A 56,799-nucleotide genomic window follows, 5' to 3' on the forward strand; every position below is an offset into this window, starting at 1 on the left:
CCGAAGAGCTTGGGCTTGCGCCGGCCGAAGTGCTCGCCCATCTCCTTGACGAAGGTGAGCACGCCCGGCCCGACCATGACGTGGTAGACCACGTCGGCCGTCCGCGGGATCTTGGGGAAGTACTTGGTGAACGAGGTCTCGGTGGGCGGAATGGGCACCAGCGCGACGATCTCGCCTCCCTGCCGGCGGGCGGCCGCCCCGAAGAAGTCGCGGTGGTCGTACCCGAACGCGTAGTCGGGGAAGACCATGGCGATGCGCTTGCCCAGGTTCTTGACGATCCACGGCGCCAGGGCGGTGACCTGCGCGCGCACGTCGGTGATGCCCGGCTGGAACGTGTACCGGTTCAGCGTGCCCGAGGCCACGTGGTACCCTTCGCTCACCACCAGGTAGGGGATCTTCAGCTCGCCGGCCCGCGGCGCTGCGGCGATCACGACATGGGAGAAGAGGGTGCCGAAGATGAACTCCACCTTGTGCTGCTGGGCCAGCTTCTCGACCACCTCGGTGCCGCGCTTGGGGTCGGTGCCGTCGTCCTCGGCGATCAGCTCCACGGGCCGGCCGCCGATGCCGCCCATGCCGTTGATGGTGCGCACCGCTGCGGCGGCCGTGCGCTCGTACCACTTGCCGTAGACGGCGCCGATACCCGTGCGGTGCACCTGAAAGCCGATCTTCAGCGGTGGCGCCCCGGTGGCCTGCGCGTAGACGTAGGGGAGGTCGACGAGGCGTCCCCACCGGCTGACCACGCCGGCGCCGGCCAGCGCCCCGGCGGCCTTCAACGCCTGTCGGCGTGTGAGCTTCCCGCCTGGCATGCCTGTCCCCCCTTGCACTGAGATGGTCTTGCCCCGGTGCTCCGGGTCTGCACACGCTCGCGCGGTCACGCCCCACGACCCGTTTGGGCCCGTGCCTGGCCCGCGCACCGGTGCCTTGGGCTTCCACGGGCGCCCATGGTCTTCCTGCGACGAGGAACGGCGCAGGCCATCCCGAACACCACCTGGCGTCTGCGGACACGCCCGCTGACCCGGTATCCGTCGACTCGCGGGCCAGCGGGCGCGTTGGGCGATTGCCGTGGTCGTTCGGAGGGAACCCATGCGCCTGTTCATCAGCCGCGAGGAACACCTGCGCCGCCAGGCGGCGGTGCGCCACGAGTTGCGCCGCCGTCAGCTCGAGGCCCTGGTCCTGTTCGGCCCCGCCCAGATCTTCTACCTGACCGGGTTCGCCTTCATCGCCACGGAGCGCCCGATCGCCCTGGTGATCGCGCCGGACGTCGCGGCGCTGTTCGTACCGCGGCTCGAGGAGGAGCACGCTGCCGGTCATGCCGTCGTCGATCGCGTGGCGGCCTACCCCGAGTACCCGGGTGACCGCCACCCGCTGGTGCGGTTGGGTGCGCTCCTCGACGAGCTGGGCCTGGGGCGTGCGCGGTTGGGTGCGGACGGCGACGGGTATCCGGGGGTGATGGGCTACCGTGGCCCGCGGCTGTCGGAGATGCTGCCGCAGGCGACGGTGACGCCGGCCCGCGACCTGGTCGAAGACCTGATGATGGTCAAGTCGGCCGAAGAGCTCGCTCTGATCCGAGAGAGCGTCCGGTGGGGCCACCTGGCCCACCGCCTGTTGCAGGACTACACGCGCCCGGGTGCGCTGGAGAGCGAGGTCGGACTGCGGGCATCCGCTGAAGCCACCGCGGCCATGGTGCGGGCGCTGGGGCCCGGGTACCGGCCGCTGTCCTGGATCGTCCCCGGTGCCCACGCGGGGTTCCGGGGCCAGGTGGGCGCGCAGTCCGCCATCCCCCACGCCATGACCACGCACGCGCCGATCCGCGCCGGCGACGTGGTCGTCACCGGGGCGGCCGCCGTGGTCGGCGGCTACACCAGCGAGCTCGAACGCACGATGATCGTGGGGGAGCCCACCCCGGAGCAGACGCGGTTCTTCCGGCTCATGCTGGCGGCGCAGGAGGTGGCGTTCGAGGCGCTGCGGCCGGGCCAGCCATGCGCGGCGGTCGACCGCGCCGTGCGTGCGTTCTTCGACCGACACCACCTGGCGCCGTACTGGCGGCACCACGTGGGACACGCCCTGGGGATTGGGATCCACGAGGCGCCGTTCCTGGACATCGGCGACGAGACCGTCGTGCGACCGGGCATGGTGTTCAGCGTCGAGCCGGGGCTGTACGTGCCCGGGGTCGCCGGCTTCCGCCACTCGGACACCGTGGTGGTGACCGACGACGGGATCGAGCTGCTCACGTACTACCCGCGGGACCTCGCGTCGCTGGTGGTGCCCGTCTAGCGGCGCGGGGGCGATCGCCGGGGCGCCGCCGGTGCGGAGCGGCACGGATTGCGGATGTAGTCGGCTGAAGGGGGACGATGCGCACGCGCTGGTGGTCAGGTGTCGTCGCCGTCGTGCTGGCCGCAGGGCTGGCGGCTGCCGCAGGGGCGGAGGGGACCACGCTCACCCTGCGGATCGGGTCGAAGAACTTCACCGAGCAGTTCATCCTCGCCGAGATGTACGCGCAGGCCCTCGAGGCGCGCGGCTATCGGGTCGAGCGGTTCCTCAACCTGGGCGGCACGCTCATCGCCCACCAGGCGGTCGCCAGCGGCAGGATCGACATGTACCCGGAGTACACCGGCACCGCCCTGGCGGCCATCGTCAAGGGCCCGATCCTCAACGACCCCGAGGTGGTCTATCGTCAGGTCAAGGAGTACTACGAGCGCGAGCTGGGGTTGACGCTGCTGCGCTACTCGCAGATGAACAACGGCTACGTGCTCGTGGTGTTGCCCGAGACGGCCCGGCGCTACCGGTTGAAGACCATGTCGGACCTGGCCCGGGTCGCGCGCCAGCTGGTGCTCGGGGCCGGGCCGGAGTGGGCGGACCGCGAGGACGGCGTGCCGGGGCTGCGGCGGCACTACGGCATGGAGTTCAAGGAGTTCCGGCCCATGCTGACGGTGCTCACGTACCGGGCGCTGCAGGAGCGCCAGGTGGACGTGATCAACGGGTTCACCACCGACGGGCAGATCGCCGCGCTGGGGCTGGTGCGCCTGGTCGACGACCGCCGGTTCTGGCCGCCGTATCGTGTCGCGCCGGTGATCCGCAAGGAGATCGCCGTCCGCTATCCGGGCGTGGTCGCCGTCCTCAATGCCGTGACGGTGCTGCTGACCGACGAGCGCCAGGCCGCGCTGAACTGGCGCGTGGACGGTCGGAGGGAGGAACCGCGGGACGTGGCCCGCGACTTCCTGCGACAGCACGGCCTCGTCCGGTAGGCCGCGGCCGTCAACGTCGTGGCCAGCGCCACGCTGGCGACCTTCGTCGGGGGCGGTGGGCTGGGCGACTTCATCCAGGCCGGGCTGGCGATGAACGACGTGCCGCAGATCCTGACAGGTGCCGTGCCCGTGGCGGTCGGGGCGGTGCTGGTCGATGCCTGGTTCGGTGGGCTCGAGCGATGGCTGACCTCGCCCGGGCTCCGCGGCGCGGACGGGCCATGATCGCCTTCGAGCACGTCGAGAAGCGCTACCCCGGGCAGGCGCAGCCCGCGGTGCGGGACGTGAGCTTCACCGTCCCGGAAGGCCGCACGTGCGTGCTGGTCGGGCCCTCGGGGTGCGGCAAGACCACGCTGCTCAAGATGGTGAATCGCCTGATCGAGCCGACGGCAGGAGTCGTGCGCGTGGCGGGGCGCAACGTGGCCGAGGTCGACCCGGTGCGGTTGCGCCGGCAGGTCGGGTACGTGATCCAGCAGGTCGGTCTGTTTCCCCACATGACCATCGCGGAGAACGTCGCCACGGTCCCCCGCCTGCTCGGCTGGCCGCCCGCGCGCATCGCCCGGCGGGTGGACGAACTGCTGGCCCTGGTGGGGCTGGATCCGGCGGTCTACCGCGACCGCTACCCGCGCCAGCTCTCGGGCGGGCAGGCCCAGCGGGTGGGCGTGGCGCGGGCGCTGGCGGCCGACCCGCCCATCATGCTCCTGGACGAACCGTTCGGGGCCCTGGACCCGATCACGCGCGAGCACCTGCAGGCCGAGTTCCTGAAGATCCAGCAGCGGCTGCGCAAGACGGTCCTGTTCGTCACGCACGACCTGGCCGAAGCGTTCCGCATGGGCGACCAGATCTGCATTCTGAACGAGGGTCAGGTGCTCCAGGTCGGGACGCCCGACGAGGTGCTGGCCCGACCCGCGGGGGCGTTCGTGGCGGCGTTTCTGGGCACGACGCGGGGCCTGCGGCGGCTGGACCTGCTGCGGGTGGACGCCGTCATGCAGCCGGCGGAAGCCGTACCCGCAGGCGCGCCGGGGCCTCAGGCTGTGCCCGCGCCGCCGGCCCGGGAGCCGGGGGGGCGCACCCCGCCGTCGGGAGCGCCGGTCGCCCAGGAGCCCTCGCCCCGCGCCACCGTCGCGCGCGCCGCGCCGCTGTCCGAGGCGCTGTCGCTCATGCTGGCGCAGGACGTGGCGGCGCTGGTGGTGACCGACGACGGTGGTGCACCGGTGGGCACCGTGACCCTGGAGGACATTCGGCGCGTCATGCGCACCGGATGAGTACCGGAGGTGCCGCGCATTCCCCCGCTGAACGCACGTCCTCCGGGCCACGCCACGCCGCAGCGAAAACCCGCGTCTCCCGTCCCTCGCGGCGCACGATGAGGGCTGAGCGGCTTCCTGACCGCGGTGCGCCTCCAGGAAGACGCCGCCGGTACCGCGAACGTTCCCCGGGAATGTCGCGGCAGTGTGGCGAACGGTCCCATCCATGCGTCCCACGCCGGAGCGTCTGAAGACCTACCTGGACGAGATCCGGGCCTTCGTGCACGGGCCGCTGGAGGCCATCGCCGGGGAGCTCGAGCACGGCCGCACGTCGCCGGCCGCCCTGTGGGCGCTGCTGGCCGAGCGCTCGCTGCTCCGGCTGACCCTGCCGCCGGCCTACGGTGGGTGGGGCCTCGCGCTGTGCGAGTACGTCCCGATCCTGGAGACGGTCGCGCAGTCGCACGGGTCCGTGCGGATGATCGTGCACGTGCACAACGGCCTGTGGCGCCTGCTGGACCGCTACGGCACCGCCGACCAGAAGGCGCGCTACCTGCACGACTGGGCCACGGCCGGACGGAAGCTCGCCTTTGCCCTCACGGAGCCCGACGCCGGCACCGGCCCGGACATCAAGACCGAGGCGCGCCGAACCGCCGAGGGCTGGGTGCTGCAGGGGCGCAAGTGGCTCATCACCTTTGCCGACGTCGCCGACGCCTTCATCGTGGTGGCCTACACCGACCGCAGCCGCGGGGCCGATGGTATCTCGGCGTTCATCGTCCCGCGCGAGGCGCCGGGGCTGCGCATCACGCTGCAGCCTGATGGCATGGGCCTGGCGGGCACCGGGCACGGCCTGCTGGAGTTCGAGCAGTGCCGGCTTTCTCCCGACGCGCTGCTGGGCGACGAGGGCGACGGCCTGCGCATGGTGCTGCGGGATTTTCTGGACATCAGCCGAATCTCTATCGCCACGAGCTGCGTGGGGCTGGCGCAACGGGCGCTGGACCTGGCCGTGGCGCACGCGCGGCGCCGGGTGACGTTCGGGAAGCCTCTGGCCAGCCGTCAGGCGATCCAGTTCGCCCTGGCCGAGGCGGCCGTCGACGTGCAGGCGGCCCGGCTGCTGGTCTACGACGCGGCGCGGCGCGTCGACGCCGGCGCGCCCTGCACGACCGAGGCCGCCATGGCCAAGCTGTTCGGGCTCGAGATGGTGGGCCGGGTGACGGATGTGGCGTTGCGGGTCTGTGGGGGCATCGGGTACCTGCGGGGGCATCCCGTGGAGCGCATCTACCGGGACGCGCGGGCGCTGTGGTTCGAAGAGGGGACCGCGGAGATCCAGAAGCTCGTCATCGCCCGGGCGCTCCTCGATCCGCACGGGGCCTGAAGGCATGCTGGCCGCGCGGATCTACGAGGACACCAACGGCCGCCGGCTGGTGGTCGAGACGATCCCCGACCCGCAGCCGCGCGACGGCGAGGTTCTGGTGCGCGTGCGCGCCGCTGGGCTCTGCGGCACCGACCTGGAGATCCTCGACGGGCTGCGACTGCCCCCCGACGTCGTCTGGCCGGTGGTCCCCGGGCACGAGGTGGCGGGCGAGGTCGTCGAGGTCGGTGCCAACGCCGAGCCCTGGCGCCCGGGACACCGGGTCGTCGTCAACCCCTACGTGGGGTGCGGACGCTGCTGGTCGTGTCTGGACGGGCGACAGTCGGCCTGCCAAGCCCCGCAGCTGGTGGGCCTCACCCGCCAGGGCGGCTTCGCCGAGCTCATCGCGGTCCCCGCCAGCAGCCTGTTCCACCTGCCGACGCACCTGCCGTTCGCCGTGGGGGCGATCCTGCCCGATGCGGTGGGCACGGCCTACCACGCGGTGATGACGCGGGGCGCGCTCCAGCCCGGACAGCGTGTGATGATCTACGGGGCAGGCGGCGTGGGGACCCACGGGGTGATGCTGGCCAAGCTCTTCGGCGCCGACCCCGTGATCGCCGTGGTGCGGCGCGCGGCGGTGGCCGAGCGGTTGACGCGCCTGGGCGCCCAGGTCGTGGTCGTGGGGGGCGAGACCAACCCCGTGCGGGAGATCCGCCGCATGACCGACGGCCGCGGCGTGGACCTGAGCGTGGACTTCGTCGCCCGGCCCGAGTCCGTCCGGATCTGCATCGGCGCCACGCGCATCGGCGGGCGGATCGTGCTGGTCGGCGTCTCCGACGACCCGCTGGTGTTGCCGGGGTCGTCGTACCTGGTGCGCCGCGAGGTGGAGATCCGGTCCGCGTTCGGCGCCACGCCCCACGAGATGGCGATCGTCATCGGGCTGGCCGCGTCGGGGCGGCTGGACCTGACGCGCAGCGTGTCCCGACGGTGGCCGCTGGCGCAGATCGAGGAAGCGTTTCGCACCCTGCGCCACCGGCCCCCGGACGTAGTCCGGATCGTCGTCACGGACGAGCCATCCTGACGGCGGCAGGGAGGACACGGGCGCGGCGGGCTGCCGGGCGCGGCGGCCACGTGCAGGATGCCGCGTAGCATGCACGGTGAGGGACGAGATGGGACAGTTGACGGGCAAGGTGGCCCTCGTGACCGGCGCGACCAGGGGCATCGGCCGGGCAACGGCCCTGCTCCTCGCCGAGCGGGGGGCCGATGTGGTCGTCCACTACCACGCTTCCGATGCGGTGGCGGCCGAGCTCGTGCAGACCATCACCGCGCGGGGCCGGCGGGCCATCGCGCTGCGCGCCGACCTGGAGCGGCCGGACGAGATCCGGCAGCTGTTCGCCGACCTGCACCGGCAGATGGGCGGCCTGGACATCTTCGTCGCCAACGCCGCCGCCACGGCGTTTCGGCCCGTTGTCGCCCTCAAACCCCATCACCTGGCGCGCACGTACCAGCTCAACGTGTTCGCGTTCGTGCAGGCGGCGCAGGAAGCGATCCGCCTGATGGCGGGGCGCCGCGGCAAGATCGTGACGGTCTCGAGCTTCCCCACCTGGCGCTACCTCCCCGACTACGGGCTGCTGGCGTCCGCCAAGGCCGCGCTGGAGGCCCTCACCCGCTACCTGGCCGTGGAAGCCGCTCCCCTGGGGATCACCGTGAACGGCGTGAGCCCGGGCGCGGTGGACACCGACTCCTTCCAGGCCTACGCCAGGGCCGACCCGCAGGGCCTGGTGGCAGCCATGGTGGCCGCGACCCCCAAAGGGCGTCTGGGGACGCCGGAGGACATCGCCCGGGTGATCGCGTTCCTCTGCTCGGACGACGCCGAGTGGATCGTAGGGCAGACGATCACGGTCGACGGCGGGCTGACGCTCCCGACCCCCGGGTATCGGTCGCCGGGCGCGCGCTGACGGGCCGGCGGGCGGCGGTCCGGGGCCGTTGATCCCTTCGGGCGGCCGCTGGGCCGACGTGGTGTTGGAGGAGCGCGGCCCCGGGCCCGCGTAGAGTCCCGGGCAGGGGGCATCCCGGTGAAGTCCACGGTGGCGGCCACGCGGCCGCTCGCGAGGGTGGTGGCCCACGGCCGGCGGTGGGTGGGGCGGGAGGCGGTCGTGGGTCCGGCGCTCGTCCTACCGGCGTTCCTCTACGTGGGACTGCTCGTGGGCTTCCCCTTCCTCTACGCCATCTACCTCAGCCTGACCGACGCCACCACGGGCAACCCCTACGGCGCGTTCGTCGGCCTGCAGAACTACGTCGAGATCGTGCAGGACCGCGTCTTCCGGCAGGCGCTGCGGAACACCTTCGTCTTCACGATCACCGCGCAGGTGGCGGTCATCGTGCTGGCCAACGTCCTGGCCCGGGCCCTCCACGCGACGCAGCGGGGCCGCGGCGTCGTCCTCTTCCTCGTCCTCCTGCCCTGGGTGGCGCCGGTGTCCCTGGCGACGATCGGCTGGTTGTGGATCCTGCATGCCCGGTTCAGCATCGTCGACTGGATGTTGCGGCAGGTAGGGCTGCTGCCGCCCCACGCCAACATGTTCTGGCTCGGCCGGCCCGACCTGGCCATGGCGTCGGTGATCGTGGTGCACGTCTGGCGGATGCTGCCCTTCGCCACGGTGGTGTTGCTGGCCGGGCTGAGCTCGTTGCCCCGTGACCTGCTGGACCAGGCCCTGGTGGACGGCGCGGGGTTCTGGCGGCGCCTGGCCCACGTGCAGCTGCCGCTGCTGTTGCCCATCCTGGTGGTGGCGGTGCTGTTCGGCACGATCTTCACCTTCACCGACATGGCCGTGGTGTACGTCCTCACCCGGGGCGGGCCCTTTGAGAGCACGCAGGTGCTCTCCAGCCTGGCCTTCTTCAAGGGGATCGTTGGCGGCAACCTCAGCGTGGGCGCCAGCATCTCCCTGTTTCTCTTCCCGGTGCTCTTCGTCACGGCGGTGCTGATGCTGCGCCTGGCCCGCCGGGCGGAAGTGGCGTGATGCGGACGCAGACCGCCGCGCCGGACGTGCGCGCACGGTGGGGCGACGGGCATGGGCGCCCGGTGCACACCGGGCGGCGGTGGCGTCCCCTCGTGCGGGCGGCGGGGCGGTGGAGCGTGCTCGGCGCCTTCGCCGTCTTCACGGCGCTGCCGTTCGCCTGGATGCTCATCACGGCGTTCAAGCGCAACTCGGACCTCTACAACCCCGCGCACAACCCCTTCTGGTTCAACGAGCCGCCGACCCTCGAGCACCTCCGGTACGTCTTCCACAACACCATGTACGCCCACTGGATCGCCAACACGGCCATGGTGGGCGTCGCTGTCGTCATCCTCACGCTCCTGCTGGCCCTGCCGGCGGGGTACAGCCTCTCCCGGTTCCTGGGAGCGTGGGGGGGGCGGCTGGGCATCAGCATCTTCCTCGTCTACCTGGTGCCGCCGACCCTGCTCTTCATCCCGCTGGCTCGCGTCGTCAGCGAGCTGGGGCTCCAGAACACGGTGTGGGCCCTGATCGTGGTCTACCCGACGATCACCGTGCCCTTCGCCACCTGGCTCCTCATGGGGTTCTTCAAGTCCATCCCGCGGGAGCTGGAAGAGCAGGCCCTGGTGGACGGGTACAGCCGGCTGGGGGCCTTCCTGCGGGTGACCCTGCCGCTGGCCGTCCCCGGGATCGTGGCGGTGATGATCTTCAGCTTCACGATCTCGGCCCAGGAGTTCGTCTACGCCCTGACCTTCGTCACCAGCACGGCCCGCAAGACCGTCAGCGTGGGCGTGCCGGCGGACATGGTGCGGGGCGACATCTTCGACTGGGGGCCACTGATGGCGTCCGCGTTCCTGGCGAGCGTCCCGGTGGCCGTCCTCTACTACTTCGTCCTCGACAAGTTCGTGTCGGGGTTCACCACGGCGGGCGCGATTCGGTAAGACGGGCACGATCAGCGCGCAGGGGGAGGAGAGGACGATGGGAGACGAACGCGAGGACCGTCTTTGGGTGCAGGGTACCGACGGGCGGTGGCGGCTGCTCACCCGCCGGGAGGTGCTGAAGCGGGCCGCCGCCGGGGCGGCGGTGGCCAGCCTCGGGCCGTTCGTGCTCACGGAGCGGGCGGCGGCGCAGCCGGTGACGCTGCGCATCCTGCAGTGGCGCCACTTCGTGCCGCCCTACGACGAGTGGTTCGACCGCGTTTTCGCGCCCCGCTGGGGCGAGAAGAACAACGTGCGGGTGGTCGTGGAGCACATCGGGCTGGCGGAGATCCCTGCGGTGGCCGCGGGCGAGGCGTCGCGGGTCGCCGCCGGCACCGACCCGGGCCACGACCTCATCCAGCACCTCACCCCGCCGGCGGCCCTGGAGAACCAGGTCGATACGGCGGTCCACCAGGAGGTCATCGAGGAGCTCAAGCGGCGCGCGGGCACCTACATCGAGCTCGCCGAGAAGAGCACCTTCAACCCCGTGACCCGCAGGTACTTTGGGGTGTCCGACAACTTCGTACCCGATCCGATTCACTACCGCGGGGACCTGTGGCGCCAGGTGGCCGCGCGCCTGACGGGCGACCAGCGGGTGCCCCTGCGCGGTCCCATCACCTGGGAGGATATCCGCAAGGCCGGCCGGGAGCTGAAGCGGATGGGCAACCCGGTGGGGCTGGGGCTGTCGCAGGAGATCGACACCGGCATGTGGCTGCGGGCGCTCATGTACTCCTGGGGGACCTCGGAGCAGGACGAAGAGGGCAACGTGGTGCTGGACACGCCGCCCTACCGCCAGCGGACGCTGGACGCCCTGCGCTTCGTGAAGGCGCTGTACGACGAGACGATGTTCCCCGGGGTCTTTGCCTGGACCGCGGCCTCCAACAACGAGGAGTTCCTGGCCGGACGCATCTCCGTCGCGGCCAACGCCATCTCCATCACGCGCACGGCGCAGAGCCTGGCCGCAGCCGCCATTGCCCGCGGCGAGCACCCCAACCAGTCGCCGGCCGTGCAGTTCGCCCGCAACACCTGGATCACGGAGCGGGCACCCCAGGGGCCGGCCGGGGCCCGCGGCCTGGAACACGTCATGGGCGTCTACACCCTGTGGCGCAACCGCCCGCGGCCGGTGCGCGATGCGGCCCGGAAGTTCCTCATCGACCTGGTGCTGAGCTACGACCCGGACGTGGCGGCACGGGAAGGGTGGCCGCCCGGGAAGTTCCACGCGAGCCAGGCCTACGACTACCCGACGTTCGTCAATGCCATCTCCAAGCAGAAGCGGCTGGCCTACCTGCGCGACGACCCGGTGAGCAAGGCTGCCGGCGACCGCAGGGACAAACTGGTCACCATCGAGACCGCCTACGAGTGGGCGTACAACGTGGGGTGGCCCGGGCCGTCCAGTGCCGCGATCGACGAGGTGTTCAACACCTGGATCATCAACACGATGTTCGCCCGGGTGGCCCAGGGGCTGGACACGCCCGAGCAGGCACTGACGGCGGCCGCAGCGCAGATCCGCCGGGTGTTCGCCAAGTGGCGCACGCAGGGGTTGGTGGGCGGGAAGCTCTGAGGAGGGCTGTCGGCCGCTGTGACGATACGACGGGGCGGCCGGCCACACGGGCCGGCCGCCCCGTCAGCGGGCTCCGTGCGATCCCTGGTCAGCGCCCCCAGGTCAGCGCGCAGGCCGCCCAGGTGAACCCGCCGCCGAAGGCCACCGCGACCAGGCGGTCGCCGTCGCGCAGGCGACCGTCCTGGCGCGCTTCCCACAGCGAGATCGGCACCGACGCCGCCGACGTGTTGCCGTAGCGGTCGATGGTGCAGATGAACCGCTCGATGGGCAGGTGCATCGCCCGGGCCACGGCCTCCAGGATCCGCTGGTTGGCCTGGTGGGGCACGATCCACGTGATCTCGTCCAGCGTCAGCCCGCCCCTGCGGGTGACCTCCTCGATGACCTCGGGCACCACGCGGACGGCGAGCTTGAACAGCGTCCGGCCGTCCATCCGGGGATAGTGCAGCCGCTGCGCGAGCACCTCCTGGGTGATCGGCATCCGGCTGCCCCCGGCGGGCAGTTTCAGCATGTCGCCGGCGCCCCCGTCGGCGTGGGCCACCGACGCCAGCACCCCCGCGCCGCTGGTGGACGGTCCCATCACCACGGCCCCGGCGCCGTCCCCGACCAGGACGCACAGCGTCCGGTCCGTCCAGTCCACCAGCTTGGAGAGCACCTCGGCCCCCACCACCAGCGCGTACCGGATCAGGCCCGCTTCGATCATCTGCGCGGCCGTGATCATGGCGCACAGGAAGCTCGAACAGGCCGCCAGCACGTCGCAGGCGCCGGCGCGCCTGGCCCCGAGCCGCTCCTGGATCAGGCACGCCGTGGCCGGAAACAGCATGTCCGGCGTCGTGGTCGCGCAGAGGATGAGGTCGAGGTCGGCCGGGGACAGGTTGGCGTCGCGCAGCGCGTCCAGGCAGGCGGGCACCGCCAGGTCGGAGGCCGCCTGGTCGGGCGCGGCGATGTGCCGCGTCCGGATGCCGGTGCGCTCCACGATCCACTCGTCCGAGGTGTCGACCCGCGTGGCCAGCTCGTGGTTGTCCAGGAGGCGCGGCGGGACGTAGATGCCCAGCCCGAGCACCGCCGCACGGGTGGTCGCCAGCTGGGGCGCGACCTTTGCGGGCGCCGTATACGTCTGCTGCATAATTACAAAAAGTTCGACGACTACCACAGAGGTCCTCTTCCGGCGCGTTGGGCCAGACCGATGGCTTGCCTGCCGGGACGCGGGGGCAGCTCCACGTGCGATGCGCGTGTCAAAGATCGGGGTGCTGCCCACGTGCCTGCAGGCGGTAGCTCCACGCGCGCCCGTGGCGTGCCGGCACGTCCGCGCGACACGCGGCCGCCCCGCAGGCTAGCGCGACAGGTGGATGTCCTTCTGCCGCGGGTCCAGCGCGTCTCGCAGCCCGTCGCCCACCAGGTTGAACGCCAGCACGGTCAGCGAGATCATCACGCCCGGCGCGATGGCGATCTGCGGGTAGGTGAGGATGAACGCGCGGCCGTCGGCCAGCATGCCGCCCCACGACGGCGTGGGCGGCTGCGCCCCCAGGCCGAGGAACGACAGCGCCGACTCCAGCAGGATGATGCCGCCGATGCCGAGGCTGGCGATCACGATCACCGGGCTCAGGACGTTGGGCACGATGTGCCGGAGGATGATCCGGCCCGCGCCGGCGCCGGCGGCCTGCGCCGCCAGCACGAACTCGCGCTCGCGCAGGCTGAGCACCTCGGCGCGCACCACCCGGGCGTACTGGGCCCAGGTGGTCAGGCCGATGATGACCACCACCGTCACCAAACTCGGGCCCAGCACCGCGGCCAGGGTGATCAGCAGCACCAGCAGCGGGTAGGCCATGAGGGTGTCCACCAGGCGCGAGAGCACGGCATCCACGGCCCCGCCCAGGTAGCCCGCCGTGGCGCCGACGGCCACGCCGATCACGACGGCGATGCCGGTGGCCAGCAGGCCCACGACCAGCGCCACCCGCGTGCCGTGGATGATCCGGCTCAGCACGTCCCGGCCGATGTGGTCGAAGCCCAGGGGGTGGCTCCACGAGGGCGGTGCGCCCCGCATCCCCCGGAAGACCTCCTGGTAGGGGTAGGGCGCGAACACGTCCGGGGCCGCGGCCAGGACCAGCAGGAGCAGGATGAACACCAGGCCGGCCACGCCCGGCCGGTAGCGCACGAACCGCCGCCAGCCGCGGCTCCACTCCGAACGGCGCGCGGCCTCCAGCCGGACGGGGGCGAGGGGGGCGACGGTCAGGTCCTCGCGCATGGGCTCACCGGATGCGGATCCGCGGGTCGATGACCCCGTAGACGAGGTCGGTCGCCAGGTTGCCCAGGACGACCAGCACGCTCAGCAGCAGCACGATGGCCTGCACGACCTGGTAGTCGACCCGGTTGACCGACTCGATGAACAGCTGACCCAGTCCCGGCAGCGCGAACACCGTCTCGACCACGATGGTGCCGCTCAGGATGAACGCCAGACGGTAGCCGATCACGGTGACGATGGGCAACAGGGCGTTGCGCACGGCGTGCTTGAGGACCACCCGGCGTTCGGGCAGGCCCTTGGCCCGGGCGGTGCGCACGAAGTCCTCGCCAAGGGCGTCCAGGACCGACGACCGCATCAGCCGTGCCAGCAGCGCCAGCTGGCTGGAGACGATCACCGCCACCGGGAGGACGTACCCCTGCCATCCGGGCAGCCCGAAGGGGGGCAGCCAGCGCAGCACCAGCGAGAAGACCACGATGAGCATCAGGCCGACCCAGAAGTTGGGCAGGGCCACGCCAACGGTGGTGCTCACCATGATGGCGTAGTCGAACAGCGAGTAGCGCCGGACCGCCGCCACGATACCGGCCGGCAGCGCCAGCGCCACGGACAGCGCGAACGCCACCAGGTTGAGGGTGACGGTGACCGAGGCGGCCTCGGCGATCATGGTGCGCACGGGCACGCCGCTGCGGACCACCGATTCGCCGAAGTCGCCGCGGGCCATGTTGCCGATCCAGCGCAGGTACTGCTCGTGCAGCGGGCGGTCCAGGCCCCATCGGGCCCGGATCAGATCGATCTGCTCCTGGGTGATGTGGGCTTCGCCGATCATCAACGAGATGGGGTCGCCGGGGATGAGGTGCATCATGGCGAAGGTGCCCACGCTGACCAGGAAGATCACCAGCAGGCCCTGGAGCACGCGGCTGACGAGGTAGCGCTGCATCTAGGAGGTTGCGCGTGGCGCGCGAGGGGCGAGGGGCGGGCGGTGCATCGGGCGGTGGCGTGACGCAGTGGGCACCGGCGAGCCGGAGACGGCGGGGGCGCGGGGCCAACGGCCCCGCGCCCCCGCATCGGCGTCTACTCGATCCACCACCGGTAGGCCAGGCGGTAGAGGGCGGTGTCGCCCTGCAGGGCCGTGGTCGGAAGGCCCTTGATGCGCTTGCTGAAGATGTTGTACCAGTCCCAGTACATGATGAACAGGAACGGCACTTCCTCGGCCACGATGGCCTGGATCTCGTGGTAGATCCTGCGGCGCTGGCTCGTGGTGGTGGCCCGGAGCCCGGCCGCCAGCAGCTCGTCGACCCGCGGGTTCTTGAAGCGGGAGAAGTTGCGCGCGGCATCCGACCGCAGCGTGTCCGAGGCGTCGGGCTCGCCGCCGGTGCCGCCGTAGGTCCAGTTGAACAGCGAGGCGTCCATCTCGCCCTTGGGCAGCTGGGCCAGGATCGTCGCCACCGGCCGCTCGACCAGCCGCATCTCGATGCCCACCGCCGCCAGGTCCTGCTGCACGACCTCGGCCTCGGGCCGGCGCGCGCGGTCGCCGGTGATCGTGACGCAGGTGAACGAGGCGCGCCGCCCGTCCTTGGTGCGCACGCCGCCGGGGCCCAGCCGCCAGCCCGCCTCTTCCAGCAACGCCCGGGCACGGGCGGGGTCGTAGGGGTACTGCTTGACGTTGGGGTTGTACCAGGGCTGGAGGCTTGGGGCCAGGTTCGAGGTGGCCAGCACCGCGGTGCCCTTGAAGACGTCGTCGATCAGCCGCTGGCGGTCGACGGCGTACATCATCGCCTGCCGCACCCGTTTGTCGGAGAGCACGGGGTGGTCGTTGTTCAGCGGGAAGTGGTTCACCGCAAGGCTGGCGGTCTTGAAGACGGTGTAGTTGGGATCGGCGGCGAAGCGCAGGTTGTCCTCTGCCAGCAGGGGCCACACCGCCGAATCGGCCTGGCCGGTGCGCAGCGCGATGGCCCGCACCGAGGCCTCGGGCACGATGTCCTCCCGGAACTGGTCGATGTGCGGGCGGCCGCGGAAGTGCTGGTCGAACGCCTCCACGACGGTGTACTCGGCAGGCCGCCACTCCTTGAGCCGGAAGGCCCCGGTGCCGATGGGGGCGCCCTTGTAGGCGCGCTCGCCGACGCGGCTGTGGTAGTGGGCGGGCACGATGAACTGCGTCGCCACCCGGCGCAGGAAGGCCGCATTGGGCTCCTTCAACCGCACCACCACCGTGTACTTGTCGGGGATGGTGATCCGGTCGATCCCCGTGTACAGCGGCGCCTTGACCGTCCCGTTGGCGGGGTTCCCGTAGAACTCGTACGTGTACTTGACGTCCTCGGCAGTGAACTCCCGTCCGTCGTGGAACCGCACACCCCGGCGCAGCGTGAAGGTGTACGTGAGGCCGTCGCGGGAGACCACGTAGTTCTCGGCCAGGACTTTCTCGAGCACGAAGTGCTCGTTGACCTCCAGCAGCGCGTTGTGGATCTGGGTGATGATCGTCCGGTGCACACTGGGGCCGTCGTCGTCGGGGCTGAGGCTGGAGATCTCGTGGTGGCCGGTCACCCGAACGGTGCCGCCGCGCCGCGGGCCGGGGGCGGCGGTGACCAGCACCGGACGGCGGATCAGGACCGGGGCGGCGGTGGCGACCCCCAGGAGCGCGGCCTGCCGGAGGAACGCGCGTCGGGTGGTCGCAGGCAGATCGCGCAGCGCCTTCTCGATCACCAGGGCGTCAGCGTCGTCGCGACCCATGGTTCTCCCTCCCGAGCTGGTACGGTATGTGCCTGGTGATTCCGCGCCCTCCGGCGGCCCTCCTCCGCCGGACGGCGCATCCCGCTCCGTGCGCCGAGCAGCGCCCGCTGGCGCCACGTACGCACGTCCTCGTGCTGCCGGTCGTCCGTGTGCAGCGGCACCTCGGCACCGCTCGCCTGTCAGCCGGGCTGCACCATGGCCGGCGGGCGCTCCACGGCGACGTCGCAGGGGAGGCTCGCCCGGCGTCTCCGTCGGACGGGTCCCCTCCGCAGTTCCCTGTATCCCAGGCGGTCCGTCGGGCCGCCGGGCGCCCCCCTGGCCGCCCTACTCGATCCACCATCGGTAGGCGGTGGCGTAGATGGCGAACCCGTCCTCGGGCTTGGTGGGCAGGCCCTTGATGCGCTTGGTGAAGACGTTGAACCAGTCCCAGTACATCATGTACAGGACGGGCACGTCCTCCACGAAGATGCGCTGCACCTCCTGGTAGATCTTCTGGCGCGCGCGCACGTCGACCTCGCGCAAGCCCTGGGCCAGCAGCTCGTCCATGCGCGGGTTGCTGTACTGGGCGAAGTTGCGCACCGCGCCGGTGCGCAGCGTGTTGGACGGGTCGGGTTCCAGCGCGCCGCTGTTGTACGTCCAGTTGAACAGCGACGCGTCCAGCTCGCCCCGGGGCAGCTGCGCCAGGATGGTGGCCACCGGGCGCTCGATGATGCGCATCTCGATCCCCACCGCCGCCAGGTCCTGCTGCACGATCTCGGCTTCGGGCCGCCGGGCGCGGTCCCCGGTGATCACGGCGCAGGTGAAGGACAGGCGCTGGCCGTCCTTGACGCGCACGCCCCCGGGCCCGAGGCGCCAGCCGGCTTCTTCCAGCAGCGCGCGGGCACGGGCGGGGTCGTACGGGTACTTCTTGAGGGTGCGGTCGTACCAGGTGCGCATCGACGGCGGGTAGATGGAGTCGGCGATGATGGCCGTGCCCCGGAAGACGTCGTCGATCAGGCGCTGCCGGTCGATGGCGTGCATCATCGCCTGGCGCACGCGCCGGTCGGCCAGCTGCGGGAGCTTGTTGTTCAGGGGGAAGTGGTTCAGGCCGGTGCTGGAGGTGCGGAAGACCGTGTAGGAAGGGTCGGCCTCGAAGCGCAGGTTGTCCTCGGCCAGCAGCGGCCAGGTGGCCGAGTCAGCCGTGCCGGTGCGCAGGGCGATGGCCCGCACCGACGCCTCGGGCACCACGTCCTGGCGGAAGAAGTCGATGTGGGGGCGGCCGCGGAAGTGCTGGTCGAACGCCTCGACGATGGTGTACTCGGCGGGGCGCCACTCGCGCAGCTTGAACGGGCCGGTACCCATCGGCTGGCTCTTGTAGGCACGCTCGCCGATGCGGCTGTGGTACTTCGCGGGCAGGATGAAGGTGGTGGCCGTCTGGACCAGGAACGGCGCGAACGGTTCCTTCATCTTCACCACGACCGTGTAGCGGTCGGGGAGCTCGACGCGGTCGACGGCGCGGAAGTAGATGGCGTCGTTGGACGCGTTGGCCGGGTTCATGTGGTACTCGAAGGTGTACTTGACGTCCTCGCCGGTGAACTCGCTGCCGTCGTGGAACTTCACCCCGCGGCGCAGCCGGAAGCGGTACTGCAGGCCGTCCCTGGCCACCTCGTAGTGCTCGCACAGCACCTTCTCCAGCACCAGGTAGGGGTTGGCCTCGATCAGGGCGTTGTGGATCTGGGTGACCATGACCCAGTGGACCGACGGGGCGTCGTCCTGCGGGCTCAGGCTGGCGACTTCCTGGTGGCCCATGACGCGGACGGTGCCGCCCCGCCGGGGACTCGGCGCCGCCTCCACGATGAGGGGAGAGCGCACGAACACCGGCACTGCCGCTGCCCCTGCGCCCAACGCCGCCGCCTGCTTGAGGAACGCGCGGCGTGTCGTGGACGGCAGGTCGCGGAGGATCTTCTCGAGCGGGACGTCGTCGGGCTGTCGGCCCATGGCTGGCGCCTCCCGGGTGTGACCTGCCCGAAGCTTCGGCGCGCCCGGGGCCGGCTTCCTGCGACGGCGCGTGCACCCTCGGGAGCCACGCCGCGGGGCCCACCTCTCTGCGGCTGGGGATTGGAAGGTGATCGGCGGCGCAAGCGACACGGGTGCTGACCTCTACCTCGCCACCGCTGGGGATTGGAAGGCGTGCCTCCGCTGTGCCGCGAGGCAGACTGGAGTGGGTCACCGCGCCCCGGGTCCTTGCGCCGGTGCGCGAGGCTGTGCTATAGTCCCTGGCACCAACCGCACAGGCCGAGGATCGGGAAGAGTACCCGTCCGGCGTGGTTCCCCGCAGGGGTACTCCGGGCGCCGCCAGGGCGCTCGGGGTGGGAGAGAGCCGCGTGCTGGTGGGAGCGCGGTAACCACAGGACGGCGAATGGGCCCGGGAGGCGCGGGGTGAAGGTGCGCAGGTGGGGTTTGGTGCGGGCGTGACAACCGAGAGTTCGCTCCCGGCACCCCGCCGCGCGCGGCAGTAGCTCCGCCGGCAGCTCCCCCGGTACGGGAGCGTCAAGCGCCGGGCGCCGTCGGTCGACAGCGGACGCTGTCGGCCTGGGCGCGCGGAAGTCGGGTGGCACCGCGGGAGGACGCCTCTCGTCCCTGAAGGGCGAGAGGTGTCTGTGTTTTCGGGTGCCGGTGGTGTCGAAGGGGGGATGACCATGGGCGTGGGGTTCGCGTCGGGACGGCAGGAGGCAGCGGCGGCATGATCATCGTCATGGAACCGGGGGCGACCGACGGCCATATCGTGGCGGTCGTCGAGCGCGTGAAGGCCTCGGGCCTCAACACCCACATCTCGGTGGGCGTGGCCCGCACCGTCATCGGCGTCGTGGGCGACGACCGCACCAAGGAGGTTCTGCGCGAGTCGCTGGAGGGCATGCCGGGCGTCGAGCGGGTCGTGGCGATCCTGCAGCCGTTCAAGTTGGTCAGCCGCGAGTTCCAGCCCGAGGACACCGTCGTGCGGGTCCGGGGGGAGGCGATCGGCGCCACCAAGGTCGCCGTGATCGCCGGGCCGTGTTCGGTGGAGAGCCGCGAGCAGATCCTGGCCACCGCCGAGGCGGTCAAGGCGGCCGGCGCGGGGTTCCTGCGGGGGGGCGCGTTCAAGCCGCGGACGTCGCCCTACTCGTTCCAGGGGTTGGAGGAGGAAGGGCTGCAGCTGCTGGCCGAGGCCCGCGCGCGGACCGGGTTGCCGGTGGTGACCGAGGCGATGGACGCGGCGCAACTGGAGCTGGTGGCCCGCTACGCCGATGTGATCCAGATCGGCGCGCGCAACATGCAGAACTACCCGCTGCTGCGCGAGGCCGGCCGCATCAAGCTGCCCGTGCTCCTCAAGCGCGGCGTGAGTGCCACCATCGAAGAGTTCCTGCTGGCGGCCGAGTACATCCTCAACGAAGGGAACTACCAGGTGGTGCTGTGCGAGCGGGGGATCCGCGGCTTCAACACCCACACGCGCTACACGCTGGACCTCTCCGCCGTGCCCGTGCTCAAGCGCCTGTCGCACCTGCCCGTGATCGTCGATCCCAGCCACGGCACGGGCAAGTGGCGCTACGTGGGCGCGATGGCCCGGGCTGCGGTGGCTGCCGGCGCCGACGGGCTGATGATCGAAGTCCACCCCGATCCGGCCAACGCGCTCAGCGACGGCCCCCAGTCGCTGAACCTGGAGAACTTCGCCGACCTGATGGCCAGCCTGCGCCCCCTGGCGGCGGCGGTGGGACGGACGCTGTGATGGCCACCGGGGTGGGCGCGCCGGGGTCATTTCCGCGCACCGCGGCAGTGGTCGGGTTGGGCCTGATCGGCGGCTCGCTGGCCCTGCGGCTGCGGGCGTGCGGGGTGGACGTGGTCGGGATCGACACCGACCCGGCGACCCTCGAGGTCGCCCGCGCCCGGGGGGTGGCCGACGTGCTGGCGGCCGAGGTCGCGGCGGCTGCGGGCGCGGAGTTGGTGATCGTGGCCGTCCCGCTGGAGCAGATCGTGCCCGTGGCCCGTGCCGCAGCCCGGCATCTGCGCGACGGCGCGGTGCTCACCGACGTGGGCAGCGTGAAGTCGCCGATCGTGACGGCCCTGAGCCGCGGCCTGCCGGCCGGCGTGCGGTTCGTCGGCGGCCACCCCATGGCTGGCAACGAGCGGCAGGGGATCGCTGCAGCCGACCCCGCGCTGCTGGACGGCCGGCCGTTCGTGCTGACGCCCGCACCCGGTACCGCCCCCGAGGCAGTGGAGGCGCTGCGCGGCCTGATCGCGCGGCTGGGGATGCGGCCGGTCCTGCTCGACCCGGTGCAGCACGACGAGCTGGTGGCTCAGGTCAGCCACCTGCCCTACCTCGTCAGCCTCGCGCTGACCCGGGCCGTGGCCGACGACGCCCGGGCCATCGCCGGGCCGGCATACGCCGACATGACCCGCATTGCGCACAGCCCGGCGGCGCTGTGGGCCGACGTGTGCCGCCAGAACCGTGCGGCGATCCTACGGGCGCTCGCGCGGTTCGAGGCCGAACTGGCCCGCCTGCGGCGCGGGCTGGAGGAGGACGCCGTGGACGACGTCCTCCCAACGGGCGAGGAGGCCGCCGCGCGCCCATGAGCCGGCTGCCGATTGCGCCCACCAAGACCGAGTTCCTCAGCCGGGCGCGCGAGGGCAACCTGATTCCAGTCGTCTGCGACCTCCCCGCCGACCTGGAGACCCCCATCTCGGCGTTCCTCAAGCTGCGCGCCGGCGCGGACGCGTACCTGCTGGAGAGCGTCGAAGGCGGCGAGAAGCTCGGACGCTACTCGTTCATCGGTGTCGAGCCCACGGTGCGGGTGCGCGCCTTCGGCCGGCAGGTCGAGATCTGTGGGCCCGGCGAGGCGCGGGTCGTCGAGGCCGATCCGCTCGACGTCGCCCGGGAGCTGCTGGGCCGCTACCGACCGGTCCCGCACCCCGGCCTGCCCCGCTTCTCCGGCGGCGCCGTCGGGTACTTCGGGTACGACTGCGTGCGGCTGTGGGAGCGGTTGCCCGCCCCGCCGCCCGACCCGCTGGGCCTGCCCACCTGCTACCTGGTCGTCACCGACGCGGTGGTGGTGTTCGACCACGTGGCGCACACGATGCGGGTGGTGGCCAACGCCCACGTGGACGGCAGCGCCGCCGAGGCGTACCGTCGCGCGGTGGAGACGATCGAGCGGCTCTACGAGCGCCTGCGGCGGCCCCTGACGCCGCCGGAGCCGGCCGGGCGCGTGGAGCCCGTGATGGACCACGAGATGACCGCGGCCCAGTTCCTGGACGCCGTGGCCCGGGCCCGTGAGTACGTCTGGGCCGGCGACGTCTTCCAGGTGGTGCTGTCGCGGCGGTTCTCGGTGCGGATGCGCGGCGCAGACCCCCTGGACGTCTACCGGGCGCTGCGGGGAGTGAGCCCCGGTCCCTACATGTTCTTCCTGGACTTCGACGGAGTGCAGCTTGCGGGCGCCTCGCCCGAGATGCTCGTCCGGGTCGAGGACGGCGTGGTGCAGACCCGGCCGCTGGCGGGCACGCGGCCTCGGGGCGCCACCGAGGCCGAGGATCGGCAGCGCGAGGCCGAGTTGCTGGCCGACGAGAAGGAGCGCGCCGAGCACGTGATGCTGGTGGACCTGGGGCGCAACGACCTGGGGCGGGTCTGCCGGTACGGGACCGTGGAGGTCGCCGAGCTGATGACGGTCGCGCGCTTCAGCCACGTGATGCACCTGGCCAGCGAGGTCCGCGGCCTGCTGGCGCCCGGGCGCGATGCGTGGGACGTGCTGCGGGCGTGCTTCCCCGCCGGGACCGTGTCGGGGGCGCCGAAGGTGCGCGCCATGGAGATCATCGACGAGCTGGAGCCGGTGGCCCGAGGGCCGTACGGCGGGGCGGTGGGCTACGTGGGCTACTCGGGGAACCTGGACACGGCGCTGGTGCTGCGCACCATCACCATCGCCCGTGACCGGGCGTTCATCCAGGCGGGCGCCGGGATCGTCGCCGACTCGGTGCCGGAGCGCGAGTACGTCGAGACCGTCAACAAGGCCACGGCGCTGGTGCGGGCCCTCGAGCGGGTGGGACGCGGGCGTGTGCCGCTGCTGCGGGCAGGGAGCGTCGGATGATCGCGGTCATCGACAACTACGACTCGTTCACCTACAACCTGGTGCAGATCCTGGGCGCGCTGGGCGCCGAGGTCGCGGTCTTCCGCAATGACGCCATCACCGTCGACGCCCTGGCGGGACACCGGCCCCAGGCCATCGTGATCTCGCCGGGGCCGTGTACGCCCGCGCAGGCCGGCATCTCGGTGGAGGTGGTGCGCCGGCTGGGGCCGACGGTGCCGACGCTGGGCGTCTGCCTCGGCCACCAGTGCGTGGGGGTGGCGTTCGGGGCCCGCGTGGTCCGGGCGTCCCGCCCCGTGCACGGGAAGACCTCGCCCATCCACCACGACGGCCGCACGCTCTTCGAGGGGCTGCCGGTGCCCTTTGCCGCGACCCGGTACCACTCGCTCGTCGTGGCCCGCGAGGATCTCCCCGAGGCCCTGGAGGTCTCGGCCTGGTTGGAGGACGGGACGATCATGGGCCTGCGCCACCGCGTCTACCCCATCGAGGGTGTGCAGTTCCATCCGGAGTCGGTCCTGACGCGCTGCGGGCCGCGCCTGCTCGAGCAGTTCCTGGCGCGCGCGGGGGTGCGCCCCGCGGCGGCCGTGGGAGGGTGGCGATGATCCGCGAGGCGATCCGCGCGGTGGCCGACCGCCAGACGCTGTCGGAGCAGGACGCCTGGCAGGCGATGGGCGAGATCATGGACGGCCAGGCCACGCCGGCCCAGATCGCGGCGTTCATTACCGCCCTGCGCATGCGGGGGGAGACGGTGGACGAGATCGCCGGTTTCGCCCGGGCGATGCGGGAGCGGGCCCTGCGGGTCACCCCGCGCGTGGAGCACCTGATCGACGTGGTGGGGACCGGGGGCGACCGCGTCAGCACGTTCAACGTGTCGACGACGGCCGCGTTCGTCGTGGCCGGAGCCGGAGGGTACGTGGCCAAGCACGGCAACCGCGCGGTCAGCCGTGCCTCGGGCAGTGCCGACGTGTTGGAGGCGCTGGGGGTGAACATCCAGGTCGGGCCGGACGTCGTGCAGCGGTGTATCGAGGAGGTGGGCATCGGCTTCCTCTTCGCGCCGCTCTACCACGCGGCCATGAAGCACGCGGCCGGGCCGCGGCGGGAGATCGGGATCCGCACGGTCTTCAACATCCTGGGGCCGCTGGCCAACCCCGCGGGCGCCGCCTACCTGCTGGTGGGCACGTACGACCCCGCGCTGGTGCGGATCATGGCCGAGGTGCTGGGCGAACTGGGGGTGCGGCGGGCCCTCGTCGTCCACGGCGATGGGATGGACGAGCTGTCGACGCTGGGGCCGACGCAGGTGGCCGAGCTGCGCGACGGCCGGGTGCACGTCTTCCAGGTGGACCCCACAACGCTGGGGATCGCGCCCCCGCCCGCCGATGCCATTCGGGGCGGCACACCCCAGGAGAACGCCGCCGTCACCCTGGACGTGCTCCAGGGGCGTCCCGGACCGGCGCGCGACCTGGTGTTGCTGAACGCGGCCGGGGCGCTGGTCGCCGCCGAGCTGGCCGAGGACCTGCGCGAGGGCCTGGCGCTGGCAGCCCGGGCCGTCGATGCGGGCGCCGCCTACGAGAAGCTCGAGGCGCTGCGCGCCATGACGAAGGCGGCGCAGGCATGACCGCGCTGGACGCCCCCCGGCCCGGGGCGTGTGACGGACTCGGTGCGATGCCAAGCGGGGCGTAGCCATGACGGTGCTGGACGAGATCCTGGCCCACAAGCGCGCGGAGGTCGCCGCACGCCAGGCGGCAGTGCCGCTGGCGGCGGTGCGGGCTGCGGCGGCGGCGGCCGCACCGCCCCGCGACTTCGCGCGTGCCGTGGCCGGCCCGCCGGTACGCATCGTCGCCGAGGTGAAGCGGGCGTCACCCGCGCGCGGCGTGATCCGCGACGACACCGATCCCGTAGCGGTGGCGCGCGCCTACGAGGCGGCGGGCGCGGATGCGGTCTCGGTGCTGGCCGATGCCCGCTACTTCCGGGGCGCACCAGCCGACGTGGCCGCTGTGCGCGCCGCCGTGGGGCTGCCGGTCCTGTACAAGGAGTTCGTCGTGGATCCCTATCAGGTCTACGAGGCCCGCGCAGCGGGCGCCGACGCCGTGCTGCTGATCGCCGGGGCCGTCCCGCAGGCGACGCTTGCGGCCCTCGTGGCGCTGGCCGAGGCCCTCGGGCTGGCGGCGCTGGTCGAGATCGACGGCGAGGCGGCGCTGGCCGACGCCCTGGCCGCGGGCGCGCGCATCGTGGGAATCAACAACCGCAACCTGCGCACCTTTGCCGTGGACCTGGCGACCACCGCGCGGCTGCGACCGCAGATCCCTCCTGGGCGGCTCGTCGTCAGCGAGAGCGGCATCGCCACGCCCGAGGATCTTCGGCGGGTGGCCGCAGCTGGGGTCGATGCCGTGCTAGTGGGTACAGCCCTGATGGCCAGCCCGGACCCAGGGGCCGCGCTGGCCCGGCTGCGGGCTGCGGTGGATGCTGTCAGGTGACGACGACGGCGTTTGGGAGCGACGTCTGCGGAGGGGACACATGAAGAAAGGGCGACTGCTGACCGGGGACCGGCCGACCGGCAAGCTCCACCTGGGCCACTACGTGGGCACGCTCGCCAACCGGGTGAAGCTCCAGGACGAGTACGAGTGCTTCTTCCTGCTGGCCGACTACCACATCCTCACGACGCGGCTCGAGCGGCTCGACGAGATCGAGGAGAACATCCGGGAGATCGTGCTGGACTACCTGAGCGTGGGCATCGACCCCGAGCGGTCCACGATCTTCCTGCAGTCGGGCGTGCCGCAGATCCCTGAACTGGCCCTGATCTTCTCGATGCTGGTGACCGTGCCACGCCTGCAGCGCGTGCCCACGCTCAAGGAGGTGATGCGCGACCTCCACATCGCCCAGCCGTCGGCGGGCCTGCTGAACTACCCGGTGCTCCAGGCCGCCGACATCCTCAGCGTCAAAGGCGAGATCGTGCCCGTGGGCAAGGACCAGGCCTCCCACCTGGAGCTGACCCGCGAGCTCGCGCGGCGCTTCAACGACACCTTTGCGCCCGTGTTCCCCGAGCCGGCCACCCTCATCGGCGAGGTGGGGACGCTGCCCGGTACCGACGGCAAGGCCAAGATGAGCAAGTCGCTGGGCAACGTCATCTACCTCTCCGACGACCCCGAGACCGTGACGCAGCGGGTGATGCGCATGTACACCGACCCCAAGCGCATTCACCCCACCGACCCGGGGACGGTGGAGGGCAACCCGGTCTTCATCTACCACGACGCCTTCAACGCGGACCGGGAGGAGGTCGAAGAGCTGAAGCGGCGCTACCGGGCCGGCAAGGTGGGGGACGTGGAGGTGAAACAGCGGCTGGCGCGGGCGCTGAACGCGTTCCTCGACCCCATTCGGGAGCGCCGGGCCCGCTACGCCGCCCGCCCCGGGCTGGTGGAGGAGATCGTCGTGGAGGGCACGCGGCGGGCCCGGGAGATCGCCGGCCAGACGCTGGCCGAGGCCAAGGAGGCCATGAAGATGGTCTACTTCCGGGCCGTGCGTCCGCGCGCATGATACGGGTCAAGATCTGCGGCATCACCGACGCCGCCGAGGCCGAGGCGGCCGCGGCGGCCGGCGCCGACGCCGTGGGCTTCGTCTTCGCGCCCAGCCGTCGCCAGATCGACGCGGTGCGCGCGCGGCAGGTGGCGGCGGCCCTCCCGCCGTTCGTGACCCGGGTGGGCGTGGTGGTGAACGAGCCCCTGGAGCGGTTGCGGGCCCTGGTGGAAGCTGTGGGCCTGGACGCGGTGCAGCTGCACGGCGACGAGCCGCCCGCCTACTGCGCGGCCGTGGCCACCTGGGGCGTGACCGTGATCAAGGCCGTACCGGTGGTCGGGCCGCTGGACCTCGAGGGCCTGCGCGCCTACCGGGCGGCGGCCGTGCTGCTCGACGCGCACCGGCCGGGCCAGCGGGGCGGGACCGGGCAGGCGTTCGACTGGCGGCTGGCCGCGCCGGTGGCGCGGGTCCTGCGCGTGGTGCTCTCGGGTGGCCTGCGCCCCGAGACGGTAGCCGACGCGGTCCGGGTGGTACGTCCCTATGCCGTCGACGTCAGCTCGGGGGTCGAGACCGACGGTCGGAAGGACCCGCGCAAGATGGCCGCGTTCGTGGCGGCGGCACGCACCGCCGCGGCCTTCTGGCCGCAGGAGCCCCCAGGCCCCATGACGCCCGCCGGCCCGGCGGCCCAGCCGTCGACGAGCCGGCGTCCCCGGGCGGGGCCGTAGGCGGGAGGAGGCGACCAGACGCGATGACGTTGCCGATGCAGACCGCTGCTGCGGGGCGATTCGGGCGGTTTGGCGGGCGCTACGTGCCCGAAACGCTGGTGCCCGCGCTGGACGCGCTCGAGCAGGCGTACGCCCGGCTGGCCGACGACGTCGAGTTCCAGCGCGAGCTGGCCGCGGCGCTGCGCCACTACTGCGGCCGGCCCACGCCCCTGTACTTCGCCGCGCGGCTCAGCGCGCGGCTGGGGGTGCGCGTCTTCCTCAAGCGCGAGGACCTGCTCCACACCGGTGCCCACAAGATCAACAACGCCCTGGGGCAGGTACTCCTGGCGCGACGCATGGGCAAGCGCCGGGTGATCGCCGAGACCGGCGCCGGCCAGCACGGCGTGGCGACGGCCACCGCCGCTGCGGTGGCGGGGCTGGCCTGCGACGTCTACATGGGCACCGAGGACATGGCCCGCCAGCATCTGAACGTGGTTCGCATGCGGCTGCTGGGCGCCCGGGTGGTACCGGTCGAGGCGGGCAGCCGCACGTTGAAGGACGCGATCAACGAGGCGCTGCGCGACTGGGTCACGCACGTGGAGTCGACCTTCTACGTCATCGGGTCCGTGGTCGGCCCCCACCCCTACCCCACGCTGGTGCGCGACTTCCAGGCGGTCATCGGGCGCGAGGCGCGCGCGCAGATCCTCCACCAGGCCGGCCGCCTGCCCGACGTGGTGGTAGCGTGCGTGGGCGGCGGCAGCAACGCCCTTGGGCTCTTCCACGCCTTCCGTGACGATCCCGTGCGGCTGATCGGGGTCGAGGCCGGGGGTGCGGGGCTGGCGTCGGGCCGGCATGCGGCCACGCTCACGGCCGGGAGCCCCGGCGTGCTCCACGGTGCGCTGAGCTACCTGCTGCAGGACGCGGACGGTCAGGTGCTGCCCACCCACTCCATCTCGGCCGGGCTCGACTACCCCGGGGTCGGACCCGAGCACGCGTGGCTGAAAGAGATCGGGCGCGCCGAGTACGTGGCCGCTGATGATCGCCTGGCCCTGGAGGGCTTCCGGGTGCTGGCGCAGACCGAAGGGATCCTGCCAGCGCTGGAACCCGCGCACGCCCTGGGCTATCTGCAGCACCTGGCGCCGACCTTGCCGCGCGAAGCGGTGGTGCTGGTGGGCCTGTCAGGGCGCGGCGACAAGGACGTGGAGGTCGTGGCTGCAGCCCTGGGGGAGACGCCGTGAGCCGATGGCGTCGCAGGTGCAAGGCGTCTGGCGGGTGCTCTGGCGTGATGGCGATGCTGGCGATCGACGGGGAGAGGGCATGAGTGGCGCGCCGGAGGTCGTGGGGGATGGTGTCGCGGGGCATGGTCGGGAAGGGACCACACCGCGTGCGGGGGCTGGCGCACCTGCCGGGAGCCGCATCGCGCGGACGTTCGCGCGCCTGCGGGCCGGGGGCCGGCGCGCCCTGATGCCCTTCCTCATGGCGGGCGACCCGTCGCTGGCCGACACGGCACGCTTCCTGGTACACCTGGCGGCGGCTGGCGCCGATCTGCTGGAGATCGGCGTGCCCTTCTCCGATCCCATCGCCGACGGCCCGACCAACCAGCGGGCCGCGCAGCGCGCGCTGGCGGCGGGTGTGCGCCTGCGTGACGTGCTGGCGATGGTCGCCGACGTGCGGCCGCACCTGGCGCAGCCGCTGGTGATCCTGTCCTACTACAACCCGGTGCTGCGCTACGGCCTGGAGGCCTTCGGCCGCGACGCTGCGGCAGCCGGCGTCGACGGCGTGGTAGTGCCAGACCTTCCGCCCGACGACGGCGCGCCCCTGCGGGAGGCGGCGCGGGCGCACGGGCTGGACGTGATCTTCCTGGCGGCGCCCACCAGCACCGACGCGCGCCTGGCCGCCGTGGCCGCGGCGTCGTCGGGGTTCGTGTACTGCGTGTCGCTGGCCGGCGTCACGGGCGTGCGCGCGCGCCTCGCCGACGACATCGACGGGCTGGTGGCCCGGGTGCGCCGGCACACGGCGCTGCCCGTCTGCGTGGGGTTTGGCGTCTCGACGCCCGAGCAGGCGGCGGCGGTCGCGCGCGTGGCCGACGGGGTGATCGTCGGCAGCGCGGTGGTGGCCATCGTCGAGCGCGAGGGCGCGCAGGCCGCCCCGGCGCTGGAGCAGTTCGTCCGCGCGCTGCGGGCCGGCGTGGATGCCGGCGCGGCCGCCGGGGCGCCCCGCTAGCGTGGTGGGGGGCGTCTTCCACCCCCGGCCCCATCCCGGCGGCCCCAGGGCCGTCTACCTGCGCACGCTGTGCTTCGTCTTCCACGGGCGCCGCCTGCTGCTGATCCGGCAGCGCAGCCACGGCACCGTGTGGTGGAACGCGCTGGGCGGCAAGATCGAGCGGGGCGAGGATCCGCTGGAGGCCGCACAGCGGGAGGTCTGGGAGGAAGCGGGCCTGCGCCCGGCACTGCAGTTCCGCGGCGTGGCGACGGCGCTCGTGGCGTCTGCCGGCGCGCACTGGACGATCTTCCTGTTCTCGGGGCGGGTGGACCGTGACCACGTCGCGCCCTCGCCCGAGGGCGCGTTGCGCTGGGCAGGGGCTCGGGACCTGCGCACGCTGCGGGTGTTTCCCGACCTCCCTTTGCTGCTGCCGCCGCTGCGGAGGCCCGGGGGCGTGGTGCTGGCGAAGTTCACCTACGCGACGGCTGACCCGCGCTCGTTCGCCCGGGCGGCCGCGCGGGTGACGGTCTTCGACCGGGCGGTCGCGCCGTAGCGGACGGGTGGACCGATGGGCATGGACGAGGAGATCCTGGTGGTGCCGCGGGGCGACCTGTTCTGGGACGGTCCGTTTCGGGGCGTGGCGACCCGCGGGCTTGCGGACTACGTGGCGCGCATCCGGCGCCACGGGGTGTTCCGCCGCCGGGGCGACGTCGAAGACGACCCGACCTACAAGCAGATCATCCCCTACCTGCTCGTGCGCCGCGGCGACCGCTACATGCTGTTCCGGCGCACGCGCGCGGGCGGCGAGGCCCGGTTGCACGACCTCTACTCGATCGGCGTCGGCGGCCACGTGGCGAAGGCCGACGTCGCCGCCGCGGCGGACGTGCTCGCGGCCGGGCTGCGCCGCGAGCTCGACGAGGAGCTGGTGCTCACCGGCGCCTGGGACGCACGCCTGGTGGGCGTGCTCAACGACGACGACAATCCGGTGGGGCAAGTGCACTTCGGACTGGTGCACCTGGTGGAGGTCCGCACGGGCGACGTGGCGATTCGTGAGACCGACCGGTTGATCGGCCGTCTGGCGACGACGGCGGAGATCCGTGCCGTCTACCCCCTGATGGAGACGTGGTCGCAGCTGGTGCTCGACGCGGGACTGCTGGAGGCGTGAGGACGGCGCGCGTTCCGGTGGCGCCGCCATACCGCCTCGACCGGACCCTGGCGTGCGGCCAGTGCTTCCGGTGGACGGTCGTCCGCGGGCCGTCCGACGACGGCGTGTCCGTCCACGCCCGCGGCGTCGTCGACGGCGCGGTGGTGCAGGTCACGCAGGATGCCACCGGGCTGGCGGTGCGGTGGGAGGGCGCGCTGGCGCCTGCGCCCGCAGCCGGCGTGCAGGCGGCTGGCGTGGCGTACGAGGACACGGCGCTCGCCCGCATCGTGCACCATCTGGGCGCTGACGCGCCCCTGGCACAGATCGAAGCAGCGCTGGCCCACGACCACGTGCTCCGCCGCCTGCTGCGGGCCACGTCGGGGATCGCCCTCATGCGGCAGGACCCGTGGGAGTGTCTGGTGTCGTACGTGATCTCGGCGTTCAACAACATCCCCAAGATCGTGCTGGCCATCGAGCGCCTGGCGAGGCGTTTTGGGGACCCGCTCCCCGGTGGAACCGCCCGGTTCCCCTCCCCCGAGCGGCTGGCCGAGGCGCGGCCGGCGACGCTGCGGACGTGTGTGCTGGGCTACCGGGCGCCCTACGTCCGCGACCTGGCGCGGCTGGTCGCCCGCGGTGAGGTCGACCTGCGCGCACTGGGAGCCCTGCCGTACGACGACGCCCGGCGGATGCTCATGGCGTTGCCCGGCGTGGGGGAGAAGGTGGCCGAGTGTGTGCTGCTGTTCGCCTATGGCATGGGGGAGGCGTTTCCGGTGGACGTCTGGGTGCACCGCGCGGTCGTGCGCTGGTACTTCGGCGGTCGGCCGCGCACGCCGCGGGCGATCCGGGCGTGGGCGCGCGACCGGTTCGGAGCGCTGGCGGGATATGCGCAACAGCATCTCTACGCGGCGTCTCGTGCGGCGCGCGTGCGGTGAGTGGCTGGAGTACACCGTGCGGCCAGGCTGGGTCGGGGGGTGGTGGTGATGTGGCGTTCGATCGTGCGGACGGCGATATCGGTAGCCGTGCTGTTGGCGCTGGGCGTGGTCAATGGGGGCGCGGGTCCGGCCGGCGCCGCACCTGCGCCGGTCGACCGCGCAGACGGCGTGATCGCTGCGATCGAAGGGACCACGGTGGTGATCACCACGCGAACCGGCACCACGGTGCGGGTGCTGACGACCGCCGACACCCGCTTCCTCCTGCGCCAGCCCGCGCGGCTCGAGCAGATCCGTCCCAACGACTTCGTGGGCGTCACGGCCCGGCGCGAGCCGGACGGCTCGCTGGTGGCCCTCGCCATCACCATCTTCCCACCGGAGTTCAAGGGGCGCGTGCGCGAAGGTCAGTTTCCCATGGAGACCGGCAACCTCATGACCAACGCCTACGTCTTCCAGAACGTCCGGCGGGTGGAAGGCCGGGTGCTCTATCTGAAGTTTCCCGAAGGGACGGCCGTCATCGCGGTGCCCCGTGATGCCGAGATCTTCCGTCTCACGGTGATCCGGCTGGCGGACCTGCGCTCCGGGATGCGGGTGATGGCGCGCGGCGGGCTGCAGGCCGACGGGAGCCTCACGGCCGCCTCGGTCACGGTGGAGGGCCCCGCACGCTAGGCGGCGCCCGGCGCGACCGTCGGTCACCGGGGCCGCGGCTCGGCTACACGCCCAGGAACGTGTGCTGGACCTGCGCGTCGGCGCGCAACTGCGCCGGCGGGGCCTGGTAGACGATCTGGCCCTTGTTGAGCACGTACAGCCAGTCGGCGACGCGCAGGGCCATGGGCAGGTGCTGCTCGACCAGCAAGATGGCCAACCCCTCGCCGCGGAGGCGTGCGATCACCCGGCCGATCTCGCGTACCAGCAGCGGCGCCAGGCCTTCCGAGGGCTCGTCCAGCAGTAGCAGCCGCGGGTTGGTGAGCAGCGCGCGGCCGATGGCCAGCATCTGCTGCTCGCCGCCCGAGAGCTGGGCCCCGCGGTGGCCGCGGCGCAGGCGCAGGTTGGGGAAGAGATCGTAGACGCGCTCCTCGGTCCAGGGGCCCGGACGCGCGCCCAGCAGCAGGTTCTCGCGCACCGTGAGCGTGGGGAAGATGGCGCGGCCCTGGGGGACCAGCCCGACGCCCAGGCGCGCGATGCGCTCGGGCGGTGCACCGGTGACGTCCTGGCCGAACAGCACCACGCGCCCGCGACGCGGCGGCAACTCGCCCATGATGCTGCGGATGGTGGTGGTCTTGCCGGCGCCGTTGCGGCCCAGCAGCCCCACCACCTGTCCTTCGCGCACCGCCAGCGTGATGCCCTGGAGGATGTGGCTGTCGCCGTAGTAGGCGTGCAGGTGGTCGACCGTCAGCATACGTGCTCCTCGTCGTCGGCTCCGAGGTAGACGGCCTGCACGCGCGGGTCGGCGCGCACCGCCGCCGCCGGTCCATCGGCCAGCACCTGGCCGTAGTGCATCACCGTGATGTTGTCGGCGAGCGCCACCACCACGTCCATGTCGTGCTCGATGATGCACAGGGTGATCTCCCGCGGGAGCCCGGCCAGCAGGTCGACCATGCGTGCGGTCTCAGCGGGCGAGGTGCCCGCGGTGGGCTCGTCGAGCAGAAGGACCTTCGGGCGGGTGGCCAGCGCCAGGGCCAGCTCGAGCTGACGCTGCTCGCCGTAGGAGAGCTCGGCTGCCAGCTGCCGGCGCCGGTCGGCGAGGCCGACCTGCTCCAGCAGCAGCGCGGCGTCCCGGGCCACCTCCGGGTCGGCGTCGGCGGCGCGCCACAGCTGCCGGCCGAGCCCCCGCCGGACCTGCACGGCAAGGCGTACGTTCTCCCACACGCTCAGGCGCAGGAACAGGTTGTTGCGCTGGAAGGTGCGCCCCAGACCCATCTGGGCGCGCCGGTGGGGCGGGACGTCGGTGACGTCGGTCCCCAGCAACCGCACGGTGCCGGCGGTGGGCCGCAGCTCGCCGCTGATGATGTGGAACAGCGTGGTCTTGCCGGCGCCGTTGGGGCCGATGACGGCCCGCCGCTCCCCCGCAGCCACGCTCAGGTGCACGCCGGCCAGGGCCGCCAGCGCCCCGAAGCGCATCTGCACGCCCCGCACCTCCACGGCCGTCATGGGCGTCACTTCGCGGGCACGTCGGCGTCGGGCGCGGGCACGTCGGCGTCGCGGGCGGGGCGGCGCAGCGGGCGCGCCGGCAAGGACACCGGGAGCCCGCGGCGGACGGCCCGGTGCAGCGCGTGCCACAGCCCGACCAGGCCGCCGCGTGCGACCAGCACGAAACCGATGAAGACGAGGCCCATCACCGTCATCCACCGCTGGGTGAGCAGCGAGCTGACCAGGTCCTGGATGGCGACCACGACGAACGCACCCAGCAGGGGCCCGATCAGGCTGTGGACGCCGCCGATGATGATCATGATCATCAGCTGGCCCGACCGATGCCAGTGGATCTCCGAGGGCGCGATGAAGCCGTTAAACTGGCCGAACAGCGCGCCGCCCAGCCCGGCCAGCCCGCCGGCCAGCACGAACGCCGCCAGCTTGTAGGCCTGCACGTTGCACCCCAGGGCCCGCAACCGGCCCTCGTTCTCCCGGATGCCGACGAGCGTGCGCCCGAAGGGCGCGGCCAGCAGGCGGCGCAGGAACCAGAGCACCAGCAGGTAGCAGACGAGGGCGACCAGGTACATGCGGGGCGCGTCCATCTCCACCCCGAGGCCGGTGGGTTTGGGAATGCCGAGCAGCCCGTCCGAGCCGCCGGTCACGGTGCGCCACTTGATGGCCAGGGCGTACAGCATCTGCCCCACGGCCAGGGTGATCATCAGGAAGGTCACCGCTGCCGTGCGCAGCGCAAACGCCCCGACCACCAGGGCGAGCGCCGCTGCCGCCACCATGCCCACGGGCGTCGTCGCCCAGAACAGAGGGGTGACGTGCTTGGCCAGCAGGCCGGCGACGTATCCGCCGGTGGCGAAGTAGGCGGCATGACCCATGGAGATCAGGCCGGTGTAGCCCAGCAGCAGGTTGAGGCTCGTGGCGGCGATGCCGAAGATCAGGACCTCGGCGGCGACGGTCAGCAGGAACCGGGGCGCCCACAGCGGCAGCGATGCCAGCCCGGCCACCGCCAGCAGGGTGGCGAGGCGCGCGGGGACGGTCACGGACCGCCCTTGGCCAGCAGCCCGCCGGGCCGGTACAGCAACACCAGCGCCATGACCCCGAAGATGAAGAACAGGGAGAAGTCGGGCAGCAGGGCTTTGCCGAAGGTATCGGCCTGGCCGATCAGGATCGCGCCCCAGAACGACCCCGACAGGCTGCCGAGCCCGCCGGTGACGACCACGATCAACGCCAGCATGAGGATCTCGGCATCGAGGCCGGGCGCCACACCGATGATGGGGCCGGCCACGACCCCGGCCAGCGCGGCCAGGCCGCACCCGAACGCGAACGTGTGGGCGAAGACCCGGTTGATGTCGATCCCCAGGCTGCGCACCATCGTCCGGTTGCTGACGCCGGCACGGATGACGGCGCCCCAGCGCGTGCGTTCGATGAGCACCCAGAGCACCCCGGCGGCGACCAGGCCGAAGGCGATGACGAACAGGCGGTACTTGGGGTAGAAGAGCGGCCCCAGCGCCAGCACGCCCACCAGCCCGGGCGGCGCCGGGATCGCCTCCTCGAACGCGCCCCAGACGTGGCGCGCCTGGTCGGCCAGCACGAACGCCAGACCCAGGGTCAGCAGCACCTGGTCCAGGTGACCGCGGGCGTACAGGGGCCGGATGAGCGCGATCTCGACGGCGTAGCCCAGCAGGGCCACGGCCACGGGCGCCACGACCAGCGCCAGCCAGAAGTTCCCCGTGGTCTTGACCACCGACAGCCCGATGTAGGCCCCGATGAGGTAGAAGGTGCCGTGGGCCAGGTTCAGGACGTCCATGAGGCCGAAGATGAGCGTCAGGCCCACGGCCACCAGGAAGAGGGTCATGGCGAACGAGGCGCCGTTGAGGAACTGCTGGGCGAGGAAGATCAGGTCCATGGGACCGCAGGGGCGGCGGGCGGCCGGGGCGAGAGCCCCGGCCGCCCGCGGAGGTGCGGCGCGCGCGCGCCTACCTGGTGACGCCCGGATCCTTCCAGTTGGTCAACACCTTCAGCACACGGGGCACCACCGCGTCGCCCTCCCGGACCACCTCGTAGATGTAGATCGTCAGGATGATGTTGTTGGTCTGCGGGTCGATCTTGAACGGCCCGCGGGGCCCCCGGAACGTGACGCTGCGCAGCGCCTCGATGAAGCGCTGCTGGTTGGACGTGTCGCCGTTGACCTTCTTCAGGCCCTCGGCGATCATGATGGCGGTTTCGTAGGCCTGGGCCGCGTAGACGTCCGGCGTGCGGTTGTACTTCTGCTTGAACTCCGCGACGAACTTCCGGTTCTCCGGATAGCCCAGCGTGGAGATCCAGGCCAGGGCGCCCTTCATGCCCACGGCGGCCTCGCCCACCACCGGCAGGATGTCGTCGCCGATCATGAAGCCGTTGCAGATGATGTTGGTGCCGGTCATGCCGAACTCGCGCCACTGGCGGATCAGCCGGATGGCGTCGGCGCCGGCGGCGAAGCAGTAGACCAGATCGGCGTTCTGCATCGCCAGCCGTACCCGGCCCAGGTAGGGCGCGAAGTCGGGCGTGCCCAGCGGGTACCAGATCTCCTCCACCACGCGCCCGCCGGCGGGCTCGAACGTGTCTTTGAAGGCGCGGACGTTGTCCCGGCCGACCTGGTAGTCGGCCTGCAGGGTGATGGCGCGCTTGCCGATGTTCTTCGCGGCCCACTCGCCCTGGGCCGCGGCGATCTGCCAGTTGGTGAACGACGTGCGAAACAGCCACGGGCTGCGCTTCTCGCGGGTCGCGCCATCGAAGCCCGCGTTGGAGATGATGGTGATGACCCGTGCCTCCCGGATGGGGTCCACCAGGGCGGCCAGCGAGCCCGACGAGACCACGCCGGTCACCAGATCGACCCGGTCCTGCTCCACGAACTTGCGGAACTTCCGGATCGCGACCTCAGTGCTGGGGACGCCCTCGTCTTCCTTGATCAGCACGATCCGCCGTCCCGCGACGGTCCACCCGATGGACTCGAAGTACATCTCGGTGGCCTGCGTCATGGATTCGCCCAGCCGGGCGAAGACGCCCGAGTAGGGCAACAGCAAGCCGATCTTGAACTCGCGCGCCGGCCCGGAGGTTCCCGCCGACGCGAACGCGCTCACCAGCGCGACGACCGCCATCAGGCTGACCACACCGCGCAGTCGATGCCACATGGGTTCCCACCCCCACGACCGCCTCGCCGGGTCGCATCTCGCCCCGGATGACGCCAGTATTCGCAGCGGCCGGGGGGCCGCCCTGCCGGGCGCCCGGCGCACGTGACACCCCGTGCCGGATGTCCTCCGCCCGCTCCTACCCCCGGGCACGCCGCCCCTCAGCCCCTGACTGGGCGCTATGCTCTCGCGTCGTTCCTGCTCCCGGCCCCGTGATCGGGCACTACACCTTCGCGTCGTTCCTGCCCCCCCCCGGCCCCGTGACCGGGCGCTACACCGTCGCGTCGTCCCTGCTCCCGGCCCTTGACTGCGCGCCACACGCCCGCATCGTTCCCACAGGCGCCTTGGCACGTGTCGTCTTTATCCAGGACGCGTGACCCCTCGTCGCGGCGTGGCGGATGGTGCGCCGCAGCGCGCTACGCGCCGTCCGGTCGCCAGCCCGGCCACGCCAGCGATGGCCAGCTGCACAGGTCGGCGCGCCCTGCCAGGAGGGCCGCGGTGACGTCGCCGACGCTGCGCTGCCCGCCCACCAGCGCGGTGGGGATCCCAACGGCGTGGCGGAGCAGGTCGCTGGTGAACACCTGGGCGACGCCCGCAGGCCACAGCGTCGACACCGTGCGGGCAGCGGCGCGCGGGGGCGGGACCACGACGACCAGCCCGCATCCGGCCGCCTGCAGCGCCCGGGCACGGTCCAGCCCGCGGGCAACCTCGTCGTCGTCCCGCGGATCGCGCCACGCCCGGCACACCACGGCCAGCGGGCGGCCCGCAGGCCAGGCCCCGCGGGCAGCCCGCACCGTCTGGACCTCGACGGGGCCGTCGAGCACCACCAGGTCCACACCGGCCTCGGCCAGCGCGGCCAGTCGCTGGGGAATGTCGCAGGGGTCGGTGCGGTCGAGGGCCGCAGATGCCGCGTGGTCCGCATCGTCCCCCGAACCCAGGCGATAAGGCGGGCGTCGCGTGGTGGCGCTGCTGTGCGCTGCGTGCGGCCTCTCGTCCTCCTCGCTGTACGCCACGTGCACGCGCACCCCAAGACAGCTCCCTGCCGCGTGGACCGCCTCGGCCAGCTGGCGCCAGTCCGCCGGCGCATCCGCGAGCACCAGGCCGGCACCATCACGGGCGACCGCTCCTGCACGGTGAGGGGCGTCCGGGCCGGACGTGAGCTCGGCCACGATCCGGGTACGCAGTCGCAACCCCTCCAGGACCAGCGGTTGCGCGTAGGGCGGTGCGTCCGGTCGGCCGCCGGCTGCGGCGACGACGCGTGCCACTTCCCCGACCGCCCTTCGATCGCGCACCACGAGAGCGCCGTAGGAAAGCAGCGGCGCCCGGCTGAGGTGGTGGAAGGAGAACCGGGCCGGCGGTGCCCCCGCAAACCAGCGGAAGTGCTCCCACCACCACCGGCTGGGCTCGGCGGCCTGCTGGAGGCGCGCCACGGCGGGCTGCCGCTCGCGCTCGTAGGCCTTCAGCGCGCCGGCCAGCGTCGCGTGTCGCCCCAGGGCCTGGGCCAGGGCGATGGCGTCTTCCATGGCCATACGGGTGCCCGAGCCCACGGAGAAGTGGGCGGTGTGGGCCGCGTCGCCCAGCAACACGACCCGACCCGCGTGCCAGCGGCGGCACCGCACGGTGCGGAAGGTCGCCCAGCGGGAGTTGTTGGCCAGCAACGGCGCGCCGTCGAGGAAGGGTGCGAAGAGGGCCTCGCAGTAGCGCACGCTGGCCAGATCGGGGGCCCCGGCGGCGCGCGCGATCTCGTCGGCGCGGTCGAGCCCGGCCCGACGCCACGTCGCCTCGTCGGTCTCCACGATGACCGTGCTGTGGGTGTCGCTGTAGGGGTACGCGTGGATGCCCCACCAGCCGTGGGCGTTCTCGGCGAACAGAAACGTCAGGGCGTCGAACACCTTGGTGGTGCCCAGCCAGATGAACCGCGAGCGTCCCGTATGCACCGACGCACCCAGGGCATCGGCCAGGGCGGTCCGTGCGGCGCTGCCGGCGCCGTCGGCTGCGACGATGAGGTCAGCGTCGGCCAGCGCCGCAAGGGGCGGTGCCTCCACCTGGAAGCGCAGGTCGGCGCCCAGGCCTGCGGCGCGCTCCCGCAGCAGGCGCAGCAGCGCGGCCCGCGCGATCCCCGAGAAGACGTGGCCGCCGAACCGGACCGACGCGCCCCGGTGCCCGTACGCGATGTCCTCCCACTGCACGGCCTGCGCCGTGAACGCGGCGTGCAGGTCCGGGTCGGCCTCGCGCAGGTACCGCAGGCTGCGTTCCGGGAAGACGACGCCAAAGCCGTAGGTCGCATCGGGCGGGTTGCGCTCGTACACCGTCACCTGGCAGTCCGGGTCCGCCCGCCGCACCAGCGCTGCGAAGAACAACCCAGCGGGTCCCCCGCCGATCACCGCGATCCGCACAGCAGGCCTCCGTCGTGCGCAGGTGTATGCCCTGACCCGGCACAACCGCCGCCGCCTCGCCGGCAAGTGGGAGACGAGGAGTAAGGTGTGGCGCTGGGCCGATGGCGTCGGTGACGGGTCTGGCACAGCACTGCAGCTAACGTCCTCAAGGTCATCGTGTGGACATCGCGCCCGTCGACCGTTGCCGACGCGGGTGCCTCTGACATCGGGGTCCCGCGTCCGTGGCGAAGTTCGCACGGGCGCCCGCAGGCCCCTCCAGGAGCCTCGCCGCGCCGTGCCACCCGCGGTGGCATGATCCCGGGCACCTGCGGCCCCGGCAGGCAGGGAGGCACCCGGCCGGGTAGCGAAATCGCCCGCATGACTTTTCCCAGCCCGCTCGCCCGCCGGCTTGGCGACCGCGTCGCCCGCGACGCGTTCCTGCACGACAGCGAGGTCTTCCTGACCAAGAGCGACGGCGACGTCGTCCAGCTCAGCGTCGGCGACCCCGACCTGCCGACGCCGCCACACATTCTCGAGGCGGCGCGCGCCGCCCTGGCGCCCGGCCTCGTGCGCTACACGCACTGGCAGGGGCTCGTCGAACTGCGCGCGGCCATCGCCGACCACCTGGCCCGTGACGTCGGCGTGCGCTACGCGCTCGAGGAGATCGTGGTCACGGCAGGCGCCGAGCAGGCGCTGTTCACCGCCCTGCTGGCGTTGGTCGGGCCCGGCGACGAGGTGCTCTTTGGCGATCCCTACTTCCACGCGCTGCCGCGCCTTGTCGCCATCGCGGGCGGGACGGCGGTGCCGGTGGCCACCGACGAGGCCGACGGGTTCGTGCTGCGGCCGGACGCCGTCGCCCGGCGCCTGGGGCCACGGGGCAAAGTGCTCGTGCTGGTCAGTCCTGCCAACCCCACCGGTGCGGTGCTCCCGCTGGAGGCGCTGGAGGGTCTGGCCCTGCTCGCCCGGCAGCACGATCTGGTGGTGATCAGCGACGAAGTCTACGGCCGGATCCTCTACGACGGCGCGACCCACCACTCCATCGCGGCGCTGCCAGGGATGCGTGACCGTACGGTCCTGATCGGCGGGTTCTCGAAGACGTACTCGATGACCGGGTTCCGGTTGGGCTACCTCGCGGCACCGGCCGACGTCGTCGCCGCGCTGCACAGCCTCAAGGAGCCCATGGACATCTGCGCCTCGGCCGTCGCCCAGCGGGCGGGCCTGGCGGCGCTGACCGGCCCCCACGACTTCCTTACCGACTACCTGCGGACCTACGACGCCCGCCGGCGGCTGCTCATGGACGCGCTGGACGCCATGGGCATTCCATATGCGCGCCCGCGGGGCGGCTTCTTCCTGTTCGCCAACGTCGCCCGGTTCGGTCTGCCCAGCGTCGACTTTTGCCGACGGCTCATCGTCGAGGCGCGCGTCGTGGTGTTCCCCGGCACGATGGCCAGCACCCGGGAGGGCTACGTGCGCATGTCGTGGTTGCAACCGGAGGCACGGCTGCGCGAGGGCCTGGCGCGCCTGCGCGCCTTCGTGGAGCGTCTGGGCCGGCCACCGGTCGGTGCGGAGGCGCAGCGATGAGCCGTCGTGGCGCGCGCGCGGCCGGCGCGCCGGCGCGCGCCCCCGGGCCTGCCCGTGCTGGCGTGTCGTCCCCGACGGTGGTCCCTGCCCAGGCGGGTGCGCGCGTGCGGGCGGCCGCGCCGTCCGACCTCTGCTTCACTCCGGCGGTGGCGCTGGCCCGTCTCTACCGCGCCCGCCGCGTCTCGCCGCTCGAGGTCACCGAGGCGGTGCTGGCGCAGGTCGACGCCGTCAACCCGCAGGTGAATGCGATCGTCACGCTGGCGCGCGAGCAGGCGCTGGCCGCCGCCCGGGCCGCCACCGCCCGCCTGCGGCGCGGTGCGGCGCTGCCGCCGCTGTTCGGCGTGCCCGTGACGATCAAGGACCTCACGCCCACCGCGGGCATCCGCACGACGTGGGGCTCGAAGGTCTACGAGCACCACGTGCCCGCCGAGGACGCCCTGGTGGTGCAGCGGCTGAAGGCCGCCGGCGCCATCGTCATCGGGAAGACCAACACCCCGGAGTTCGGCGCAGGCGGCAACACCTTCAACCCGGTGTTCGGTCCCACCCGCAACCCCTGGGACCCCACGCGCACCGCCGGTGGCTCCAGCGGAGGGGCCGCCGCGGCGCTGGCCACCGGCATGGGGCCGCTGGCCCAGGGCTCGGACCTGGGCGGGTCGCTGCGCGTCCCGGCGGCGTTCTGCGGCGTGGTCGGGTTCCGCACCACCGCGGGCTTGGTGCCGGTCTACCCCAGCGAGTTCGCCTGGGACACCCTGGCGGTTTCCGGCCCCATGGCGCGCACGGTGGCCGACGTGGCGCTCATGCTGTCGGTGATGGCCGGGCCCGACGACCGCGCCCCCCTGTCCTACGAGGTCGACACCGCGGCGTTCGTGCAGGCCGTGCGGGCGCCCTCGGTGCGCGGCTGGCGCGTGGCGTGGACGCCAGACCTGGGCGGGCTGCTGCCCGTCGACCCGGAGATCGCGGCGGCCGTGGAACGGGCGGCCACGGTCTTTCGGCGGCTGGGGGCGCGGGTGACCGCTGACGCGCCGACCATCGGCCTCGACGAGGTGGACGAGATCATGCTGGGGACGCGGGGCCCGTTCATGGTGGGGCTGCACGCCGACACGCTGGAGCGCTGGCGGCCGGTGATGACCCCGCACTTGGTCTGGAACATCGAGCAGGGGCTTACGCTCACCCCCCGGCAGATCGCCCAGGCCGAGCGCCGGCGTACCGCGCTGTGGCACCGCGTGCGGACGTTCATGGCCGACTACGACCTGCTGCTGCTGCCCACCACCCCGATCCCGCCGTTCCCGGTAGAGCAGCCGTATCCGACCGAGGTCGGCGGCCAGCGCATGCGCCACTACCTCCACTGGCTGTACCTGACCTACGCCATCACCCTGACCGGCCTGCCGGCGATCTCCGTGCCCTGCGGGTTCACGCGTGCGGGCCTGCCCATCGGTCTGCAGCTCGTGGGCCGGCGCCGCGCTGAGGCCGCGGTGCTGCGCGCGGCCGCCGCGTTCGAGGAGGCCGCGCCCTGGGCGCACCACATTCCTCCGCTCGCGCGGCCGGGGGTTTTGCGAGAGAGCGGACGCGATCCGCACGCTGTGGGCTGATCAGCGCTGTAGGCTGATTTGAGTGCCGGTCGCGGAGCACCTCACGTTCCCTCGGCCGGACTCGTGCCAGCGCGTCGGGGCGTGGTGCCCTGGGCGGGGCGCTCGCATTCCACGGGCTCGTGAGCATCCGCCGCCTGCTGGCGCGGGAGGCTGGTGCACCGCATGGGGGCCGGTGCACGGTGGGGCTGCGCCGCGTGGCCGCGCTCAGCGCGACGGCTCAGAATGCACGGGTCGGATTCCCAGCAGGTCCTGCAGCGCCTCCCGCCCCAGGAACGCCATGTCCATCAGCTCGTGGCTGGTGCCCTCAAGCAGCGCGATGCGTCGGGCGTCGTCGCGGGACCAGAGCAGCTGCCCGCGCAGCGCCGCACGCCGCACCCCGAGCGGTGCGGTGTTGAGCACGACGACCTCGACGGGCAGCCCGACCGCGGTCTCCAGCCGCGCGCTCAGGTCGAGCTGGACGGCCAGGGAGTCGAGCCGTGCCCCGGGGGGTGGCTCGACGAACACCGCGACGTCGATGTCCTCGAACGGCCGGTCCTCGACGAACGAGCCGAAGACATAGGCGAAGACCACCGTGGGATCGCGGGCCAGGACGGCGACAATGTGCTGGAGGCACCGCCGGCGTTCGTCGGGGGGCAGCGCGTGCAGCGTCCTGATGCCTGGGGACGACGTCATGGGTCGTCGCCACCTTCGCGCAGGATTATACGTCGAGGCGCCCGAGAGGAGCGAGCCGACCGCACCGCATCCATCGCCTGGAGCCCCGGCCGGAGAAAGCCGGTGGGCGGCGTTCATCGCTCCAGGAACGTCCGCGCCTCCCACAGCAGCGGGAAGAACTTCTTCCCCAGCGTCGAGCGCAGGTACTCGACGCCGCCCGAGCCCATGGCGTCGTACCCGTCGCCCATGACGCGGGCGACGGTCTTCTGCCCGGTCCCCGGCCGCGCGCCGATCATGCGCTCGACCATGAGGATGTGCCGGTGACGCCAGGCGCTCCACCGCTGGTCGTAGGCGATCATCGCCTCCAGGAGCTCGTCGAGGTCGGCCAGGGCGGCCTCGCGCTGGATGCGGATGGCCGTCTGGACGATCTCGGCGTCGCTGCCCGCCGGCAGCCCGCGGCGGCGCAGCACGCCCACGAAGGCGTCCCACAGGGTGGGTTCGGCCAGACGCCGGGCCAGCGCCGCGGCCTGCTCGGGCTCGTCGTCGAACGAGCGCAGGTACTGGGGTTCCTTGAGCCCTGAGAGGAACTCGATCTCGCGAAACTGTCGGCTCTGGAAGCCGCTGGCGGGCTTGAGCTCGTTGCGGAACTCCAGGAAGTCGTAGGGGCGCATGGTCTCGATGACGGCGAACGCGGCCCCCAGGCCGTCGACAATGGTGGTGGCACGGCGCAGCAGGCGGACGGCGGTGCCGAGGTCGTCGCGGTCGAGGGCCGCGCGCACCGACTCCAGTTCGAACAGCAGCAGCCGGAACCACAGCTCGAAGACCTGGTGGACGACGATGAACTGCAGCTCGTCGTGGGCCGCGGTCAGACGCTGCTGCAGGCGCAGCAGGTCGTCGACCTTGAGGTAGGCGCCGTAGGTGAGGGGGCCGCCTGGGGGCATGGCGCCCGGGCCCTACACGCCCAGCTCGTAGAGCTGCTCGTGCTGGAGCTGGAGGTCGTTGGTGGCCTGCCACAGGCAGGCGAGGGCCTTGCGCACGTTGCGCGCGGCGCACGGGGGCAGCGTCTCGCGGCGCGCCAGGGCCTTGAGGGCCTCGTACGCGGCCAGCAGGGCCTGCTCGTCGGCGTCCAGCGGCCGGCCCAGCAGATCGGTGGTGGTCATCGGTAATCCCCTCCCGCGTCATGCACCCGCCGCGCGGGCCCTGCGGCCGGCGCGACGGTGGTCAGCGGCGGCTCCTGCGGTGTCGTCGCGCACGGCGCCCCTAGCGGCGGTCGTACGCCGCCACCGGCCGGGCGTCGACCAGCCGTTTGGCCTTCAGCTCGAACCGCGGCAGCGTCCCGTGGTCGACCCGCTCCACGTTGAAGCGCAGCCCCTCGTGGGCGTCGGCCAGGTCGCGGGCCAGCCGCGCCTGCAGCGCCGGCCACTCGGCCTCGCGGCCGGGTTTGAGCTCCACCTTGATGGTGATCTCGTCCTGGATGTCGTCCTTGCGCCAGAGGTAGATCTGGAACTCGTCGATGGCGTCGTACTCGCGCACGATGGCCTCCACGGCCCGGGGGTAGACGTTGGTGCCGCGGACGAGCTTCATGTCGTCCCACCGGCCCCGAATCCCGCCGTCGTAGAGGTCGAACGTGCGCCCGCAGGTGCACGCCGTGTGCGGCACCTTGACCACCATGTCCTTGCTGCGGTAGCGCAGCAGCGGGATGAAGCCCCGGCCAAACGACGTCACCACCCGCTCGCCCAGTTCCCCGTAGCCCACGGGCTCACCGCTTGCCGGGTCGACGACCTCTTCGATGAAGTGGTCCTCGATGATGTGGGTGCCGCCCGGCTGGTGGCTGCACTCGAAGATCATGATGGTGCCGATCTCGGTCATGCCGGCGGTGTCGCCGCACTTGGCGCCCCACGCCTGCTCGAGCTGCCGCTTGACCGCGGGGATGGACCCGGCGGGCTCGCCGGAGACGATGAGCTTGTCGACCCGGCTGGCAGCCAGGTCGAGGCCCGCCTCGGTGGCCGCCTGCCAGAGGCGCAGGGCGTAGGTGGGCGTCGAGCACACGGTGGTGACACCCATCTCGACGATCTGCCGCACGCGGGCCTCGGTGGTCTGGGCCCCGCCAGGGATGACGAGAGCTCCGATCTTCTCGCAGCAGTAGTGAGCGCCCCAGAAGCCGATGAACGAGCCGTAGCCGAAGGCGAAGTAGACCACGTCCGCAGGCCGCACCCCAAAGCCCCAGAACCCGTAGCACCACATCTCCGCGATCCACTCCCAGTCCTTCATGCCGTCGAGCACCCGAATGGGCGTGCGGCCGCTGGTGCCCGAGGTGAGGTGGTAGCGGATGGCGTGGACGGGGTCGGTGGCCAGCAGGTCGCCGAACATCGGCTGGGCCACCTGCGCCTCCATCCACTCCTCGCGGGTCATGAACGGGATGCGCCGCAGGTCCTCCAGCGTGCGCAGCTGCTCCGGCCGGAACCTTGCGGCGTCGAACTTCCGCCGGTGGAAGGGGCTGCGGGCGTACGCCCACTCGCACAGGCGCCGCAGTTTGTGCAGCTGCAGCGCCTGCAGCTCCTCCCGCGGCATGGTCTCCGCTTTCGGGTTCCAGTACGGCGAGGTGCTCATCGCGGCTCACGCCCCACCAGTTCGCGCGCAATGACGATGCGCTGGATGTGGCTGGTGCCCTCGTAGATCTGCAGGCCCTTGACGTCGCGGAGGAGGCGCTCGACGGGGTACTCGCTGGAGTAGCCCCGCCCGCCGTGGATGAGGACGGCGTCGTTGGCGGCCCGCACGGCGGCCTCCGTGGCGAAGAGTTTGGCGATGGCTGTTTCCTTAGTGGTCCGGGCCCCCTGATCCTTCAGCCAGGCCGCCCGGTAGACCAGCAGGCGGGCCGCCTCCACGCTGGCCGCCATGTCGGCCAGGTGGCCCTGGATCATCTCGAAGTCGGCCAGGCGCTGCCCGAACTGGCGCCGGTCGCGGGTGAAGGCGATGCAGGCGTCCAGGCACGCCTGGGCCAGCCCCACGGCCCCGGCGGCGACGCCCAGGCGCCCGTGGTCGAGGGCCCCCATCGCCACCTTGAAGCCCTCGCCCTCGCCGCCCAGCAGGTGGTCTTTCGGCACCCGCACGCCGTCGAGCACGATGCGGGCGTGGTCGGCGGCCCGGTGCCCCAGCGGCACGCCCGGCATGGGCTCGCGCCGGAAGCCGGGCGTGTCGGTGGGCACCAGGAACGCGCAGATGCCCCGGTGGCGCAGCGCGCGGTCGCGCGTGGCGAAGACCACCGCCAGGTGGGCCAGGTTGCCGTTGGTGATCCAGAGCTTCTCGCCTCGCAGGACGTAGGCGTCGCCGACGTCCTCGGCGGTCGTCTCCAGCCCGGCGGCGTCCGAGCCGGCGTTGGGCTCGGTGAGGCAGTAGCACCCGATCCACTCGCCGCTGGCCAGCCGCGGCAGGTAGGCGCGCTTCTGCGCCTCGGTGCCCCAGTCCCGCAGGCACAGGCTCACCAGCCCGGCGTGCACCGCCAGGAAGCCGCGCACCGACGCGTCCACGCGGCCGAGCTCCTCGTAGACCAGCGCGAAGCTCACGTAGTCCATGCCGGCGCCACCGTACGCGGGGTCGATGGGGCCGGCCAGGAAGCCGAGCTCGCCCATGCGGCGGACGAGGTGCACGGGAAACCGGCCCTCCGCATCGGCCCGTCGGACGAGCGGGGCCACCTCCTCCTGGGCGAAGCGGCGCGCCCGTTCCTGGACCTCGCGCTGCGCGGGGGTGAGGGCGAAGTTCACGGCAGCACCGCGAACCCTTCCAGTTCGACCAGCGCCTCGTCGCGGAAGAAGCCGCTGACCTCGAACAGGGCCATGGCCGGGTAGTACCCGCCGAAGTACCGCCGGAACACCTCGCCCAGCGGGCGCAGGTGCGCCAGGTAGGCTTGGCGGTCGCGCACGAAGATGGTGAGCTTGGTGATGTGTTGCATGGTCCCGCCCGCGGCCTCGACCACCGCCTGCAGGTTCGTGAGCACCTGCTCGAACTGCGCCACGAGGTCGCCGGGCGCGACGATGCGGCCGGTGGCGTCGCTGGCGTCCTGGCCGGCCAGGAATAGCAACCGGCCGCCGGTGGTCACGATGCCGTGGCTGAACCCGCGGGGCGGCGGCAGGGTCGGTGGGTTGACGATCTGGCGTGCTGGCGAGTCGACGCTCACGACCTCGTGCTCCCTCCTCGTGCGGTCAGAGGCGGTTGCCTGCTGGACGGGCCGGACAGACCGCGGGCCAGCGCGCCGTCGTGCGCCCGACCCATCCAGCGGTGCATCGTACAGCGCCGCGCGCCGCCCTACCGCCCCACGACGTTCCCTACCGCCCGGCGAACTTTCCCTACCGCCCCACGAACTTCGGCTCGGTCTTCGCCTTGAACGCCTCATAGAAGAGGCGGTGGTCTTCGGCCATCAGCATCAGCGCCTGGGCCTGCGCTTCGGCCTCCAGCGCCGCGTCCAGGTCCATGTGCTGCTCGTGCAGGAGCATGCGCTTGGTCATCCCGATCGCCTGCGTCGGGCCGTCCGCGAGCCGACGCGCCCACGCGCGGGCGGTCGGCAGCAGGTCGTCGTGGGGCACCACGCGGTTGACCAGGCCGTAGCGCTCGGCGGTGGCGGCGTCGATCACATCGCCGAACAGCAGCAGCTCCGCCGCGCGGCCCGTGCCGACGAGCCGTGGCAGCAGGTACGCCGCGCCCATGTCGGCGCCGGTGAGCCCCACCTTGGTGAAGAGGAAGGCGAAGCGCGCCCGCTCGGAGGCCAGGCGCAGGTCGCTGGCCAGCGCCAGCACCGCGCCGGCACCGGCCGCCATGCCGTTGATGGCCGCGATGATGGGCCGGTCGAGCATGCGCATGGCGCGCACGACGGCGCCCGTCATGCGGGTGAACTCCAGGTGGCCGCGCACGTCGCGCCGGAGGAGCTCGCCGATGATCTCGTGCACGTCGCCGCCCGAGCAGAACCCCGCGCCGGCGCCGGTGAGGATCACCGTACGCACGGCCTCGTCGTACCGCAGGCCCTCCAGGAGGTCGCGCAGCTGCGCGTACACGGTGAAGGTGAGGGCGTTGAGGACTTGCGGGCGATCCAGGGTGATGGTCGCCACGCCGTCGGCCACCTCGTAACGGAACTCGTAATCCATCGCCGCCTCCTCCAGGGGTGCTGCGGCTGCCTCTCCCCGAGCCTCGACCGCGGGGCACGGGACCTACGGGGGCGTCGTCGCCGGCGCGCGGAGCCCGCAGCCCGGTCGGTCTCCCGGGGGCGCTGCGACTTCTTTCCGCCGGCCCGCGGGCGAGTCCTGTCGCGCGCCAGGGGTTCGACGGTCGCGGGGCGGTACGGGGTACGAGGCCGGTCGCCCGGTGGCCGCACGATGGGGGTCGCCCGGTGCTGGTGGGCACCCGGAGCATGACGCGTCGCAGGCGCGTTGAGCAGTTCTCTCGCGCAGTCGACGGTCACCCGCGCAGGGCCTACGCCGCGGCGACCTCGGGCGGGTCCATCAGGCACAGGTCCGCGCGGCCCGCAGCCAGGATCGTGTTGGCTTCGTCCGCTGTCACCACGTAGCCGCCGGCGAGCACGGGCACTCGCGCTTCGTTGCGCACGAGGTCTGCCAGGGCGGTGAGGAACCCGCGGCCGTAGGCCGGGTGCCCCTCGGGGGTCGTCTGCCCCGCTTGCACCCACACCAGGTCCGCGCCCGCCGCGACGAGGGCGCGGGCCGCGTTCACGGCGTCCTGGGGCTCCAGCCCGCCGGGCACGCAGTCGGAGGCGGAGAACGCCACCGCCAGCGGGCGGTCGGTCGGCCAGACCGCCCGCACGGCCGCCACGACTTCCAGGGGGTAGCGCAGCCGTGCGTCGATGGCCCCGCCGTACTCGTCGCTGCGCCGGTTCGTCAGCGGCGAGAGGAAACTCGCCAGCAGGTACCCCAGGCCGGCGTGCACCACCAGCAGGTCGAAGCCGGCGTCGGCGGCGCGGGCCGCAGCGGCAGCGAAGGCGTCGCGCACCGCGGTCATCGCCTCGCGCGTCATCGCCAGCGGCGTCTGGCAGTCCTTCCCGTACGGGATGGCCGATGCCGCCAGCACCGGCCACGCGCCCGCGCGCAGCGGACGGTCGAGCCCTTCGTGGCGCGGCCGCATGGCACCACGCCGCCCCGCGTGGCCGAGCACGATGCCCAGGGCGGCCGGGGTCTGCTGTCGTACCGCGCGGACGATCGCCTGCCAGGCCTCGGTGTGGAGGTTGGCGTAGAGCCCCGGGTCGCCGGGGGTGACCCGGCCGTCGGCGGCCACGGCCACGGGTTCGGTCAACACCAGCGCCGCGCCGGCCGCCGCGCGCCGCGCCAGCGCCGCGCGGTGCACCGCGCCGGGCAGCCCGCCGTGGGCGGCGTCGGTGGGGCGGCAGGCGAGCACGACGCGGTTGCGCAGGTGCACGCCGCGCAGCCGCAGCGGTACGAGCAGCGGTGGCGGTGCCACGAGCGGGGCCGGGGGCGCGATCGGTGCGGCCATGTCTTCACGGGAAGACCCGTCGACGCGCCCGCCCTCCGAGGCGCGGACAGCCGTTGGCGGAGGCTGTACGACCGCCTGGGGGGCCTGCGCGGCGAACCACCGGTCCACCGCCCCCACGAACTGCGGATCGCGCACCCGCAGCGCGTCGTACGAGACCCGCCCGCTGCGCGTCATCAGGTGGAAGGCGAACTGCGGCGGGGCCAGGTGCAGGTAGCGCCGCAGGTGCTCGAAGTAGGCCTGGCTCTCCGCCGCGGCCTGCTGCAGCGCCTCCACGGCGGGCCGGCGCGTCGCCTCGTACTCGTTGAAGGCCGCCTCGCGGTCGCGGTGGGCCTCGAAGGCGCGCGCGAGCGCCGCCGCGTCCTCCATGGCGAGCTTGGTGCCCGAGCCGATGGAGAAGTGCGCGGTGTGGGCGGCGTCCCCCAGCAGCACGACGTTGCGGTACCACCACGTCGCGCACCGCACCGTCACGAAGTTGATCCACCGGGAGTTGTTCGACAGCAGCGGCCGGCCGCCCAGGAAGTCGTCGAAGAGGCGCTGGCAGTAGGCCAGGCTCGTCGCCTCGTCGGCATCCGCCAGTCCCGCGGCGCGCCAGACGTCCTCGGCGCACTCCACGATGAACGTGCTGGTGGTGCCGTCGAACGGGTAGGCGTGCACCTGGAACAACCCGTGGGGACCCTCGCGGATGATGAACGTGAACGCGTCCAGCCAGCGCGTGGTGCCCAGCCAGATGTACCGCGCCCGGCCAACGTCCAGCGTGGGCTTGAAGGCCCGGGCGAAGGCCCGGCGCACCCCGCTGTTGACCCCGTCGGCCGCGATCACCACGTCGGCGTCCAGGTAGGGTGTGGGGTCGGCGATCTCCGCCCGAAAGCGCAGCTCCACGCCAAGCTCGTCGCACCGCCGCTGCAGGATCTCCAGGAGCGTCGTGCGTCTGATGCCCGCAAAGGGCTGGCCGCCGCAGCGCAGCACGTCCCCCCGGTAGTGGATGTCGATCACGTCCCACAGGACGAACCGGTCGGTGATCTCGCGGTAGGTCTTGAAGTCGGCTTCCTGGAAGCCGGCCAGCGTGCGCTCGGAGAAGACGACGCCCCACCCGTAGGTGGCGTCGGGCGGGTTGCGCTCGAAGACGGTCACCTGGCGGCGGGGGTCGGCCTTCTTGAGCAGCAGGGCGGCGTACAGCCCCGCGGGGCCGCCGCCGATGACCACGACCTTCACGGGGACCGGCACCTCATGCGACCACTTCGGCGAGGCGCTCGAGCTGACGCAGGTCGGCCACGGCGGGGAACAGCACGAGCTCGTGGCACCCGGCGTCGGCGTACCCCCGGATGAACTGCACGATCGCCTGCGGGGTGGTCAGCAGCGCCGCCGCGATCCGCTCGGCGAAGGGCCCGGTGAAGGTATAGTAGTCCTTCATATAGCGGATCCCCGCGTCGATGGTGGCGTCGTCGCCCAGCGCAAAGTACCCCTGGCCCCACAGCAGCGGCTCGCCCGGACGGCCGGCGTCGATCCAGGCGGCGCGGGCGCGGTCGGCGGCCCGGGCGAAGGCGCGCGGCGGGCCGCCACCGTGCACGTAGCCGTCGGCGTAGCGCGCCGCGCGGGCGAACGCCTCGTCGCTCAGCCCGCCGACCAGCAACGGTGGGCCCTGGGGTCGCAGCGCCCGCGGCACGGCCGGACTGCCTTCCCACAGCGTCCGCAGCGCTGCCAGCTGCTCGGAGAGCACACGGCCCCGGGTGCGGTGGTCGACGCCAGCCACGGTGTAGTCCTCGTGGCGCGCGCCCACGCCCAGGCCCACCACCAGCCGCCCGCCAGAGAGCGCGTCCAGCGAGGCCAGGCTCTTGGCCAGCAAAGCGGTGTTACGCAGTGGCGCCACCACGATCATCGTGGCCAGCCGCACCCGCCGGGTGACGGCGGCCGCGGCGCCCAGCGTCACCAGGGGCTCGAAGCTGTCGTAGGGCAGCCGGTCGATGACCCCCAGGCTGGAGAACGGCCCGGCGTCGGCGCGTTGCGCCCAGGCCAGCAGCAGGTCACCGGTCGCGCCGGGGATGCCGCTGGGCAGTCCGACCCCTACCTGCATGCGGATCTCCCGGCACGACGGTGCTGCCCACGCGGGTCACGGTGCCCGACCCCTACTTGCATGCGGACCTCCCGCACGGACCAGGTGTACTGCGCCCTCCACCGGGTCGCCCGGCGTGGCCACCAGCAGGGCATGCGGATCTCTCGCACGGGCCAGGTGTCCTGCCCCGGCACCACGGCAGTCCTGTCATGGGTCTGGCGGCCTGGTGTGGATATCTGCGGAGCCGTTGCCGGCCGCGACGGTACGACGGCGCATGGGGCGTTCGGTGCAGGTGGTGCATACGGTGCCTATGGTTCGCACAGGGGCCGGGTGGCTCCTGGCGAGCAGAGCGCCACAGCCTGCCAGAGCCCTGGGCCTTCCGCGCCAGGATGTCTGCGAGGACGAGCCGGGCGGCCCGGCGTCGCAGACGCGGTCCGGCCGGGCGGCGCCGGCGCCCGCGGCCGCACCGCCGGGAGCCGGGCTCACTCCTTGAGCGCGCCGGTCAACCCCGCCACGTAGTGCTCGACGAAGAAGGAGTACGCCAGCGCCACGGGGATCGAACCCAGCAGCGCGCCGGCCATCAGCGGGCCCCACTGGAAGACGTCGCCGGTCACCAGCTCGGTGGCCAGCCCCACCGGGATCGTCTTGCGCGCCGACGACGAGAGGAAGACCAGCGCGTACAGGTACTCGTTCCACGACAGCGTGAACGAGAAGATCAGGCACGAGAGGATCCCGGGCAACGCCAGCGGCAGCGTCACGTGCCGCATGACCTGGAAGCGGTCGGCCCCGTCGATCCGGGCACAGTCCTCCAGTTCCACAGGGATCGACCGGAAGTAGCCCATGAGCAGCCAGGTGGCGAACGGGATCAGGAACGTCGGGTAGCTCAAGATCAGGGCGCCCGGGTGGTCCCACAGGCCCAGGGCGTTGATCACCCGCGACAGCGGGATGAACAGGATTACCGGCGGCACCAGGTACGACAGGAAGATGGCCACGCCCAGGACCCCGGCGCCCCGGAACCGCAGCCGCTGGATCGCGTAGGCGGCCAGCAGGCTCGCCGCCAGCGAGAGGGCCGTCGAGCCCACGGAGATCACCAGGGTGTTCCACAGCCAGGGCAGGAACGACGTGCGCGCCAGCAGCGTCTCGAAGTGGGCCAGCGTGGGCCGCGCCGTCCACAGCTGGTTGATGGCGAGGTTGTAGAGGTCGCGGTTGGGCTTGATGGCCGTGACCAGCATCCAGTAGAACGGGAACAGCAGGAAGGCCAGGAACGCCCACAGCGGCAGGTAGAAGGTCAGGGTGCGGGTGACGAGGGCGCGGGGCATCTCAGTCTCTGCGCAGGTAGTGGTAGGCGACGGCCACCGACGCCAGCAGCACCGGCAGCATGAACCCCGAGATGGCCGCCCCCTCGCCGATGTAGCCGCCCTGGATCGCGCGCTGGTAGGCGAGCGTACCCAGCAGGTGGGTGGCGTTGGCCGGGCCGCCCTTGGTGACGATCCAGATCAGCTGGAAGTCGCCGACGGTCATGATGGTGGAGAAGACCGTCACCACGGCGGTCAGGGGCAGCAGCAGCGGCCAGGTGATGGCCCAGAACCTCTGCCAGGGGCCCGCGCCGTCGATGGCGGCCGCCTCGTAGAGGGTCGGCGAGACCGTCTGCAACCCGGCCAGCAGGCCGATGGCGAAGAACGGGATGCCGCGCCAGACGTTGGCTGCGATCAGCGACGCGCGGGCCAGCGTGGGATCGCCCAGGTAGTTGATGAAGCCCTCCACCAGCCCCACGCGCTTGAGCATCCACGTGATGACGCTGAACGTCCCGTCGTAGAGCCAGTAGAACACCAGCGCCGACAGCGACGTGGGCACGATCCACGGCAGCAGCATCACGGCCCGCACGAAGCGTTTGCCGGCGAACTCGCGGTTGACCAGCAGCGCCAGCAGGAAGCCCAGCGCGAGCTTCAGCACCACCGCCACGCCCGCGTAGAGGGCGGTGTTGAAGACCACCAGGCGGAAGACCGCATCGCCCAGGAGGTAGCGAAAGTTGGCCAGGGCGACGAACCGCCCCGGCGTGCCGATGGTGGCGTCGGTCAGACTGAGCCAGGCGCCCAGCGCGAAGGGGTAGGCCAGGAAGACCGCCAGCAAGCAGACGGCCGGGAACACCATCACCGGGCCCAGCACGTGGCGGTTCTCGAGTAGGCGGGCCAGCGCCGACTCACGCCGTGCCGCACCGACGGTGGTGGCGATCTCGACTCCGGCCATGGCGGCCTCCGGCGCGGCGGGCGGGAGTGGGTGCCGTCCGCCGCGCTCTCACTTCACGGGTCCCGTGCCCGCCCCGGCCCCGCCCGTGCGCTCATCCGCACCACCGTCGCAGGCACAAAGACCAGGCCCCCAGGCAGCGCGCCAGCCATTGTGGGCGGTGGCCTACGCCTGGTAGATCCTGCGCAGGCGGTCCTCCGCCGCTCGGATCGCGTCGCGCACGCTGCGCCGGCCCGTCAGCGCCTCGGCGAACATGTCGACGATGACGAACTCGGCCATGGCCCGGGCCGACCGCGGGCCGGGCGTCCCCTGGTAGGAGTGCGGCAGCATCCGGGCCACCGCGTCCCGGAACGGCAGCGCCTTGGGATCGGAGCGCCATACCGCCAGGCCGTTGTAGGCCCGCAGCGGATGGGTGACGTACCCCAGCATGGCGTTGATCCACCGACCGTACTGGGTGTCCTCCATCATGAACCGGAGGAACTCCTTGGCGGCGTTGGGGTACCGCGTGTACTTGAAGATGTACGCCTGGCTGAACAGGTGCAGTTCGGTGGGCCGCCCGACGGGCCCGATGGGGAAGTTCGCATGGTTCATGTCGCGGGCGATCTCGGGGAAGTCGTTGCGCGCGGCGAAGTAGATGCTGATGCCGTTGTTGGTCAGCGAGACCTCGCCCGCCAGGAACGCCCGGTTGTTGTGCGGGTCCAGCCAGCCGGCCACCCCCGGGATCATCGTCTCGTAGAGCTGGCGGCCGTACTCCAGCGCGTTGACGGTCTCGGGCGAGTTGATGGTGATCGTTTTGTTGTCGGGGCCGACGGCCTTGCCGCCGAAGGCCCACAGCAGCCAGTGGACCCAGACGTTGCCGTCGCCGACGGCCTTGCCCAGCGCGAACCCCGTGGGGTGGCCGCGGCGCCGCAGCGCCTGGCACAGGCGCAGGAACTCGTCGGTCGTCTTCGGGAACTTGGCCGGATCGGGGTCGAAGCCGGCTTCCTTCACCCAGGACTCGCGGTAGTTGATGGTCGCGCCCGGGGCGCCGATGGGGATGGCGATCCAGTGCTTGAGCTCCTGGCTGAAGCCGTACTGCGGGGCCACCGGGAACCAGCCGCCGTACTTGCGGCCCAGGTACTCGGCCAGGTCGGTGACCGGTACCAGTTTGTCGGCCCACAGGTGCGGTTCGTCGAAGAAGCCGATGACGATGTCGGGGCCGGCGCCGACGTTGGCCGCGGCGGCCGCCTTGGGCTGCACGTCGGTCCACGTCTCGCGCTCGATCGTCACCTGCACGCCGGTGCGGCGCGTGAATTCGGCAGCGTTCTGCTGGAACGTGGGCTCGTCGGTGCTGACGAACTGGGACCACCGCAGGACGCGCAGCGTGGCCCCGCGCTCGACCGGGAACGACAGGGTGAGCTCGGGGTTGTACGACCCCGGCGGGAGCTGCGCCGCCGCATCCTGCAGCAGCCCGCGCACGCCGAGGTTGGCGAGGGCGGCGCCGGCCAGCCCGGCTGCCCCCGCTTTCAACACCTGGCGGCGCGTCAGGCGTTCCTGCCCGGCACTGGGCACCTGGTCACGGGACATGACCTTCCGCCTCCCCTTGTGTCTCCCGGCCGCCCCGGCACTGGAGACGTCACCATGCCCGACGGCCAGTTCAGTGTCAGTATGGAACTTTGACGCTCGCCGCCGCGTTCCTACTCCGTCTTCTCGCCCGCCGGAGGGGCACCTTGCCCGCATGGGGGCGCCACGTCTGGGGCGATCAGGGGCGCTGGCTGCGCTTCCGTCGTCGGGGCGAGGCGTCCGCTGCGCTATGGGTCCACCGGAATCCTCGGACACCAAGGCCGTCCGCTCGGCGCCCAACCGGAGGACGTGCCTCCGCCGGCCCTACGCGTCCACCAGCAGCGGCACCTCGCGGTGGGGGAGGATCTCGCCGATGCGAGCCACCGGCGCCACCCCGCGCGCCCTGAGCGCCGCCTCGAGCAGGTCTGCGCGCGCGGGCGGCACGGCCAGCAGCAGGCCTCCCGACGTCTGCGCGTCGGCCAGCAGCAGGCGGGTGATCTCGTCGACCGCCGGCGCCCACCGGACCTTGTCGGCCAGCCACTCGAGGTTGCGCGCCGTGCCGCCGGCGATGGCGCCGGCGCGGGCCAGGTCGCGGGCGCCGTCGAGCACCGGCACCGCGTTGGCCACCACCCGGGCGGCGACGCCGCTCGCTGCGACCATCTCGTGGAGGTGGCCCAGCAGGCCGAAGCCGGTCACGTCGGTGGCGGCGTGCACGCCGACTTCCAGCATGGCCTCGGACGCGGCGCGGTTGAGCGTGGCCATGACCTGCACCGCGGCGTCCGCGACGTCTGGCGGGGTCTTCTCCTGCTTGATGCCGGTGGTGACGACGCCGATGCCGAGCGGCTTGGTGAGCACCAGCACGTCGCCGGGGCGCGCGCCGGCATTGGTGACGAACCGCGCGGGATGCACGAGCCCGGTGACCGCCAGCCCGTACTTGGGCTCCGGGTCGTCGATCGTGTGCCCGCCCACGATGAGCACGCCCGCCTCGGCGGCCTTGGCCGCGCCCCCACGCAGAATCTCGGCCAGCAGGTCCAGCGGCAGCTTCCGCGGGAAGCCCGCCACGTTCAGGGCGAGCAGGGGCTGGCCGCCCTTGGCGTAGATGTCCGAGAGGGCGTTGGCGGCGGCGATGAGCCCGAACGTGTACGGGTCGTCCACGATGGGCGTGAAGACGTCGACGGTCTGGATCAGCGCCAGGTCGTCGCGCAGCCGGTAGACGGCCGCGTCATCGTGGGCGCCGAACCCCAGCAGCAGGTTCGGGTCGTCGGGTCTGGGCAGGTGGCGCAACACGTACGCCAGATCGCCGGGCGGCAGCTTCGAGGCTCAGCCCGCGCAGGCGACCAGCGCCGTGAGCCGCACGCGCTCGCGCTGGGTCATGCGCCACCTCCTTTCCCCGCATCCTTCCGGCCTCTCCACAGATACGCCGGTGCACTCGCGTTGTGCAGCGCAAAGCGTATCCGGGCCCGTCTGCAGGCATTGCCGCCGACGGCGGGCAGAACCCCGGCCCGCCGGCTCGGCGTACCGGCCGATCGGAACAACGGCGGCGCGCCGGTCGTTCTTCCGGTATCATAACGAAGATGGGCGAGTTCGAGCTCCTCGAACATACTGCCGACGTGGGCCTGGTCGTGCGCGGGCGCACGCTGCGGGACCTGTTCGAGACCGCGGCGGAGGGCATGTTCTCCTTCCTCGTCGACCCCACCACGGTCGAGAACCGCGCGTGGCGGATGCGCCGGGTCGACGCCGAGGACGTCGCGGGCCTGCTCGTGGCCTGGCTGAACGACCTGCTCCTGCTGCTCAACGCCGAGGAGTTCGTCCCCAAGGCGTTCGTGGTGGACGAGATCTCGCCCACGCGGGTGCGCGCCACCGTGCACGGCGAGCCGGTCGACCCCGGTCGCCACCGGTTCCGCCTTGACGTGAAGGCGGCCACCTACCACGGGCTGGAGGTCCGGGAGACGCCCGAGGGGTGGACCGCCAAGATCATCTTCGACGTGTAGCAACGTGCCGGGCCGGGTGGTGGTCCCCGCGGTGGCCGTGGCCGCGCGGGACGACCGGTGTCGGGGGAGGTGCGT

At 72.3% G+C, this 56,799-nt stretch carries 52 protein-coding genes (1 of these 52 running past the window's edge); 27 read left to right on the top strand and 25 right to left on the bottom strand.

From position 1 onward, the window contains the following. Positions 1-806: the 5' portion of an ABC transporter substrate-binding protein gene (locus QN157_05020; GenBank protein MDR7554950.1), read on the bottom strand. Its footprint begins 493 nt before the window's first position; 806 of the gene's 1,299 nt are visible here — the first part of the coding sequence; it begins with the start codon at positions 804-806; the stop codon falls past the left edge of the window. Positions 807-1,083: 277 nt separating this feature from the next. Here QN157_05020 and QN157_05025 point away from each other — a divergent pair, with 277 nt between their 5' ends. The 10 genes from QN157_05025 (at position 1,084) to QN157_05070 (ending at position 11,365) form a co-directional block, all read left to right on the top strand. Next, the gene (locus tag QN157_05025) at positions 1,084-2,274 is read left to right on the top strand and encodes a Xaa-Pro peptidase family protein (GenBank protein MDR7554951.1); all 1,191 of its coding nucleotides are present in this window, start codon (positions 1,084-1,086) and stop codon (positions 2,272-2,274) included. A gap of 77 nt (positions 2,275-2,351) precedes the next feature. Next, the gene (locus QN157_05030; GenBank protein MDR7554952.1) at positions 2,352-3,245 is read left to right on the top strand and encodes a glycine betaine ABC transporter substrate-binding protein; all 894 of its coding nucleotides are present in this window, start codon (positions 2,352-2,354) and stop codon (positions 3,243-3,245) included. 18 nt (positions 3,246-3,263) lie between these two features. Then, entirely contained in the window at positions 3,264-3,467 is a 204-nt protein-coding gene (locus QN157_05035; protein ID MDR7554953.1) for a hypothetical protein, read from the top strand. Next, positions 3,464-4,507 (top strand): ATP-binding cassette domain-containing protein, encoded by a 1,044-nt coding sequence (locus tag QN157_05040; protein MDR7554954.1) that lies wholly within the window; start codon positions 3,464-3,466, stop codon positions 4,505-4,507. Before QN157_05035 ends, QN157_05040 begins: the two co-directional genes overlap by 4 nt. Positions 4,508-4,712: 205 nt before the next feature. Next, the gene (locus QN157_05045; GenBank protein ID MDR7554955.1) at positions 4,713-5,858 is read left to right on the top strand and encodes an acyl-CoA dehydrogenase family protein; all 1,146 of its coding nucleotides are present in this window, start codon (positions 4,713-4,715) and stop codon (positions 5,856-5,858) included. Positions 5,859-5,862: 4 nt separating this feature from the next. After that, positions 5,863-6,915 carry a zinc-binding dehydrogenase gene (locus QN157_05050; GenBank protein ID MDR7554956.1) on the top strand — a complete coding sequence of 351 codons (1,053 nt, stop codon included), beginning with the start codon at positions 5,863-5,865 and terminating at the stop codon, positions 6,913-6,915. A gap of 88 nt (positions 6,916-7,003) precedes the next feature. Continuing rightward, positions 7,004-7,792 carry an SDR family oxidoreductase gene (locus tag QN157_05055; protein MDR7554957.1) on the top strand — a complete coding sequence of 263 codons (789 nt, stop codon included), beginning with the start codon at positions 7,004-7,006 and terminating at the stop codon, positions 7,790-7,792. A gap of 117 nt (positions 7,793-7,909) precedes the next feature. Continuing rightward, complete coding sequence (locus tag QN157_05060) at positions 7,910-8,851, top strand: sugar ABC transporter permease (protein MDR7554958.1); 942 nt, start codon at positions 7,910-7,912, stop codon at positions 8,849-8,851. Continuing rightward, positions 8,851-9,768: a carbohydrate ABC transporter permease gene (locus tag QN157_05065; GenBank protein MDR7554959.1), complete on the top strand. Its 918-nt coding sequence runs from the start codon at positions 8,851-8,853 to the stop codon at positions 9,766-9,768. The genes QN157_05060 and QN157_05065 overlap by 1 nt, the downstream gene beginning before the upstream one ends. Positions 9,769-9,805: 37 nt before the next feature. Continuing rightward, positions 9,806-11,365, top strand: a complete 1,560-nt coding sequence (locus tag QN157_05070; protein MDR7554960.1) for an ABC transporter substrate-binding protein — start codon at positions 9,806-9,808, stop codon at positions 11,363-11,365. A gap of 88 nt (positions 11,366-11,453) precedes the next feature. On the opposite strand, the gene QN157_05075 is transcribed toward QN157_05070, so the two are convergent. The 5 genes from QN157_05075 to QN157_05095 all read right to left on the bottom strand — a co-directional run bounded on the left by QN157_05075 (position 11,454) and on the right by QN157_05095 (position 18,305). Next, the gene (locus QN157_05075; GenBank protein ID MDR7554961.1) at positions 11,454-12,515 is read right to left on the bottom strand and encodes a beta-ketoacyl-ACP synthase III; all 1,062 of its coding nucleotides are present in this window, start codon (positions 12,513-12,515) and stop codon (positions 11,454-11,456) included. A gap of 180 nt (positions 12,516-12,695) precedes the next feature. Then, complete coding sequence (locus tag QN157_05080; protein ID MDR7554962.1) at positions 12,696-13,607, bottom strand: ABC transporter permease; 912 nt, start codon at positions 13,605-13,607, stop codon at positions 12,696-12,698. A gap of 4 nt (positions 13,608-13,611) precedes the next feature. Continuing rightward, complete coding sequence (locus QN157_05085) at positions 13,612-14,538, bottom strand: ABC transporter permease (GenBank protein ID MDR7554963.1); 927 nt, start codon at positions 14,536-14,538, stop codon at positions 13,612-13,614. Positions 14,539-14,672: 134 nt separating this feature from the next. Next, a complete protein-coding gene (locus QN157_05090; GenBank protein MDR7554964.1) occupies positions 14,673-16,328 on the bottom strand; it encodes an ABC transporter substrate-binding protein in 1,656 nt (551 codons plus the stop codon). A 324-nt stretch (positions 16,329-16,652) separates the two neighbouring features. After that, positions 16,653-18,305, bottom strand: coding sequence for an ABC transporter substrate-binding protein (locus tag QN157_05095; GenBank protein MDR7554965.1), 1,653 nt, complete (start codon positions 18,303-18,305; stop codon positions 16,653-16,655). A 745-nt stretch (positions 18,306-19,050) separates the two neighbouring features. Between QN157_05095 and aroF the strand changes: the two genes are divergently transcribed. The 14 genes from aroF to QN157_05165 all read left to right on the top strand — a co-directional run bounded on the left by aroF (position 19,051) and on the right by QN157_05165 (position 31,572). After that, entirely contained in the window at positions 19,051-20,070 is a 1,020-nt protein-coding gene (gene aroF, locus QN157_05100; GenBank protein ID MDR7554966.1) for a 3-deoxy-7-phosphoheptulonate synthase, read from the top strand. Then, positions 20,070-20,915: a prephenate dehydrogenase/arogenate dehydrogenase family protein gene (locus QN157_05105; protein ID MDR7554967.1), complete on the top strand. Its 846-nt coding sequence runs from the start codon at positions 20,070-20,072 to the stop codon at positions 20,913-20,915. The genes aroF and QN157_05105 overlap by 1 nt, the downstream gene beginning before the upstream one ends. Further along, entirely contained in the window at positions 20,912-22,417 is a 1,506-nt protein-coding gene (gene trpE / locus QN157_05110) for an anthranilate synthase component I (protein MDR7554968.1), read from the top strand. Before QN157_05105 ends, trpE begins: the two co-directional genes overlap by 4 nt. Beyond that, the gene (locus QN157_05115) at positions 22,414-23,016 is read left to right on the top strand and encodes an aminodeoxychorismate/anthranilate synthase component II (GenBank protein ID MDR7554969.1); all 603 of its coding nucleotides are present in this window, start codon (positions 22,414-22,416) and stop codon (positions 23,014-23,016) included. Before trpE ends, QN157_05115 begins: the two co-directional genes overlap by 4 nt. Continuing rightward, positions 23,013-24,029 carry an anthranilate phosphoribosyltransferase gene (trpD, locus tag QN157_05120; protein MDR7554970.1) on the top strand — a complete coding sequence of 339 codons (1,017 nt, stop codon included), beginning with the start codon at positions 23,013-23,015 and terminating at the stop codon, positions 24,027-24,029. The genes QN157_05115 and trpD overlap by 4 nt, the downstream gene beginning before the upstream one ends. 67 nt (positions 24,030-24,096) lie before the next feature. After that, entirely contained in the window at positions 24,097-24,888 is a 792-nt protein-coding gene (gene trpC, locus QN157_05125; protein MDR7554971.1) for an indole-3-glycerol phosphate synthase TrpC, read from the top strand. 40 nt (positions 24,889-24,928) lie between these two features. After that, positions 24,929-25,945: a tryptophan--tRNA ligase gene (gene trpS / locus QN157_05130; protein ID MDR7554972.1), complete on the top strand. Its 1,017-nt coding sequence runs from the start codon at positions 24,929-24,931 to the stop codon at positions 25,943-25,945. Then, positions 25,942-26,649: a phosphoribosylanthranilate isomerase gene (locus QN157_05135; GenBank protein MDR7554973.1), complete on the top strand. Its 708-nt coding sequence runs from the start codon at positions 25,942-25,944 to the stop codon at positions 26,647-26,649. The genes trpS and QN157_05135 overlap by 4 nt, the downstream gene beginning before the upstream one ends. A gap of 23 nt (positions 26,650-26,672) precedes the next feature. Further along, positions 26,673-27,866 (top strand): tryptophan synthase subunit beta, encoded by a 1,194-nt coding sequence (gene trpB, locus QN157_05140; GenBank protein ID MDR7554974.1) that lies wholly within the window; start codon positions 26,673-26,675, stop codon positions 27,864-27,866. A gap of 79 nt (positions 27,867-27,945) precedes the next feature. Next, positions 27,946-28,851 carry a tryptophan synthase subunit alpha gene (gene trpA, locus QN157_05145; protein MDR7554975.1) on the top strand — a complete coding sequence of 302 codons (906 nt, stop codon included), beginning with the start codon at positions 27,946-27,948 and terminating at the stop codon, positions 28,849-28,851. 1 nt (position 28,852) lies between these two features. Continuing rightward, entirely contained in the window at positions 28,853-29,383 is a 531-nt protein-coding gene (locus QN157_05150; protein ID MDR7554976.1) for an NUDIX domain-containing protein, read from the top strand. 21 nt (positions 29,384-29,404) lie between these two features. Continuing rightward, on the top strand, positions 29,405-29,995 hold the full coding sequence (locus tag QN157_05155; protein ID MDR7554977.1) for a hypothetical protein: 591 nt from the start codon (positions 29,405-29,407) through the stop codon (positions 29,993-29,995). Between the two features lie 17 nt (positions 29,996-30,012). Further along, positions 30,013-30,906, top strand: a complete 894-nt coding sequence (locus tag QN157_05160; GenBank protein ID MDR7554978.1) for a DNA glycosylase — start codon at positions 30,013-30,015, stop codon at positions 30,904-30,906. 48 nt (positions 30,907-30,954) lie between these two features. Continuing rightward, the gene (locus QN157_05165) at positions 30,955-31,572 is read left to right on the top strand and encodes a DUF5666 domain-containing protein (protein ID MDR7554979.1); all 618 of its coding nucleotides are present in this window, start codon (positions 30,955-30,957) and stop codon (positions 31,570-31,572) included. A 43-nt stretch (positions 31,573-31,615) separates the two neighbouring features. Here QN157_05165 and QN157_05170 read toward each other — a convergent pair whose 3' ends face one another. The 6 genes from QN157_05170 to QN157_05195 all read right to left on the bottom strand — a co-directional run bounded on the left by QN157_05170 (position 31,616) and on the right by QN157_05195 (position 38,608). After that, positions 31,616-32,302: an ABC transporter ATP-binding protein gene (locus tag QN157_05170; protein ID MDR7554980.1), complete on the bottom strand. Its 687-nt coding sequence runs from the start codon at positions 32,300-32,302 to the stop codon at positions 31,616-31,618. Further along, entirely contained in the window at positions 32,296-33,054 is a 759-nt protein-coding gene (locus QN157_05175) for an ABC transporter ATP-binding protein (GenBank protein MDR7554981.1), read from the bottom strand. The genes QN157_05170 and QN157_05175 overlap by 7 nt, the downstream gene beginning before the upstream one ends. A 5-nt stretch (positions 33,055-33,059) precedes the next feature. Beyond that, the gene (locus QN157_05180; protein MDR7554982.1) at positions 33,060-34,085 is read right to left on the bottom strand and encodes a branched-chain amino acid ABC transporter permease; all 1,026 of its coding nucleotides are present in this window, start codon (positions 34,083-34,085) and stop codon (positions 33,060-33,062) included. After that, entirely contained in the window at positions 34,082-34,951 is an 870-nt protein-coding gene (locus QN157_05185) for a branched-chain amino acid ABC transporter permease (protein MDR7554983.1), read from the bottom strand. Before QN157_05185 ends, QN157_05180 begins: the two co-directional genes overlap by 4 nt. Before the next feature lie 70 nt (positions 34,952-35,021). Continuing rightward, on the bottom strand, positions 35,022-36,215 hold the full coding sequence (locus QN157_05190) for an ABC transporter substrate-binding protein (GenBank protein ID MDR7554984.1): 1,194 nt from the start codon (positions 36,213-36,215) through the stop codon (positions 35,022-35,024). Between the two features lie 413 nt (positions 36,216-36,628). Further along, on the bottom strand, positions 36,629-38,608 hold the full coding sequence (locus QN157_05195) for an FAD-dependent monooxygenase (GenBank protein ID MDR7554985.1): 1,980 nt from the start codon (positions 38,606-38,608) through the stop codon (positions 36,629-36,631). Positions 38,609-38,965: 357 nt separating this feature from the next. Here QN157_05195 and QN157_05200 point away from each other — a divergent pair, with 357 nt between their 5' ends. Both QN157_05200 and QN157_05205 read left to right on the top strand, forming a co-directional pair. Then, positions 38,966-40,168, top strand: a complete 1,203-nt coding sequence (locus tag QN157_05200; protein ID MDR7554986.1) for an aminotransferase class I/II-fold pyridoxal phosphate-dependent enzyme — start codon at positions 38,966-38,968, stop codon at positions 40,166-40,168. Further along, positions 40,165-41,757, top strand: a complete 1,593-nt coding sequence (locus QN157_05205; GenBank protein MDR7554987.1) for an amidase — start codon at positions 40,165-40,167, stop codon at positions 41,755-41,757. Before QN157_05200 ends, QN157_05205 begins: the two co-directional genes overlap by 4 nt. 204 nt (positions 41,758-41,961) lie before the next feature. Here QN157_05205 and QN157_05210 read toward each other — a convergent pair whose 3' ends face one another. From QN157_05210 to selD, 13 genes are all read right to left on the bottom strand, one after another. Further along, positions 41,962-42,429 (bottom strand): nucleotidyltransferase domain-containing protein, encoded by a 468-nt coding sequence (locus tag QN157_05210; GenBank protein ID MDR7554988.1) that lies wholly within the window; start codon positions 42,427-42,429, stop codon positions 41,962-41,964. A 113-nt stretch (positions 42,430-42,542) separates the two neighbouring features. Further along, positions 42,543-43,349: a tryptophan 2,3-dioxygenase family protein gene (locus QN157_05215; protein ID MDR7554989.1), complete on the bottom strand. Its 807-nt coding sequence runs from the start codon at positions 43,347-43,349 to the stop codon at positions 42,543-42,545. 12 nt (positions 43,350-43,361) lie between these two features. Beyond that, positions 43,362-43,568: a hypothetical protein gene (locus QN157_05220; protein ID MDR7554990.1), complete on the bottom strand. Its 207-nt coding sequence runs from the start codon at positions 43,566-43,568 to the stop codon at positions 43,362-43,364. A gap of 100 nt (positions 43,569-43,668) precedes the next feature. Next, positions 43,669-45,018: a phenylacetate--CoA ligase family protein gene (locus QN157_05225; protein ID MDR7554991.1), complete on the bottom strand. Its 1,350-nt coding sequence runs from the start codon at positions 45,016-45,018 to the stop codon at positions 43,669-43,671. Next, entirely contained in the window at positions 45,015-46,169 is a 1,155-nt protein-coding gene (locus QN157_05230; GenBank protein ID MDR7554992.1) for an acyl-CoA dehydrogenase family protein, read from the bottom strand. The genes QN157_05225 and QN157_05230 overlap by 4 nt, the downstream gene beginning before the upstream one ends. Continuing rightward, complete coding sequence (locus tag QN157_05235) at positions 46,166-46,582, bottom strand: RidA family protein (GenBank protein ID MDR7554993.1); 417 nt, start codon at positions 46,580-46,582, stop codon at positions 46,166-46,168. The genes QN157_05230 and QN157_05235 overlap by 4 nt, the downstream gene beginning before the upstream one ends. 169 nt (positions 46,583-46,751) lie before the next feature. After that, on the bottom strand, positions 46,752-47,543 hold the full coding sequence (locus tag QN157_05240; protein MDR7554994.1) for an enoyl-CoA hydratase family protein: 792 nt from the start codon (positions 47,541-47,543) through the stop codon (positions 46,752-46,754). Positions 47,544-47,868: 325 nt separating this feature from the next. After that, the gene (locus QN157_05245) at positions 47,869-50,109 is read right to left on the bottom strand and encodes an FAD-dependent monooxygenase (GenBank protein MDR7554995.1); all 2,241 of its coding nucleotides are present in this window, start codon (positions 50,107-50,109) and stop codon (positions 47,869-47,871) included. Between the two features lie 13 nt (positions 50,110-50,122). Beyond that, positions 50,123-50,968, bottom strand: coding sequence for an LLM class flavin-dependent oxidoreductase (locus QN157_05250; protein ID MDR7554996.1), 846 nt, complete (start codon positions 50,966-50,968; stop codon positions 50,123-50,125). Between the two features lie 461 nt (positions 50,969-51,429). Then, positions 51,430-52,266: a carbohydrate ABC transporter permease gene (locus QN157_05255; protein MDR7554997.1), complete on the bottom strand. Its 837-nt coding sequence runs from the start codon at positions 52,264-52,266 to the stop codon at positions 51,430-51,432. A gap of 1 nt (position 52,267) precedes the next feature. Continuing rightward, entirely contained in the window at positions 52,268-53,194 is a 927-nt protein-coding gene (locus QN157_05260; GenBank protein MDR7554998.1) for a sugar ABC transporter permease, read from the bottom strand. A gap of 162 nt (positions 53,195-53,356) precedes the next feature. Beyond that, positions 53,357-54,757, bottom strand: coding sequence for an extracellular solute-binding protein (locus tag QN157_05265; GenBank protein ID MDR7554999.1), 1,401 nt, complete (start codon positions 54,755-54,757; stop codon positions 53,357-53,359). A gap of 300 nt (positions 54,758-55,057) precedes the next feature. Next, on the bottom strand, positions 55,058-56,107 hold the full coding sequence (selD, locus tag QN157_05270; GenBank protein ID MDR7555000.1) for a selenide, water dikinase SelD: 1,050 nt from the start codon (positions 56,105-56,107) through the stop codon (positions 55,058-55,060). Positions 56,108-56,307: 200 nt separating this feature from the next. Here selD and QN157_05275 point away from each other — a divergent pair, with 200 nt between their 5' ends. After that, positions 56,308-56,724 carry an archease gene (locus QN157_05275; protein MDR7555001.1) on the top strand — a complete coding sequence of 139 codons (417 nt, stop codon included), beginning with the start codon at positions 56,308-56,310 and terminating at the stop codon, positions 56,722-56,724. The last annotated feature ends 75 nt before the right edge of the window (positions 56,725-56,799 follow it).

It is taken from the genome of Armatimonadota bacterium, from assembly GCA_031459855.1.
GTDB classification, from domain to species: domain Bacteria; phylum Sysuimicrobiota; class Sysuimicrobiia; order Sysuimicrobiales; family Humicultoraceae; genus Fervidifonticultor; species Fervidifonticultor primus.

Bases quoted from the DNA above. Each gene is read 5' to 3' on its own strand.
- QN157_05135 (MDR7554973.1), top strand. From the start codon at position 25,942: ATGATACGGGTCAAGATCTGCGGCATCACCGACGCCGCCGAGGCCGAG.
- QN157_05250 (MDR7554996.1), bottom strand. From the start codon at position 50,968: ATGCAGGTAGGGGTCGGACTGCCCAGCGGCATCCCCGGCGCGACCGGT.
- QN157_05070 (MDR7554960.1), top strand. From the start codon at position 9,806: ATGGGAGACGAACGCGAGGACCGTCTTTGGGTGCAGGGTACCGACGGG.
- trpE (MDR7554968.1), top strand. From the start codon at position 20,912: ATGAGCCGGCTGCCGATTGCGCCCACCAAGACCGAGTTCCTCAGCCGG.
- QN157_05040 (MDR7554954.1), top strand. From the start codon at position 3,464: ATGATCGCCTTCGAGCACGTCGAGAAGCGCTACCCCGGGCAGGCGCAG.
- trpC (MDR7554971.1), top strand. From the start codon at position 24,097: ATGACGGTGCTGGACGAGATCCTGGCCCACAAGCGCGCGGAGGTCGCC.
- QN157_05050 (MDR7554956.1), top strand. From the start codon at position 5,863: ATGCTGGCCGCGCGGATCTACGAGGACACCAACGGCCGCCGGCTGGTG.
- aroF (MDR7554966.1), top strand. From the start codon at position 19,051: ATGATCATCGTCATGGAACCGGGGGCGACCGACGGCCATATCGTGGCG.
- trpS (MDR7554972.1), top strand. From the start codon at position 24,929: ATGAAGAAAGGGCGACTGCTGACCGGGGACCGGCCGACCGGCAAGCTC.
- QN157_05190 (MDR7554984.1), bottom strand. From the start codon at position 36,215: ATGTGGCATCGACTGCGCGGTGTGGTCAGCCTGATGGCGGTCGTCGCG.
- QN157_05085 (MDR7554963.1), bottom strand. From the start codon at position 14,538: ATGCAGCGCTACCTCGTCAGCCGCGTGCTCCAGGGCCTGCTGGTGATC.
- QN157_05220 (MDR7554990.1), bottom strand. From the start codon at position 43,568: ATGACCACCACCGATCTGCTGGGCCGGCCGCTGGACGCCGACGAGCAG.
- trpB (MDR7554974.1), top strand. From the start codon at position 26,673: ATGACGTTGCCGATGCAGACCGCTGCTGCGGGGCGATTCGGGCGGTTT.
- QN157_05260 (MDR7554998.1), bottom strand. From the start codon at position 53,194: ATGGCCGGAGTCGAGATCGCCACCACCGTCGGTGCGGCACGGCGTGAG.
- QN157_05255 (MDR7554997.1), bottom strand. From the start codon at position 52,266: ATGCCCCGCGCCCTCGTCACCCGCACCCTGACCTTCTACCTGCCGCTG.
- trpA (MDR7554975.1), top strand. From the start codon at position 27,946: ATGAGTGGCGCGCCGGAGGTCGTGGGGGATGGTGTCGCGGGGCATGGT.
- trpD (MDR7554970.1), top strand. From the start codon at position 23,013: ATGATCCGCGAGGCGATCCGCGCGGTGGCCGACCGCCAGACGCTGTCG.
- QN157_05165 (MDR7554979.1), top strand. From the start codon at position 30,955: ATGTGGCGTTCGATCGTGCGGACGGCGATATCGGTAGCCGTGCTGTTG.
- QN157_05090 (MDR7554964.1), bottom strand. From the start codon at position 16,328: ATGGGTCGCGACGACGCTGACGCCCTGGTGATCGAGAAGGCGCTGCGC.
- QN157_05205 (MDR7554987.1), top strand. From the start codon at position 40,165: ATGAGCCGTCGTGGCGCGCGCGCGGCCGGCGCGCCGGCGCGCGCCCCC.
- QN157_05155 (MDR7554977.1), top strand. From the start codon at position 29,405: ATGGACGAGGAGATCCTGGTGGTGCCGCGGGGCGACCTGTTCTGGGAC.
- QN157_05170 (MDR7554980.1), bottom strand. From the start codon at position 32,302: ATGCTGACGGTCGACCACCTGCACGCCTACTACGGCGACAGCCACATC.
- QN157_05030 (MDR7554952.1), top strand. From the start codon at position 2,352: ATGCGCACGCGCTGGTGGTCAGGTGTCGTCGCCGTCGTGCTGGCCGCA.
- QN157_05265 (MDR7554999.1), bottom strand. From the start codon at position 54,757: ATGTCCCGTGACCAGGTGCCCAGTGCCGGGCAGGAACGCCTGACGCGC.
- QN157_05045 (MDR7554955.1), top strand. From the start codon at position 4,713: ATGCGTCCCACGCCGGAGCGTCTGAAGACCTACCTGGACGAGATCCGG.
- QN157_05275 (MDR7555001.1), top strand. From the start codon at position 56,308: ATGGGCGAGTTCGAGCTCCTCGAACATACTGCCGACGTGGGCCTGGTC.
- QN157_05210 (MDR7554988.1), bottom strand. From the start codon at position 42,429: ATGACGTCGTCCCCAGGCATCAGGACGCTGCACGCGCTGCCCCCCGAC.
- QN157_05215 (MDR7554989.1), bottom strand. From the start codon at position 43,349: ATGCCCCCAGGCGGCCCCCTCACCTACGGCGCCTACCTCAAGGTCGAC.
- QN157_05175 (MDR7554981.1), bottom strand. From the start codon at position 33,054: ATGACGGCCGTGGAGGTGCGGGGCGTGCAGATGCGCTTCGGGGCGCTG.
- QN157_05095 (MDR7554965.1), bottom strand. From the start codon at position 18,305: ATGGGCCGACAGCCCGACGACGTCCCGCTCGAGAAGATCCTCCGCGAC.
- QN157_05080 (MDR7554962.1), bottom strand. From the start codon at position 13,607: ATGCGCGAGGACCTGACCGTCGCCCCCCTCGCCCCCGTCCGGCTGGAG.
- QN157_05225 (MDR7554991.1), bottom strand. From the start codon at position 45,018: ATGAGCACCTCGCCGTACTGGAACCCGAAAGCGGAGACCATGCCGCGG.
- QN157_05065 (MDR7554959.1), top strand. From the start codon at position 8,851: ATGCGGACGCAGACCGCCGCGCCGGACGTGCGCGCACGGTGGGGCGAC.
- QN157_05055 (MDR7554957.1), top strand. From the start codon at position 7,004: ATGGGACAGTTGACGGGCAAGGTGGCCCTCGTGACCGGCGCGACCAGG.
- QN157_05115 (MDR7554969.1), top strand. From the start codon at position 22,414: ATGATCGCGGTCATCGACAACTACGACTCGTTCACCTACAACCTGGTG.
- QN157_05185 (MDR7554983.1), bottom strand. From the start codon at position 34,951: ATGGACCTGATCTTCCTCGCCCAGCAGTTCCTCAACGGCGCCTCGTTC.
- QN157_05200 (MDR7554986.1), top strand. From the start codon at position 38,966: ATGACTTTTCCCAGCCCGCTCGCCCGCCGGCTTGGCGACCGCGTCGCC.
- QN157_05240 (MDR7554994.1), bottom strand. From the start codon at position 47,543: ATGGATTACGAGTTCCGTTACGAGGTGGCCGACGGCGTGGCGACCATC.
- QN157_05105 (MDR7554967.1), top strand. From the start codon at position 20,070: ATGGCCACCGGGGTGGGCGCGCCGGGGTCATTTCCGCGCACCGCGGCA.
- QN157_05025 (MDR7554951.1), top strand. From the start codon at position 1,084: ATGCGCCTGTTCATCAGCCGCGAGGAACACCTGCGCCGCCAGGCGGCG.